The organism is Bradyrhizobium sp. STM 3557, from assembly GCF_045571465.1.
Taxonomy (GTDB): Bacteria; Pseudomonadota; Alphaproteobacteria; order Rhizobiales; family Xanthobacteraceae; genus Bradyrhizobium.
The window spans coordinates 2,902,753-2,960,423 of sequence record NZ_CP120697.1 but is presented as its reverse complement, the minus strand read 5'-3'; the positions used below and the strand labels follow the sequence as shown (position 1 = coordinate 2,960,423).

The window sequence follows — 57,671 nt, the reverse complement described above, 5'->3', positions numbered from 1 at the left end:
GCGCACGGTGAATTGATCGAAATCAAGCTAGGGGCCAGAAAGCCCAGCCTTCCGCATCATGACGGATGGGGCTCCGGCACTCATCCCATTGCGCTGCGGCCATGGGCTGGATGGATGGGTATGGTCTGCTATACACTGCGGGAACTCGACCCGGTCGCGGGCGCGACCATAAGCGGAAGCCGGAACGACTGACTCGTGCGCGGCGTACCTCAACCATTTCCCGATGCCTCGATGCGGCCTGAGGATTCAGGAGCAACAGGTTTCGGAGCCTTGGGCTTCGGAGCCTGGGACCTCGATCTCGCGACGCAGGAGATGTACTGGTCGGAAACGACCCGGAAGCTGTTCGGGGTGGCTGCAGATCAGCCGGTGACCCTCGCGACCTTCTGGTCCCTGCTCGGGCCGGAGGACCGCGCCCGGGTCGAAAGGGGGATCGATCGTGCCCGCGTGCAGGGCACCAGTTTCGACATATCGCTCCAGGTGCCCGGTGGGGCCGCATCGGACAGCCAATGGATTCGCGTCCTGGCCGGCATCGTGCCCGATGAGGCCGGGCAACCGCGGCGTCTGCGCGGCATAGCCCTCGACATCAACCAGGAAAAGCAGCTCGAGCGGGCGCTGCGGACCCGCGAACAGCACTTCCGCTCCATCCTCGACACCGTGCCGGACGCGATGATCGTGATCGACGACAGTGGCGTCATCCAGTTTTTCAGCACCGCCGCAGAACGGCTGTTCGGCTTTACTGAACAGGAGGCGATCGGGCGGAATGTCAGCGAGCTGATGCCCGAGCCGGACCGGTCCCGCCATGACGGGTATCTCGCGCGCTATCACGCGACTCAAGAGCGCCGCATCATCGGCATCGGGCGCATCGTCACCGGTCGCAGGCGCGACGGCACGACCTTCCCCATGCATCTGTCGATCGGCGAAATGCAGTCGGGCGGCAAGCCCTATTTCACCGGCTTTGCCCACGACCTTACTGAACACCAGCAGACCCAGGCGCGCCTGCGTGAGCTGCAGTCCGAGCTCGTCCATGTCTCGCGCCTGACAGCGATGGGCGAGATGGCCTCGGCACTGGCGCACGAACTCAATCAGCCGCTTGCCGCGATCAGCAACTACATGAAGGGTTCGCGCAAGCTGCTCGCCGGCAGCACCGATCCGAACACGCCGAAGATCGAATCTGCATTGGATCGCGCCGCCGAGCAGGCGATCCGCGCCGGCCAGATCATCCGCCGCCTGCGCGATTTCGTCGCGCGCGGCGAATCGGAGAAGCGCGTCGAGAGCCTGTCCAAGCTGATCGAGGAAGCCGGCGCGCTGGGGCTGGCCGGTTCGCGCGAGCAGAACGTGCAGCTCCGCTTCAATCTCGATCCATACGCCGATTTGGTGCTGGCGGACCGCGTGCAGATCCAGCAGGTTCTGGTCAACCTGTTCCGCAATGCGCTGGAGGCGATGGCGCCGTCGCAGCGGCGTGAGCTCGCGGTCACCAACCGCAGGGTCGGCGACGACTTGATCGAAATCGTCGTGTCGGATACCGGGACAGGCTTTCAGGACGACGTCCTGCCGAACCTGTTCAAGACCTTCTTCACCACCAAGCATACCGGAATGGGCGTGGGCCTTTCCATCAGCCGGTCCATCATCGAGGCCCATGGCGGCCGCATGTGGGCGGAAAACAACAGCGCCGGCGGCGCGACCTTCCGCCTGACCCTGCCGGCCGCACCGCAGGACAACCGAGAATTCTGATGGGCCAGAAGGCAAAGGTTTACGTCATCGACGACGACACCGCGATGCGGGATTCGCTTGAATTCCTGCTCGACTCATCCGGCTTCGACGTCACATTGTTCGAATCGGCGCAGGATTTTCTCGATGCGTTGTCCGGCCTTCCCTTCGGCTGCGTCATCTCCGACGTGCGGATGCCGGGCATTGACGGGATCGAGCTGCTCAAGCACATGAAAGCGGCCGATAACCGCTTCCCGATCGTGATCATGACGGGCCATGGCGACGTGCCGCTGGCCGTCGAGGCAATGAAGCTCGGCGCGATCGACTTTCTCGAAAAGCCCTTCGAGGACGAGCGGCTGACGACGATGATCGAAAGCGCGATCCGGCAGGCCGAGCCCGTGGCCAGGAGCGAGGCCGTCACGCAGGAGATCTTGGCACGTGTGGAGAGTCTCAGTCCCCGCGAGCGTCAGGTCATGGATGGCTTGATGGCGGGCCTGTCGAACAAGATGATCGCGCGGGAATACGAGATCAGCCCCCGCACCATCGAGGTTTACCGCGCCAACGTGATGACCAAGATGGGGGCCAACAGCCTCTCGGAGCTGGTGCGCCTCGCCATGCGCGCCGGTGTTCTCAAGGATTGAGCTGAATCAAGTCGGCCCGCCCGATTCGGGGGCAAGGTCGTGAGATGGCTGTCCAGCCCCCATCCATATCGCGCGCTGCGCCCTCCTCGCCAAGGTCCACGATCTACGTCGCAGATGACGACGCCGACGTGCTCGGCTCGCTGCGCTTCCTGCTGGAGACCGACGGCTTCGAGGTGCGCGCCTTCCAGAGCGGCGCCGCTCTGTTGGATGCGCTGGATCAGACGCCGATCGACTGCTTCCTGATCGATTACAGGATGCCCGGAATCAACGGTGTCGAGCTGACGGAGGAGTTGCGCAAGCGCGGCGTGACGGCCCCGGTCATCATGATCAGCGGCCATTATGATGGCAGGCTCGAAGCCAGGGCCGCCGCCGCCGGCGTTCACGATTTCCTGCTCAAGCCCCTGCTCGACGACAATGTAGCGAAGCGCATCCGCAGCGCCATCGCGGAGCATACTGACGGCCCACGTTAGGCCTCCGTATTTCTACTTACGTGGTCCCCCTTAAGCGATCGCGCGAAATATCGGAACCGGGCCCCGGCGTGTACGACATTACCATCCGCCGCAAAGGAGATGGTCATGCTCACCCCCTCACTCAGCCCTTCGGTTATCGGCCAGGTCGGCCGCCCGGTCCCCCGCCCCGCCATCCCGAACACGTTTGCGGAGATTGCCGGTCATGCCGGGCTGATCGCCACCGAATACACCTACAAGAAAGACGAAGAGATCTACGGAGAGGACGAGCCGGCCGACTATGTCTACCAGGTGGTCAGGGGTGCCGTGCGCAGCTACAAGCTGCTCTCGGACGGCCGCCGCCAGATCGGCGCGTTCCATCTGCCGGGCGACGTATTCGGCCTGGAATCCAGTGCCTCGCACCGGCTCGCCGCTGAGGCCATCATCGACACCACGGTTCGCCTGGTCAAGCGCCGCAATCTCGAGCAGGCCGCCAGCACCGACGTCGCGGTCGCGCGCAAGCTCTGGACCATGACAGCGGGCGACCTCCGCCACGCCGAGGATCACATGCTGCTGCTCGGACGCAAGACCGCGATGGAGCGGGTCGCCACGTTCCTGCTCGAAATGGACCGCCGCCTTGCCGTCGCCGGCATGATGGCGCTGCCGATGTGCCGCCGCGATATCGGCGACTATCTCGGACTGACGCTCGAGACCGTCTCGCGCGCGCTTTCGCAGCTGCACAGCCAGGGCGTCCTTGGCTTCTCCGGCGCGCGCCAGATCGTGCTGCGCAACCGGCAAAAGCTGCACAACATGGATGCCTGAAGCGTGTTTCGGAAAGGTGGGAACCAGATTTCCCTCGCGCAAACGCCAAAGGCGTTTGCGCGGAGATCATGCCCGAATAAGGAGATCCTTGTTTCAATCGGCTTGTTCGCGCTGCCGCGTCTCCGGCATCAGCAGCGCGATCAACAGAAGACCCACGACCGCCACGCCCGACAAGCCGAGAAAGGCGGTGGCACTGCCGAACTTGTCGCTGACATAGCCGGCGAGCACGGTCGAGAGCGACGCGCCTATTCCTGTCGCGGTGCCGACGATGCCTTGCGCGAGGTTGAAATGGCCGCTGCCGAACGCGACATCGGCGACCGTGAGCGGGATCATCACGCTGAACACGGCGGCGGTTACGCCGTCGAACAGTTGCACCAGGACCAGCAGGTAGGGATCGTGCACGACCGCGAACAGGAGGCCGCGGATCGCAAGGGCCGAGAAGCCGAGCAGCAGCAGTGGCCGCCGGCCGAACGATTGCGCCGCCGAGCCCACCGACGGCGAGGCCAGCGCCACAATGGCCTGCGGCACCACGATGCAGAACGCGATCAGCACGGTGGCCCATTCGCTGGATCGCGTGGTCACCACGCCTGCCATCAGCGGCAGCATCGCCGCGTTGGCGAGCTGCAGCAGGAACACACCACAGGCGAAGATCAGCAGCGGCCGCTGACTGATCAGGCTCAGCACGCTGGCTGACGACTGCTCCACATTGTCACGCCGCGCGATGCCATGCGATCGGGGGATGTCGATCTCCTCATCGCGGATCTGCGACAATGCGATCAGGGTCGGAAATGCCAGGATGAAGGTGACCAGAAACACCGAGCGGCTGGAGAGCAGATAGCCGGCTGTGCCCATCACGGCCGCGGCGACGCCGTTGCCCAGCGAGGCAAAGCGAGCATTGCGCCCGAGCCGCCGGGCCATGCCACGCGGTCCGACCAGCCCAAGGCTGATCGCCGCGATCGCCGGACCAAGCACACAGCTCGCCGCAGCGTGCAGGGTCGCCGCCGTCGCGACCACCGGAAAGATCGGCCAGGTGGCATAGGCAAGTGCGCTGCAGCCGATCGTGGCGACTGCGAATGCGGCGACGAGCCGCTCCGATTTGGCAGCATCGATGATCGCACCACCCGGCATCTGCCCGATCAGGCCGACCACGCCGCCGATCGACAGCACGAGGCCAATCTGCGCCTGGGTCCATTTCTGCGTCGTCAGATACACTGCGATGAAGGGACCGAAGCCGGTCTGGACATCGGCCAGGAAGAAGATGAACCAGTCGAGGCCGCGCAGGCTTTGTTGCGACGGTGTCGACTTGCCGGGATCTGGGCGCGGTTCCGTCAGCGGCACGGCACGCAATTCCTCCGCCGCTTCGTGATGGGAAGCGGAATCGAACCGGTCAGCCGACTTCGACAGGCGCGCAATCAGGATGCCTCTCCGCGTCTTCCGTCATCTCCAGTCCAAAGGAGCGTCAACGCCCCGTTCCGACTCCATGCATCGGCGGGAGCCGGTCCCTCTGTCAGCACATTCTCAATGATCGAATTGCCAGGGTGACAGCTTTCCCGCCGCGCCGAGCACGACGATCGGCTTGTCTTCCTGATACTCCGGCGCCGCCATGACCTGCTCCTTGGTGAGATCGAGCGTGATGCTCTCGCCCTTGTTGGCGATATGGGCAAAGTGCAGCGCGTCCCAATCGACGACGATCTTGCGGCTGCCGACGCCGAGGAAGCCGCCGAAATCGATCACGGCCGCACGCACCATGCCCGTGCGGTCAACGATGACATCGACGATATTGCCCATGTCCTGATCGGTCGTGCTGCGCACGTGTCGCCCCAGCACGCCATGGGCTTCCTGCGCGCCGATGATGGTCACCGACGGTGGCGGCGCCGGCTCTTTGACGGCCGGTGCCGGCGTTTCCTTCGCTGCCGGTGCCGGAGTCTCCTTCGCTGCCGGCGGCGGCGATTGTTGCTGCTCGTCGGCGCGCAACTGCGAAGCCGCCATTAGCCCAAGCATCGGCAACAGCAAGACCAGTCGGCGTCCGACACCCATGCGCTCTCCTCACGCAACAATTTACGCCACAATCGGAATCAATGTGCCAGGACGATCGAGACCTGGATCTGTCCGCGGCGGCGCAACACTTCCAGCGAGACATCGTCACCGTGCCGCCGCACCCTGAGATCGACGGTCGACGCGCCCAGTTGCAGGTCGCGCAGGATCACTTCGTCGAGGAATTCGGGCAGATATGGATTTTTCAACCGGATCTCGCCCTTGACGGCGTCGAACTCGAGCCCGAGCGCAGCCTCCAGCAGCGTGAACGGCGTCGCGCTGGCCCAGGCCTGCGGCGCGCAGGCCACAGGATAGAGCGTCGGCCCGCGATGCTTCTCGCGCCGGAATCCGCAGAACAGCTCGGGCAGCCGTCGTAGATCCATATAGGTCGCAGCGTCGAACAGGCCCTTGAACACTTGCCCGACTGATCGCTTCAGGCCGTAGCGCGCAAGCCCGAGCGTGATCAGCGCATTGTCGTGCGGCCAGACCGACCCGTCATGATAGGACATCGGATTGTAGCGCGCTTCGCCATAGGCGATGGTGCGGATGCCCCAGCCGGAGAAGAAATGCGGGCGCAGCAGATCGGCTGCGACCTTGCGCGCGCGGTCCTCGCGCACCATGCCGCTGAACAGGAGCTGGCCGGCATTCGAGCTGCGCACCTTGCACGGCTTCTTCTTGCCGTCGAGCGCCAGCGCATAGGTGCCGAGATCCTCGCACCAGAAGGCGTCCTCGAATTGCTGAGCCAGCCGCTCGGCTTCGGCATCGAGTCTGTCGGCAACGTCCAGCTTGCCGAGCGCGCGGGCACAGCGCGCCGCCAGCCGCTTGCCGGCGAACACGTAGCCCTGCACCTCGGCGAGCGCGATATAGCCTTCGGCGAGCCGGCCATCGGCATGGAAGACGGCGTCGTAGGAATCCTTCCAGCCCTGGTTGGCCAATCCTTGCTCGGAGGCGCGTTGATACTCGATAAAGCCGTCGTGATCGGGATCGCCGGGACCGTCGATCCAGCGCAGCCCCGCCTCGATCGCCGGCCACAACTGCTTCAGCGCCTCGATGTCTCCGGTGCGCTCGAAATACAGACCGGCGAGCAGCACGAACAGCGGTGTGGAATCGACGCTGCCGTAGTAGCACGCGAACGGCACCTCGCGCAGCGCGGCCATCTCCCCGCCGCGCATCTCGTGCAGGATCTTGCCGGGCTCGGCGTCCGCTAGCGGGTCGGTCTGCTTGGCCTGGTGAAAGGCGAGCCGGCGCAGCACGCCGAGCGCGATGCGCGGATCGACCCACAGCATCTGCATCGCGGTGATCAGGCCGTCGCGGCCGAACGTGGTCGAGTACCAGGGAATGCCGGCATAGGGATAACGTCCCTGGGGCGTCTGCGTCATCAGGATGTTGAGGTCGGCCATCGCCTGGCACAGCACCTCGTTGAAGATGTCGTTGGAGGTCTCGATGCTGGCGGTGCCCATGGCGGATTTGCGCATCTCGCGGCGATGCGCCAGCAGGCTGCGAAAGAACCGGCCAGGCTTCTGTCCTTCCGGCGCATTGCAGGAGGCGGCGACGAACAGCGAAGCAGTCTCGTGCGGCGCCAGGTCGAAATGATAGGTCGCGACGTTGACGGCAAGACGCGTCGGTCGCGGATCGAAGTTGAGCGCAGTGGTGCGCGTGACGCCGTCGAGCCCGCGATATTCGAGCATCACGTCGGACGGTCCCTCGAGCCTGCTCGCGCCGACGCCGCGGCGCGGACGGGTCGAGCCGCGCACCTCGAACAGATCGGCGAAGTCGTTGTCGAACATCAGCCGCAGGTCGAAGCTCGCGCGATGCTCGCCGTGATTCTGCAGACCGATACGCTGATAGGCGGTGCCTCGCCACAGGAAGATCGTGCGCACGATGTGCAGCATGTCCTTGGGCAGCACCAGGCGGCCATGCTGGTAGATGTCGGGATTGGTAAGATCGATCGTCAGCGCCGAATTGTCGTCGCGCAGGCTCGATCCCAGGAGTAGCGGCTGGACGTCATCCAGCATCAGCTCCAGGCGGGCGAGATAGCGTGTGTCGGCATTGAACAGGCCGTCCGGCCCGCCGGCCGAGGCGCCGATATCGCCATGACCGTCGAGCACGATGAACGTATCGTCATGTTTGAGCGAGCGCCGCGGCCGCGCCGCGGGCCCGGTCATCGGAATGTAGAACGGCTGCTCGGCGACCGGTTCGTCCGGCCGTGATGCTAATGCGATCTGGGTTGCGACTTCGGCCGCCATGTGGACCTCGTGCGTTGTCTGATTGCGCTTCGGGGACGCAACTCAACCCGTTGATACTCAGTCAGACGCCCCCTTGCCGCTGGCGCGGCATGCCCTGCCCCCGCTTATGCCGCGAACTTCGCCAGCCTGCTCATTTCCTGGGTGACGAGCTCGCGATACGGACCCTCGCCCTGCATCAAGCGATCCGGCGGGCCGTCCTCGAGGATCTTGCCGGCCTTCAGCACCACCACGCGGTCGAAATTGCGCAAGGTGGCGAGACGGTGCGCGATCGCGATCACGGTGCGGCCGCGCATGAGCCGACTGAGCGCTTCGCGGATCGCCTCCTCGGATTCGCTGTCCAGGGCCGCAGTAGCCTCGTCCAGCAGCAGGATCGGCGCGTCCTTCAGGAACGCGCGCGCGATCGCGATGCGCTGGCGCTGGCCGCCCGACAGCTTGACGCCGCGGTCGCCGACCATGGTGTCGAGCCCGTCCGGCAAGCTCTCGACGAAATCGCAGCGCGCCGCGATCGCCGCCCGCAGCACCTCGTCGTCGGTCGCGCTCGGCCTGCCGTAGCGAATGTTCTCCAGAATGGAGCGGTGGAAAAGCGAGATGTCCTGCGGGACCACGGAGATGGATTCGCGCAGGCTCTGCTGCGTGACCCTGGCGATGTCCTGCCCATCGATCGTGATGTTGCCGGACTGCACGTCGTAGAAGCGCTGCAGCAGCGTAAACAGGCTCGACTTGCCGCCACCGGACTGGCCGACCAAGCCGACGCGCTGCCCCGGATGGAGCCGCAACGTGAAGCGATCGAAGATCTTCTGACCGCCCGGATACTGGAAGCTGATGTTGTTGAAGGCGATCGCGGCACCGCTTTTGACCAGCGGCTCGGCTTCGGGGTGATCGCGCAGCTCGTGCGGCTGCAGCAGCGTCGCGATGGCTTCGCTCAGCCGCGCGACATGCTGAGTGACATCGACCAGGGCCACCGCGAGGTCGCGCGTCGCGTTGAGGATGGTCAGGCCTAGCGTACATACCAGCACCACGTCGCCGGTGGTCGCACCGCCCTTCTGCCACAGCGAGATGGCCCATGCCATCAACGCGATCGTCAGCGCGATAGTGACGGATGCGTGCAGGATTCGGAGCTTCTCCAGATAACGAAGGCTGCGGCCGCGTGCTACCAGTTCCCGATTCACGGTTGCGTCAAATCGATCATGTTCGTGGCTGAGTCCGCAGAACGCCCGTACCAGCGGCATGTTGGAGATCACATCGACCATCTCGCCATCCACGATAGCCGCCTTGTCGGCGAAATCATCGTGCAGCGGCTTGCCCGCAGCGGCGAGACGGAACATCGCGACCACCATGCTGCCTGCGATCACGATCAGTCCGAAGGTCATCGGAATGCTGACCGTCCCGATCAGGCAGATCGCCGAGACCGTGGCGAAGCATGGTGGAAACACGTTCCAGACGAACATGTTCTCCACCGTGAAAACGGCGTTGGATGTGGCCGTGATGCGGCTCGACAACATGCCGGGCAGACGATCGCCGAAGTAGCTCGGTGCATGACCGGTGAGATGCCGGAAGATGTCGCGGCGCAGATCCCCGGTCACACCGACGAAGGTGAAGCTCGCGATCCAGCTCGCCACGCGCCACAGCAGATTGTCGGCGCCGATCAGCACCATCAGCACCGCAAACGCCGTCCAGACGTTCCCGCCGCCGCCAGGTCCCGCTGACAACGTATCGACCAGAAACTTGACGCCATATTGCGTGCCCACTGAACAGCCAACTGCACCGACGACGGCCAAGAAGATGATGAGATGCGAGACCGGGCGCTGGCGCAGATAGCGCAGGACGAAGGGAAAAGGCCGGTGCGCGTAGCCTGAAAGCTGATCCATGTGACTTCCGTTATGTGGGAGAATTGCTGTTACCGGCACCCATTCGCTCGATTGAACGACGAACTCTTTTGTTCGGTTCCCACCTCATCACCATCGAAGCGCCACCGTTATCCAACATCGACCGCGGCGTAGGCTTGGAAGCACCAGATGGCATCAATGAGACCTCAGTCCGAAACCGTGTGTCAAAGAAACAACAATTGTTGAAAGGAACTTCGCAAATGCGAGAACGTTCCAGCTTTGGCGTGTCGGTGCCACAGGGGGCTTCCATCCAAATAATCACAGATAGGAGACAGTGAGATGCGCATCGCGCAGGTTGCTCCATTGACGGAGGCTGTGCCACCGAAGCTGTATGGCGGGACAGAGCGGGTGGTACATTGGTTGACCGAAGAGCTCGTGGCGCTCGGCCACGACGTCACGCTCTTTGCGAGCGGTGATTCCCAAACTTCGGCAAGACTGTGCGCGACTTGGCCGAAAGCCCTGCGTCTCGACGGCTCGGTGCGTGATCCCAACGCGCTGCATATGGTGATGTTGGAGAACGTGCGACAGAAATGCGACGACGAGGAGTTCGATTTCCTGCATTTCCATCTCGACTACTACCCGTGGTCATTGTTCTACCGTCAGCCCACGCCATTCCTCACAACTTTGCATGGCAGGCTTGATTTACCGGAGCATCAGCCCGTGTTCTCGGTATTCTCGGATGTGCCCGTTGTGTCGATCTCGGACGCCCAGCGGCGGCCGGTTCCGAACGCCAATTGGGTCCGCACTGTCCTGCACGGCCTGCCCGAGAAGCTGCTGATGCCGCAACCAGCGACGCCGAGCTATCTTGCCGTGCTCGGCCGCATCGCGCCTGAAAAGGGCGTCGACCGTGCGATCAAGATCGCAATGCGCTGCGGCATCCCGCTCAAGATCGCCGCCAAGGTCGACCGCGCCGACCAGGACTACTACGACCAGCTCATCTACCCAATGATCAACGGCAATCCGCTGGTCGAATATATCGGCGAGATCAGCGATCACGAGAAGTCGGAGTTTCTCTCCGGCGCCATCGGCCTGTTGCTGCCGATCGACTGGCCGGAGCCGTTCGGCCTCGTCATGATCGAAGCGATGGCCTGCGGCACGCCTGTCATCGCTTATAACCGCGGCTCGGTGCCGGAGGTGATCGACCCCGGCATCACTGGATTTGTCGTGGAGGACGAGCTTAGCGCGGTTGCCGCAGTTGGTCAGTTGTCGCAGCTGAGCCGAGCACGCGTCCGCGAACGGTTCGAGACCCGCTTCACCGCGCGGCGGATGGCGCTGGACTACCTCGCCGCCTATCGCAGCCTGATGGAGGCCGCCGAGCCGCGCATCAAGCTGGTCAGTAGCGCCGAGTAATCGGAGCTTCCGCTCGCATGCAATCTCGCAAGCCCTCCCCGGGGCTTGCGAGATGAGCAAGGTCCGCCGTCACCTTCTATTGCACCGCATATTGTAAGCGTCATCCGACGCCGCTAGCATCCCTCCCAATCAACAAGCGAACGGACGCACGGACGAAAGCACCGGCGCCGGATGCATTAAAGGGGGAAGCGGCATGACCGGGGACCGTCAGGATTCCATTCCGCGCAAGGCCGGCCATACGCGGCGAACCGGACCGGAGCGGGCCAGCCGCCGAGAATTCCTCCTCAAGGCCGGCGGCGCGATCGCCGCGGGCGCCTTTGGTGCGGTGCCGCTGCGCGGCTGGGCCGCCGATCCCATCAACATCGGCGCGCTCTATCCGACCACCGGCAGCATGGCGCAGATCGGCGTCGGCTGCGTCGCCGCAGCCAAGCTCGCGGTCGACATGGTCAACGAAGCCGGCGGCATCAAATCGCTCGGCGGCGCCAAGCTCAACCTGATCGTTTCAGACGTGCAGAGCGACACCACGGTCACTCGCACCGAGACCGACCGGCTGATCACCGGCAACAAGCTATCGGCGATCCATGGCTGCTATGCCAGCGCGCTGACGCTGATCGCGAGCGAGGTCTGCGAGCGCGCCAAGGTGCCGATCATCACCGGCTCAAGCTCCGATCAGCTCAACAAGGGTCGCCGCTTCACGTTCACGCCGTTCGCCCGCGCTTCACAATTCGCCAAGACGCAGTTGCAGATGGCGAGGCTGGTCAGCGAACAGCCGAAGGTCGCCGTGATCTTCGAGAACACCGCCTTCGGCACCTCGACGTCGAACGGTCTGAAGGAGCAGGCAGCCGGCGAAGGAGTCGAGATCGTGATGTTCGAGCCGTATTCGGCCGGCTTCACCGATGCCAGCCCACTGATCAACAAGGTGAAGGCCTCCGGCGCCAACACCCTGTTCTCGATCTCCTATCTGAACGATCTCATCCTGATCGTACGCACGGTCCGGCAGGTCGGCCTCAACATCGCGATCAATGGCGGCTCCGGCGGATTCGTGATGCCGGATTTCTACAAGAATGTCGGCGAAGCGGCCGAAGGCCTGCAAGGCGTGGCGCACTGGAATCACGATGTCAGCGAGGACGCGCAGAAGGTCAACGCCGAATTCAAGAAGCGCACCGGCGAGTTCGCCTTCGAATATGCCGGCGGCCTGGTGGCGCAGACCTTCATGCTGGCGGATGCACTCGAGCGCGCCGCCTCCGCCGATCCGCAGAAAGTGCGCGAGGCCCTGTCGACCCTCGATGTCTCCTCCGGCTACGCCGCGATGGCGCCGGGCGGCAAGGTGAAGTTCGGTCCCGACGGCAAGAACATCTACGGGCGTCCCGTCGGCGTGCAATGGCAGAAGAGTGATCTCGTTAGCGTCTTTCCCAAGGACGACGCCCGCGCGCCGCTCCTGAAAACCTGATCGCCGGCGGGTCCAGATGTTCGAGACCATCGTCCAGGCCGTCATCAACGGCCTGCTCATCGGCGGCATCTATGCGCTCGTCAGCATCGGCGTCACGCTGATCTTCGGCGTCGTCAAGATCGTGAATTTCGCCCAGGGCGAGTTCGTGATGCTCGGGATGTACATCTCGTACTATCTTGCCAGCCAATTCGGCGTCGATCCCATTCTATCGCTGGTGGTTTCGATGCCAGTGCTGTTCGCCGTCGGTGTCGCGATCCAGCATGTGCTGATCCGACGCGTGCTCGGGCCGAACGACATGCCGCAGATCTTCTTGACCTTCGCGCTGTCTCTGCTGCTGCTCAATCTGGCGCTGATGCTGTTCACGGCGAACTACCGCACCGTCCACACCTCCTATTCCGACGCGGCCTTCCATCTCGGTGGGCTCTACATTCCCGTGGCCAAGCTGATCGCCTTTGTCGTGGCGATGGGCCTGAGCGGCGCGCTCTGGCTGTTCCTGCACACCACCGATCTCGGCCGTGCGATGCGGGCCGCCTCGCAGAACCGTGACGTCGCAACGCTGATGGGCATCAACCCGAACCGGGTGTTCGCGGTGGCTTTTGGTGCGGCGCTGGCGCTCGCCGGCGCCGCCGGCTCGCTCTTGATGCCGTTCTATTCCGCCTATCCCTTTGTCGGCCAGACTTTCGTGCTGATGGCCTTCGTCGCCGTCGTGCTCGGCACACTCGGCAACGTGCCGGGCGCACTGATGGCGAGCCTGATGATGGGAGTCGCTGAATCGCTCGGCATTCAGTTCGTCGGCGCCGATTCCGGGCTGATCGTGGTGTTCGCGATGCTGCTGCTGACGCTCGCCTTCAAGCCGAACGGCCTCGGCCGCGGGAGGCTGCGCTCATGAGCGGCACCAAGACAATCCTACTCGTCGGCCTCGCAGTGGTCATGCTGGTCCTGCCGCAGCTCGTGACCAGCTCGTTCGCGCTCGACATCCTGATCCGCATCCTCTTATTCTCCTTCATCGGCGTCGCCTGGAACTTGATGGGCGGCTATGCCAAGCAACTCTCCCTCGGTCAAGCCGCCTATTTCGGGCTGGGCGCCTACACCTCGACGCTGATGCAGATCGATTTCGACATCTCGCCGTGGATCGGCATGGTCGCCGGCGGCGTGGTGGCTGCACTTGCCAGCCTGCCGATCGGCTGGCTCTGCTTCCGCCTGCGCGGCCCCTATTTCACGATCGCCACCATTGCGACCGCGCAAGCGCTGATGCTGATCTTCCTCAAATTCCGCGACTTCGCCTGGGGCGCCGAGGGCACCACGATCCCGAATCTCGGCTCGGCGCCACTGATGCTGCAGTTCGAGGGCAAGGCCGCCTATTACTACGTCGCGCTCGGCCTGCTCGCGCTTGGTCTTCTCGTCACCTTCCTGATCGAGCGCTCCTTCATCGGCTATTACCTAGTCGCGATCGGCGAGGACGAGGATGCGGCGGAGGCGATCGGCGTCAATGCCCCGCGCATCAAGCGCGACATCTATATGATATCGGCATTCCTGACCGCGCTCGCCGGCACCTTCTATGTCCAGTACATCTACTTTATCGATCCCGCGACCGCCTTCAACTTCAACATCTCGATCGAGGCCGCGCTGGTCTCGATTGTCGGCGGCATCGGCACGCTGTGGGGACCCGTCATCGGCACCGTGCTCCTGGAGACGACATCGGCGCTGCTGCAGAGCTGGCTCGGCTCCTCGACCGGTGGCGTGCAGCTCACCGTCTACAGCCTGATCCTGATGGCAGTGATCCTGTGGCGGCCGACCGGATTGATGGGCGTGCTCCACGACATCCTTGAGCGTCATCGGCAGCGCCATCCGATAAAGACCGCCAAGGCTGCGCCATGACCGATGCGCTCGTCATCAGCGGACTCTCCAAGCGCTTCGGCGGCCTGCGCGCCGTGCAGGATGTCAGCTTCACCGTGCGGGAGAACGAGACATTGGCGCTGATCGGTCCCAACGGCGCCGGCAAGACCACGAGCTTCCATCTGATCACCGGATTCCACCGCCCCGATTCCGGCTCGGTGCGCGCCTTCGGACGGGAGATCGTCGGCCTGCGGCCGCACGATGTCTGCGCCCATGGGCTGGCGCGCACTTTCCAGGTGGGAAAACCGTTCGGCGCGATGACGGTGCTCGACAACGTCATGACCGGCGCCTTCCTGCGCGACCGCCGCGTCGCCGCAGCCCGCGACAAGGCGCTCGAAGTGATCGAGTTCGTCGGGCTCTCAGCGCGCGCCCGCACCAAGGCGAAGGACCTGACCACCATCGACCAGCGCCGGCTGGAGATGGCGCGGGCGCTGGCGACCCAGCCGAAGATCCTGCTGCTCGACGAGGTGATGGCCGGCCTCAACCCGGCCGAGATCGATCAGGCGGTGGCGCTGGTCGGCAAGCTCTCGGCAAGCGGCCTCACCATCGTCATCGTCGAGCATGTCATGCGCGCAATCATGGCGGTGGCACGGCACATCGTCGTGCTCGACCACGGGCAGAAGATTGCGGAAGGAGCGCCCAAGGACATCGTGGAAAACCCCGAAGTGATCCGTGCCTATCTCGGCTCCGGCTATGCGCATCCGCCCACGACAGGAGGCGGACATGCTTGAGCTGAGTGGCGTCAGCGCCGCCTACGGCTCGGTCCCGGCGCTATCAGATGTCTCGATCACGATCGACGCTGGCGAGGCCGTCGGCCTGCTCGGCGCCAACGGCGCCGGCAAGAGCACGACCTTGCGTGCGATCTCGGGCCTGATCCGGCTCACGGCGGGCATGATCACGTTCGACGGCGCCGACCTAACGGCGTGCGCTCCCTACCGGATTCCGGAGCTCGGCATCGCGCATGTGCCGGAAGGCCGCCAGGTGTTTCCGGAAATGACGGTGCAGGAGAACCTCGAGATCGGCGCCTACGTGCCGAAGGCCAAGGCCGAGCGCGCGCGCGCCATGGAGTTGGTCTACGGCATCTTCCCGCACCTCGCCGACCGCAGAAAACAGCTCGCTGGCACCATGAGCGGCGGCGAGCAGCAGATGCTCGCGGTCGGCCGCGGGCTGATGCTCAGGCCGCGGCTGCTCATGCTGGACGAGCCGTCGCTGGGCTTAGCTCCCGTCATGACCGATGTCACCTTCGAGAAGATCGGCGAGATCCACAAGATGGGCACTGCGATCCTGCTGGTCGAGCAGAACGTCAGCCGTGCGCTGGCGCTGGTGCAGCGCGCCTATGTGCTGGAAAGCGGCCAGGTGACGCTGCAGGGCACCAGCGCCGAGCTTGCCGGCAACAGGGAGGTGCAAGCGGCGTATCTGGGGATTTGAGTGCGCCGCCTTGCGCGACCATCAAGCTGCCGCGGTCGAGATCATCAGGCTGCGCGCCGACGGTGTGCTCGTCGGCGCCAGCCCGAGTTGGAACTGCTCGGAGGCCGCGCGCAACACCTGCGAGGTGGCCGCCGAGAATCTCGGGGCGCGATCCCGTCACCGGGCAGGACGACGATACGCATGAGGTCACTCCCTTGCTGGATGGCTACGCTGGTCGAGCATGCGCACAGCAACGATGTCACGCGATTGTTAGCGGACGAATTGTGAGCTGTCCCGCACGCAAAAGGGCGGATCGCGCATACGCCCATGCGCTGGCCTCACTGGGAGACATGCCGGTTCGTAGTATATGCCTCGGATAGGCGCGCCACGCGCAGTGAAGGGCCCGGAATGTCCAACCGCCAGCAAGCCGCCAAGGACGCGGTAAGAGATGCCGCGCCCGGCGCTGCCGCGAGCGATGGCCTGCCTTGGGAGCAGCGCCGCTGGGCGGTGGCCGCGATCTTCACCGCGCTGGCGATGGCCTCGCTCGATACCGCGATCGCCAACATCGCGCTGCCCGCGATCTCGGCCGACCTTCATGTCAGCCCCGCGGAAGCGGTCTGGGTGGTGAATGTCTATCAGATCGCGCTGGTCGCGACTCTGCTGCCGCTCGGCGCGCTCGGCGAGATCGTCGGCCATCAGCGCATTTATCTGGGTGGCCTCTTGCTGTTCACGCTGGCCTCGGTCGGCTGCGCGCTGGCATGGTCGCTGCCGAGCCTGCTGGTCGCCCGGACGCTACAGGGCTTGGGTGCCAGCGGCATCATGGCCGTGAACGCGGCACTGGTCCGCTTCGTCTATCCGAGCCGGATGGCAGGTCGCGGCTTCGGCCATAACGCGCTCGTCGTCGGCGTCGCCTTCACCTTCGGTCCGACCATCGCGTCCGGCATTCTCGCATTCGGCCCCTGGCCCTGGCTGTTCGCGGTCAACCTGCCGTTCGGCGTCGTAGCGATGCTGATCGGTGCCCGCATGCTGCCGCCGACACCGCGCACCGGCCATTCCTTCGATTTTCCCGGCGCCCTGCTCGCTGCAACCTGCCTCGGCCTGTTCATCACCGGCATCGGCAGCGCCGCCCATGGCGCCACCGCCATCACCGTCATCATCGAGCTTGCCGCAGCTCTCTTGCTCGGCTTCTTCCTGCAGCGGCGACATGCCGACCATCCGGCGCCGATGCTGCCGATCGACCTGTTCCGCCGAGCACTGTTCGCGCTGTCGGCTGCAACCGCGGTCTGCTCCTTTGCCGTGCAGGGCCTCGCCTTCGTGTCACTGCCGTTCTACTTCGAGGACATACTGCATCGCTCACAGGTCGAGACAGGCTTCTTCCTGACGCCCTGGCCGCTGGTGGTCGCGATCATGGCGCCGATCGGCGGCCATCTCTCCGATCGCTATCCCGCCGGACTGCTCTGCGGCGCTGGGCTCGTGCTGCTTTGCACTGGCATGGCCCTGTTGGCGCTGCTGCCGGCCGAGCCCAGCGTCGTCAACATCGTCTGGCGCATGGTCGTGTGCGGCATCGGTTTCGGCTTCTTCCAGACTCCGAATCTGAGAGCGATCATGTCGAGCGCGCCGCCACACCGCAGCGGCAGCGCCAGCGGCATCGTCGCGACCGCGCGCCTGACGGGACAGACCACTGGCGCCGCGCTGGCCGCGCTCTGTTTTACGCTCGCGGGCCGCGAGGGTGCAACACTGGCGCTCGCGCTCGGCGCGGGCTTTGCCGCGCTCGGCAGCGTGATGAGCTTCCTGCGGCTCGCCGTCGCGCCGCCGGGCGGCAGCTAATCGTCGCAGCAACACCGCACGGCAAAGCATCTTCCGCTATGGCCTAAGCTTTTTTTGCGCGCCACAGACGCAGATTCTTGATTTGAACGATTCCAGCGCCCGGTCCAAATTCGCGCCCTGCAGTTCAACTGGCGAGTTGAACGAACCGGGGATATGCGATGGCAAACCTGACGATCAATGGAAAGACTTTCGATCTCGATGTCGAGCCCGATACGCCGCTGCTGTGGGCGATCCGCGAGAACGCGGGACTGACCGGCACCAAATATGGCTGCGGCATCGCACAATGCGGCGCCTGCACCGTGCATATCGACGGCGTCGCAATGCGCTCCTGCGGCATCTCCGTATCGGAGGCGAGCGGCAAGCAAATCACAACCATCGAGGGAATCGCCACCAACGGCGTGCTGCACAAGGTGCAACAGGCCTGGATCGAGAACGACGTGCCGCAATGCGGCTACTGCCAGAGCGGCATGATCATGGCCGTGGCGGCGCTGCTGAAGGACAATCCCAAGCCGACCGATCAGGACATCAACGACACCATCACGAATATCTGCCGCTGCGGCACCTTCCAGCAGGTGCGCGAAGCGATCCATGCCGCGGCGAGCGCGTGAAGGGGGCGTCCATGAATAAGCATGTTGTGACGCCCAAGCTCAATCGCCGCGCTTTCGTGATCGGTGCGGCCACGCTCGGCAGCGGTCTTGCGCTCGGCCTCGACATCCCCTTCGGCGGCCCGCAGCCCGTTCGCGCCGCCGATGGCACGCCAGAGGTCAACGCCTGGGTCGTGATCCGGCCGGACGACACCGTGGTGATCCGCATCGCGCGCTCGGAGATGGGCCAGGGCACGCTCACTGGACTAGCCCAGCTCGTCGCCGAGGAACTCGAATGCGACTGGAGCAAGGTGACGACGGAATATCCGACGCCGGGCCAGAACGTCGCCCGCAAGCGCGTCTGGGGCGAATTTTCGACTGGCGGCAGCCGCGGCATCCGCACCTCGCAGGACTATGTGCGCAGGGGCGGCGCGACCGCACGCATGATGCTGATCCAGGCCGCGGCGAACGACTGGAGCGTGCCGGCTTCCGAATGCTCTGCCGCCAACAGCGTCATCACCCATACGCCATCCGGCCGCACCACAACCTATGGCAAGGTCGCTGAAGCCGCGGCGAAGCTGACGCCGCCGGCGGACGTCAAGCTGAAGGACCCGAAGGACTGGAAGCTGATCGGCAAGGGCGTCAAGCGGCTCGACACGCCCGACAAGGTCACGGGGGCAATGATCTATGGCATCGATTTCAAGCTGCCCGGAATGCTCAATGCCGCGATCAAGGACTGCCCGGTCACCGGCGGCAAGCTGAAGAGCTTTGACGAAGCTAAGATCGCCGGCATGAAGGGCGTCAAGAAGGTGGTGCGGGTCGGCGATACGGCCGTCGCGGTCATCGCCGATACCTGGTGGCACGCCAAGACCGCCCTCGACGCGTTGCCGATTGCCTGGGACGAAGGCCCGAACGCCAAGGTTTCCTCGGCTTCGATCGCGCAATGGCTCGCCGAGGGTCTCGACTCCGGCCCCGCCTATGTCGGCAACGAGAACGGCGACGTGAAGACCGCGCTTGCAGGTGCTGTGAAGAAGGTCGAGGCTGTCTACAACTATCCCTATCAGAACCACGCCAATATGGAGCCGCTGAATGCCACCGCGCTCTACACGCCCGACAAATGCGAGGTCTGGTGCGGCACCCAGAACGGCGAGGCGGCGTTCGCCGCCGTGCTGGAGGCGACGGGCTTGCCTGCCGACAAATGCGAGGTGCATAAGCTGATGCTCGGCACCGGCTTCGGCCGGCGCGGCCAGACCGACTATGTCCGCCAGGCCGTGCTCGTCGCCAAGGAGATGCCGGGCACGCCGGTCAAGCTGTTGTGGTCGCGTGAGGAGGATATGACGCATGGGCGCTATCATCCGGTCACGCAATGCAAGCTGACCGGCGGCTTCGATGCCGACAACAACCTCACTGCGCTGCACATCCGCATCTCCGGCCAATCGATCCTGTTCAGCCTGCGCCCGGAGGCGCTGGTCAATGGCAAGGACCCGGCGACCTTTGCGGGGTTCAATGCCTCGGGCGATGCGACGATCGGCTATTCGGTGCCGAATCTGCTGATCGAGCACTCCATGCGCAATCCGCACATCATTCCGGGCTTCTGGCGCGGGGTGAATGTGAACCAGAACGCGATCTATCTCGAATGCTTCATGGACGAGCTGGCGCAGGCGGCGGGCCAAGACCCGCTGGAGTTCCGGCGCAAGCTGATGAAGGACCATCCGAAGCATCTCGCGGTGCTCAATGCGGTGGCCGAGAAGATCGGCTGGGGCACCGAGGCGCCGCAGGGCGTTTATCGCGGCCTGGCGCAGCTCCACTCCTATGGCAGCTACGTCGCGGCAGCCGCGGAGATCTCGGTCACCGAGGGCACCAAGATCAAGGTGCACCGCATCGTCGCCTCCACCGATCCCGGCTACGCCGTCAACCCGGCGCAGATCGAGCGGCAGATCGCGGGCTCCTTCGTCTATGGCCTCTCCGGCCTGTTCTATGGCGGCTGCACCGTGAAGGACGGCCGCATCGAGCAGACCAACTTCGACACCTACAATTCGATGCGCATCAGCGAGATGCCGAAGGTGGAGTCGATCATCATGCCGAGCGGCGGCTTCTGGGGCGGCGTCGGCGAGCCGACCATCAGCGTCGCCGCACCTGCGGTGCTGAACGCCTACTTCGCCGCAACCGGCAAGCGCATCCGCTCGGTGCCGCTGCGCGACCAGAACATCAGCTTTGCTTGACACTCCGGCGGCGGTCTCATCGGAGAGACCGCCGCCGTGCTAAGCTGAACTCATGTCGACTGACCCAAAACATGCACTGACACGCAGGCAGGTTGTTGCCGCGATGGCCGCGACCACGGGCACGCTTGCTTTGCCGCATGTAGCGCGGGCACAATCCGCCGCGCGCGTCGTCGTGGTCGGCGGCGGCTTTGGCGGCGCGAGCTGCGCACGGGCGCTGCGCAAGGTGAGCCCGAAGCTCGACGTGACCTTGATCGAACCGAACGCCACCTTCACCTCCTGTCCTCTGAGCAATGAAGTCATCGCCGGTCTGCGTGACATCGCCGCCCAGCAGTTCACCTACGAGAAGATCGCGGCCGAAGGCGTGCGCGTGATCGCGCAGGCTGCGAGCGCCATCGATCCGCAGGCAAGAAAGGTGACACTCGCCGACGGCAGCGCGATCGCCTACGACCGGCTGGTGCTGTCGTCCGGCATCGATCTCGATTTCAAGGCCGTGCAAGGCTATGACGAGGCCGCGGCGGAAGAGATGCCGCATGCCTACAAAGCCGGCGCGCAGACGCTACTCTTGAAGCGACAGATCGAAGCCATGGACGATGGCGGCGTGGTCGCGATCGTGGTCCCGGCCAATCCCATGCGCTGCCCGCCGGCGCCCTACGAGCGCGCCAGCCTGATCGCGCACTATCTCAAGGCTAACAAGCCACGCTCGAAGGTGCTGATCCTGGACGCCAAGGATGAGTTCTCGCAGCAGCGGCTGTTCGAACGTGCGTGGAGCGAACTCTATGGCGGCCTGATCGAGCGCATTCCCCTGTCGCAAGGTGGCCGCGTCACCGAGGTCAATCCGACCGATCGGACGATCATCACGGAATTCGGCAACTACAATCCAGACGTCGCCAACGTCATCCCGCCGCATAAGGCGGGAAGCATCGCCGCCCTCGCCGGCGCCACCGATCACACCGGCTGGTGCCCGATCGATCCCGCGACCTTCGCGTCCAAACTGGTGCCTGATATCCACGTCATCGGCGACGCCTGCCTTGGCGGCGGCATTCCGAAATCGGCAGCGGCTGCACAGGCGCAAGGCAAGGCCTGCGCGACGATTGTCGCCGCGCAGCTCGCGGGCAAGACCCCGGAGAGCCCGACGCTGACGGGCGTCTGCTACAATATTGTCTCGCCCGGCTACGGCTTCTCGCTGGCAGGCGTCTATCAGCCCAAGGGCGACATTTTCGGCGAGGTCGAAGGCGGCGGCACCAGCCCGCTCGATGCGCCCCGCGAGACCCGCGCCAAGGAGGCGGAAGCGGCCACCACCTGGTACAAGAAACTGACGGTGGACGCCTTTGGCTAAGCTGCTCCCCGTGACCGCGTGCCTCGCTGCCCTCGCCTCGCCCGCGGTTGCGCAGTCGCTTGCGTCCTACACCGTCTCAGGCGACGGCATCGAACAGCCACTCACCGACATGCCAGGAGATGCGGCGCGCGGGCGGGCGCTGGTCGCCGAGCGTTCCTCGACTTGCATTCTCTGCCATTCCGCGCCGCTGCCGGAGGTCCGGTTCCAGGGCGATCTGGCACCAAATCTAGCTGGCGCCGGCAGTCGCTGGAGCGTTCCGCAATTGCGCCTGCGCCTGGTCGATGCTGCGCGCCTCAATCCAGCAACCATCATGCCGTCCTATTATCGCACGGACGGATTGGAACGCGTCGGCCGCACCTGGCAGGGCAAGCCGATACTCACAGCGGAACAGATCGAGGATATCGTGGCCTACCTCGCAACCCTGCGCGACTGAGATCATATGACCCCTATGCGCAACGCATCAGACATCTCGCGCCGCCACGTCCTGCAGCTTGCGGGCACTGCCGCCCTCTCGGGCGCGCTGCCCGTTGTCACCGTGCGCCCCGCCAGCGCAACGCCGGCGATGCTGGCCTCGGCAATCCGTGATCTCGTTGGCGAAGCCGCGGTCAAGGTCGGCAAGGTCAAGCTCGAGATTCCGCCGCTGGTCGAGAACGGCAACACCGTGCCGATGACGGTGAGCGTGGACAGCCGGATCACAGCGGAGGATCACGTCAAGAGCATCCATGTCTTCAATGAGAAGAACCCGCAGCCGAACATCGGCAATTTCCATCTCGGCCCGCGGGCCGGCCGCGCCAAGGTCACGACCCGTATCCGGCTTGCCGACAGTCAGAAGGTGACCGCGATCGCGCAGCTCTCCGACGGCTCGTTCTGGTCGGGCAGCGTCGACGTCATCGTTACGCTGGCCGCCTGCACCGAGGAGGTGCCGTGATGGCGTCTGCCCTCGTCAATGTGCCGTCCAAAGCGAAGAGAGGCGCGGTCATCGAGATCCGCACGTTGATGTCGCACATTATGGAGCCTGGCTATCGCCGGACGGCCGCGGGCGATCTCGTGCCGCGCAACATCATCACCAGCTTCACCTGCCGTTTCAACGGCGAGGAGATCTTTCGCGCCGACCTGTTTCCGGCGATCGCGGCCAATCCGTTCCTCTCCTTCTTCACGGTCGCAACCGATAGCGGCAGGTTCGAGTTCGAATGGATCGGCGACAACGGCTTTGTCGCCAACGCCTCTGCTGCGATTACGGTCGAAGCATGATGCGCCTGCGCCGGCTGCTGTTGGGCATCGCGGTCTTGACCGCACTGCCCGCGCTGGCGTCGGAGATCCCAGCCGCCGAACGGCGGTCGGGCTATACGTTCATGGCACCAGACACCAAGGCGATGCAGGATGACGACACGGCCAATCCGGGCATGCTGGCGGTCATGGACGGCGAAGCGCTGTGGAATGCGAAGGTCGGGGATGCCAACAGGTCCTGCGCCGATTGCCACGGCGATGCGAGCGTCAGCATGAAGGGGGTCGCGGCGCGCTATCCGGCATTCGACAAGCCGCTTGGCCGCCCCGTGGATATCGAGCAGCGTATCAATCTCTGCCGCAAAGACCATCAGCAGGCCAGCCCGTTTGCCAATGAGAGCCGCGAATTGCTTGCGCTCACCGCCTTCATCGGCAGGCAATCGCGTGGACTGCCGATCACATCGGGCGACGACGACGCGCTCGCGCCATTCGTCGCGCGCGGCCACGAGCTGTTCATGCAGCGGCAGGGACAGCTCAACCTCGCCTGCACCAATTGCCACGATGACAATTGGGACAAGCATCTCGCCGGCGCTCCGATCACGCAAGGCCAGCCCAACGGCTATCCGGAATATCGGCTGGAATGGCAGGCCATGGGCTCGCTGCAACGGCGCATCCGCAGCTGCATGACCGGCATCCGCGCGCAAGCCTACGACTTCGGCTCGCTCGACATGGTCGCGCTCCAGCTCTATCTGATGTCGCGTGCGCGCGGCATGCCGATCGAGACGCCGGCGGTGCGCCCGTAAGAGCCATCCACAATCTCTGCTGTCGTCCCGGCCTTGAGCCGGGACCCATAGTCACAGGCTGCAGTTTGATGCTAGATGGTTGTGGAGACTGTCCTCACAACGCTCCCGCCGCGGCGTATGGGTCCCGGCGTTCGCCGGGACGACACTGATTGCGCGGCGACATCCAGTACCTCTGACCTCGCAATGATGAAATTTCTTTCGGAACCTACCCCTTCGCCTGCACCACCATGAACAGACGGCGGAACGGAAACAGCGTCTTGCCGGCTTCATTGCGCGGATAGGCTTTGGCGACGGGCTCGCCATAGGCCGCCTCAAAGGCCACCTTCTCGTCGCCATCCAGCACATCTAGATAGCGGGTCAGCCAGGTGCCCTTGGTCCATTCCTTGACCGGGTTCTCGCCTTCGAGCACCTGCAGATACTCGGTTTCCCAAATGTCGATATTGTCGGCATGGGGCGCCAGTACGCCATGATAGAATTGCGGCTCATGCACCGGCGGCGGCGTCAGCAGGTGTTCGAGCTTCGCACGCCATGGCCCGTTCAGCGCGGTCTCGGCGGCCAACACATGCGAAGGCGCGGTAAAGTTGCGCGGCATCTGCACCGCGAGGAAGCCGCCCGCTGCGACGCTCGTCATGAGAGTCGGAAAGAGCGTGGAGTGATCCGGCAGCCAATGCAGCGCCGCATTGGAGTAGACGAGGTCATACTGCTTTGGCGGCTGCCAAGATGCGAGGTCGGTGTGCCGCCATTCGACATCAGGGGCGGCCTTGCGTCCTGCAGCGACCATCTCGGCCGAGCCCTCGACGCCGGTCACGGTCGCCTCGGGCCAGCGCTCCTTGAGAAGCTTCGTCACATTGCCCGCGCCGGCGCCGAGATCGACAATGGCCCGCGCCGGCAAATCCGGAATGCGCGCCAGCAGGTCGAGCGCCGGCCGCAACCTTTGGCCAGCGAATTTCAGATATTGCTGCGGATTCCAGACCATGGCGCCAACCTTGTCGTCGTGATGCGATGGCTCGTTCTATGGCTCAAGCCCCTCGCATCTCAAGCAAGGAAAACTGAAGGAGCCTCAGCAAGACTTAGCATCGCGGAATCGCCGATCGCTCCGCACCCGCCCTGCTCTACGCGCTCATGGCCTTGAGCACGGCGACGGAGTCCGCGACCCAGCCGAAGATGCCGCCCTGCGCCTTGATCATCTTGAGGCCCATCTCGTGGAATTCGGGGAAGTAGGATGCGCAGCCGTCCGCAATCACGACGCAACGGTAGCCGCGGTCATTGGCCTCGCGCACCGTGGTGTTGACGCAGACCTCGGTGGTGACGCCGCAGACCAGGAGGTTCTCGATGCCGTGCTGCTTCAGCACGTTTCCGAGTTCGGTCGCGTAGAACGCGCCCTTGCCCGGCTTGTCGATGACGACCTCGCCCGCGAATGGATAAAGCTCGGGGATGATGTCATGGCCGGCCTCGCCGCGGATCAGGATACGCCCCATCGGCCCGGGATCGCCGATGCGCAAAGACGGCGCGCCGCGCTCAATCTTTGCCGGCGGCGCATCGGAGAGGTCAGGCAGGTGCCCTTCCCTGGTGTGGACGACAAGCATGCCTGATTTGCGCGCAGCCGCGAGCACCTTGCCGATCGGCGCCACCGCGCTTGCGAGCAGCGAGACATCATTGCCGAGCGTCTCGCCAAAGCCTCCCGGCTCCATGAAATCGCGCTGCATGTCGATGATGACGAGCGCCGTCTTCCCCCAATCGAGCGCGATCGGATCGGGCTCGGCGATCACCACGCCGACTGCTGGCGTTACGTCCGTCATGGCCGACTTCCCCCTGCGAGAATTCGCTCGCTGCAGAATGAAGCAAGCACCATGCCATTGTATACAACGTCGCACGGTACGCGGCCCCTAGACGGAAGATGCCGCCCGGAGGCGGCATCTCGCGTGTCAAATCGGATTGCGCAGGGATTACGACGCTTGAGCCTGTCGCGGCGCCGGCTTGCGCTCCATCGGATGGATGTCGATGCCGCGCAGGCGGCCCAGCCGCAGCACGTCCATCGACAGCCTGCGATCGATGCGGTCGCGGTCCAGCACCCGGATCAGGTCGTCGACGCCGTTGATATCGACGCCGTCGAGCTTGATCACGACGTCGCCGGGCAACAGACCAGCGCGCGCCGCCGGACCGTCCGGTTCGATCTGCATCAACAGCGCGCCCATCTTGTTCTCGACGCCGGCCAGCACCGCATGCCGCCGCGGGATCGGCGCGGTCTGCCCGGACACGCCGATATAGGCGCGCCGGACATAGCCGTGCCGGATAATCTCCGACAGCACGAACTGCGCCGTGTTGCTGGCGACCGCAAAGCAGATGCCCTGCGCGCCCTGGATGATGGCGGTGTTGACGCCGATCACCTCGGCCGCCGACGATACCAGCGCGCCGCCGGAATTGCCGGGGTTGAGCGCGGCATCGGTCTGGATCACGTCCTCGATGGTCCGCCCCGAGACCGAGCGGATCGAGCGGCCGAGCGCGGATACCACGCCGGCGGTCACCGTCGACTCGAATCCCAGCGGATTGCCGATCGCGACCACCAGTTGGCCGCGCCGCAAGGTCTTGGAATTGCCGAGCGACGCATAAGGCAGGTCACGCGAGCCATTGGCACGCAGCAGCGCCAGATCGGTGTCGGGATCGACGCCGAGCACATGTGCATCCGTCACGACACCTTCGGTGTCGCGCAGCCGGATCTCTTTCGAGGTGCCGACCACATGGCTGTTGGTCAGCACCAGTCCGTCCGGCGAGATGACGATGCCGGAGCCGAGGCCGCCGCGCTCACCGCGGTGGCCGGATTTCGGGCCGGTCTCGACGCGCACGACAGCCGGGCCGACACGCTCCGTCACCGCAATGACGGCGTTGGAATAGGCGTCGAGCAGAGCCCGGTCATCGACGGGAGAGGCTTCAGACGTTTGCGCCGGCGACAGGTCGTCGCCGGCGAAATCAGAGGTAAAATCCAACATGGCGATTTCCTTTGCCACGTCAGATGGGTAGCTGTCCCCTGCCGTGCAAGGGAGCAGCCGAGCCGGCTAGTCCACCGCGCCGGTCACTTTGGCGCGCACTGCCTTGACTGCATCGGCCGTGACGGGCGAGGCGGCGTTGCCCCAGCTGTTGCGGACATAGGTGACGACGGCGGCGATCTGCTCGTCGTTGAGCCGATAGCCGAATGACGGCATCGTCGGCGCGGTCGGATGGCTCGCCGTCGCAGCCGCCTGTGCACCTGTGATGACCACATGGATGAGCGACGACGGATCGTCTTGCGTTGCGATCGTGGCGCCCGCGAGCTTCGGGAACACGTGCGCAATGCCCTCGCCCTTGCGGGTATGGCACGCCATACAGGTGTCGACGAAGATCGCCTCGCCGACCTTCATCCGGCGATCGTCCGCCGAGACTGGGCTCGGCGCCGGCGTGCCGGTCGCGCCCCGCTCCTTCAGATAGACCGCCATCGCCTTCAAATCCGCATCCGGCATTTTCGCAGTCGAGTTCTCGACCACGTCCTTCATCGGACCCGAGGCGATCACGCCGCGCGCCTGTCCCGTCTTCAGGTACTGGACGACCTCGTCGACCGACCATTTGCCGAGGCCCGCTTGCGCGTCGTTGGTGATATCAGGTGCGGTCCAGTTGTCGACCACGCCGCCCTGCAGATATTTGTCGGATTTGTTGGCGCCGAAAGCGTTCAGCGGCGTGTGACAAGCGCCGCAATGGCCGAGGCCCTCGACCAGGTAGGCGCCGCGGTTGAAGTCCTCCGACTTGTTCGGATCAGGCTTGAACGCGCCCGGCGTGAAGAACAACGCATTCCAGGCGGCCATCGAGGTTCGGATGCTGAACGGGAACGGCAGCGTGCTCCGATTAACGGTGTTCGAGACCGGATCGAGCGAACGCAGGTAAGCGTAGATCGCATCGGAATCCGCGCGCGTCACCTTGGTGTAGTAGGTGTACGGGAATGCCGGATAGAGCCGCGTGCCGCCCGGCCGTTTGCCCTCATGCATGGCGCGGGCGAAGTCGTCCGCACTCCAGCTGCCGATGCCGGTTGCATTGTCCGGCGTGATGTTCGGCGTCATGATGGCGCCGAACGGCGTCTGTAGCGCGAGCCCGCCGGCGAACGGCACGCCGCCCGGCGCGGTGTGGCAAGCGACGCAGTCACCGGAGGTGGCCAGCGCCTTGCCGCGCTGGATCTCGATGACGTTGTCCGAATCGGCGAGCACGACGCCGGGCGCAGCGATGAGCGCGAGCGCGAGCAGATGGCGCAGCCGGACACCCCGACCGGTCGGTTGTTTCGTCACGATCGACCTCATTGCTGCACCAATGCCCCAGGCGATTTCAGATACTTGGTCTTGATGGCGTCGAGCGCCCAGTAGGTCAGCGCGCCCACCGTGCCGGTCGGGTTGTAGCCGGCGTTCTGCGGGAAGGTCGACGCACCCATCACGAACACGTTCGGCACGTCCCAGGACTGCAAATAGCGATTCAGCACGCTGGTCTTGGGATCGGTGCCGGCCACCGTGCCGCCGGTATTGTGCGTGCTCTGATAAGGCACCACGTTCCACGGCGTGTTGAGACGGTTGAGCTGGGTGGTCTTAGCGCCCATCGCCTTCGCGATCTCCTCGCAGCGCTCGGCCATCCAGTTGGCCATCTTGATCTCGTTCGGCTGGAAGTCGAACGTGATGCGCATCAAGGGGCGTCCGTACTGATCCTTGTAGGTCGGGTCGAGATCGAGATAGTTGGCGCGATAGCTCATCACGCTGCCCTGCGCGCCGACATTGGTGACGCGCTGATAAGTGTCGCGCACCGCCTTCTTCCAGGCGGAACCCCAGGTCGGTGTTCCCCGCGGCGTCGGGTGATACATGATAGGCCGTCCGTTCGTGTAAGCATTGGTGATCGACGCACCGCCGACGAAGCCGTGCGGACCGTGATCGAAATTGTCGCTGTTGTAGTCGTCGATCGCAGCGCCCAGCGAGCCGGCCGCCGCAAACGGGTTGAAATTGACGTTGTCGAAGAACGCGGTCGCACCCGAGCCGGTCTGGTAGGCGTAGTTGCGCCCCACGACACCCTCACCCGTGTTCGGGTCATAGGGTTTGCCGATGCCCGACAGCAGCATCAGCCGCACATTGAACAGGCCGTAGGCGCAGAGCAGCACGAGATCGGCGGGCTGCTCCCACTCCTCGCCATTGGCATCGATATAGATGATGCCGGTCGCCATTTTGCCGTCGCCGGACAGCTTGACCTTGGTCACCTCGCATTCGGTACGCGCCTCGAAGTTCGGCTCGCGCACCAGGGCCGGCAACACGCAGGTCTGCGGCGAGGACTTCGAGTAGTTCGAGCAGCCGAAGCGCTCGCAGAAGCCGCAATAGGTGCACGGCGCCATGCTGCAGCCGTACTGATTGGTGTAGGCGGAGGAGATGTTCGCCGAGGGCCGCGGGAACGGGTGCAGGCCCATTCCGCTCGCCGCCTTCATGAACAGCTCCTGCGAATAGCCCTGCTTCAGCGGCGGGGTCGGATATTCGTTCGAGCGCTGGCCTTCGAACGGATTGCCGCCGGGCTGGATCTGCCCCTTGAGATTGCCGGCCTTGCCGGAAATACCAAGGCAACGTTCGAACTCGTCATAGAACGGCTCGAGCTCATCATAGCTCATCGGCCAGTCCTGGATCTGATGCCCCTCCGGCATGATCTTCTCGCCGTAGCGTTCGATCATGTGACTGCGCAGGCGGAAGTCGTCCGGCAGGAAGCGCCAGGTCTGGCCGTTCCAATGCGAGCCAGCACCGCCGACACCGTTGCCCGGCAGGAAGCTGCCCCAGCGGCGGATCGGCAGCGCGGTCTGCGACGAGTTGTTGCGCATGGTCAGCGTTTCCTGCCGCGGGCGCAGGAAGATGTCGTGACGCACGGCGTAGCGCAGTTCGTCAGGCGCGGTGCCGATGTTGAAATCGGTGGCGGTGTCGCGCCACGGGCCGCGCTCGATCGCCACGACCTCCTGGCCTGCGCGGGCGAGCTCGAGAGCGAGAATCGATCCGGTCCAGCCGAGACCGACGATCACAACATCCTTGCGTGGTAGACGGCGGGCCATCAGCGTTCTCCCCAGGCCTGACGGCCCTGCATGGCGACCGGCGGCAGCGTGTATGGTTTGTTCGGATTGTCGATGATGTCACGGAAGTCGTAGCGAACGCCTGGGAAGCCGATCAGCTTCCAGCCTGCCATATCCTTGTTGCCGCCATAGATCGGGTCGGCGAAGAAGCCCTCGACCGTGTTGGCATAGATGGCGCTGAACAGCGTGCGGCTCGGGAAGCCTTCGAACTTCACCTCGCCCTTTTCCATGCCGGCGAGCAGCTTGTCCTTCTCCTCGCCGGAGAGATCGATGAAGGAGCGTCCGCCGAAATTGGCCTTACAATACGCGGCGAGCGCAGCAAGCCCCTGGCGATACTGCTGGCGCGGCGTCAGCGGCGATTGCAACCCCTGCGTAGGCAATGGCTTATCGGAGAACGGCCCCTGCATGTAGAGCCAGTCGTGCCCGCCATAGGGACCGGTCAACTGACGATCGATGAAGGTGGTGACACCGGAATCCTTGGCGCCCGGCCCGAGCTCATCGGTCGGGATCAGCCGGTCGACGATCGCGTCGACAACGGCCGCCTCGTCGGAGGTGAAGAACAACCAGCCGCCGGGTACGACCGGCGTCGCCGGATACACCTCGTTCGGCCGCCAAGGCAGCACTTTGGTGACGACCTTGGCCGTCGCCCCCGATGTCGTGATCAACAGCGCGGCGGTGGCGAGCAGGCTGCGCCGCGACATGCCTGAATGTTTGGGTTTCTCTGTCGGCGGCGCGAATTTGGCGCGCATCGCCGAGCGATCGTCGGTTTGCATCTCTGACCCCCAGCCGAATCCGAATGATCCGATCTGGAAGTCTTCTTAGACAGATTCGTAAACAAATCCGTTGCCGATCGAATGCAAATCGATCATGGCGCCCTGCGCCACATCGGGGCGCGTGTTTTTACCGCATCCAAGAGCGACCAATCGCCCTGCTCGAGCTGATATCCCCTCGGGAACGGCGCGCGTAGTTCCAAATTAAGAGACTTCAGCACGCGATCATCACGATAGTAGCACTGCAGGATGACACGGCTCAGCGTTGCGGCTGCTACACCGCCAGTTGTACGGAACTCAGCTACAACAGCGTCGCGTTTCGTGGAAGTCAGCATCGACAGCGGCTTTCCCGCAAGCCGCGCGAGGTGATCGAGTGCGGATCGAATGGCAGTCGCATCTCGACCGAGAGTTGCAATGATGTCGGCCTGGATCGCCGCGTCGTCCGCACCCGGCACACCGTATTCGACGCTTTCCGGGATCATTATGCCTGCAATCGTGCGCAAGTCGTCGCGTTGCAAAGCGGTGAGCTGATCGTTTGACTGCATGGGAGCCTCAATCAAAGAGGTTGGCGAGGCGCTGCTTCATCTGGTCGGCGATGTACAGCGCGATGGCCTGGATGGTGGAGGTCGGATTGACGCCGCCCGAGGTGACGAACAGGCTGCCGTCGACGATGAAGAGGTTCTTCACGTCGTGCGTACGGCCCCATTCATTGACGACAGAGCGCTCGGGATCCGTGCCCATGCGCGCGGTGCCAAGCAGGTGCCACCCGCCATAGAGGATCGGCACATTCATGCAAATGTCGGTGGCGCCCGCAGCCTCCAGAATCTCTTTCGCGCGCGCAACGGCATGCGTGATCATCTTCGCGGTGTTCTCGCCGATCGTGTAGTCGACGCGTGGCGCCGGAATGCCGTTGCTGTCCTTCAGCACCGGATCGAGCGTGACGCGGTTGTGCTCTTCGGGCAGATCTTCGCAAATCGCCGATATCGCGAGGCGATGTCCGTTGAGCTTGCGGAACACCGCATGATGCTCGGCGCCCCAAGGCAACAGCCCCCTCGCCTCGCTGCTGACCGCCTCGAAGATCGGGCCGACACCGCGGCCGAACTGGAAGGCATAGCCGCGCACGAAGCCGCGGGAGAGATTGGTCTCGTAAAACTCTTTGCTCCACAAACAAGTCGGCGGCGCTCGGTTGCTGTCGGTCGGCTCGTCGACATAACCGTAGACTTGCGCGTAGGGATGAAACATCAGGTTCTTGCCGACCAAGCCGGAAGAGTTGGCAAGCCCATTCGGGAAGCGACGGGACGTCGAGTTCAAGAGCAGCCGCGGCGTGCCGATGCCGTTGCAGGCGATGATAACCACCTCGGCCGGCTGGAATTGCTCGACGCCCTCCTTGTCGTAATAGACGACGCCACTCGCCATGCCCTCCTTGTTCACCGTGATCTCGCGCACGCGGCAATGCGTGCGCAATTCGATGCCGGCACGCAGCGCCGCCGGCCAGTAGGTGATGTCGGTCGAGGCTTTCGCACCTTGCGCACAGCCCGGCGTGCAGTGGCCGAGATTGATGCAGCGCGCCCTGCCCTCGTAGTCTGTGGTGGCGACCGTCGTATCCGACGGCCACCAGTGCCAGCCGAGCTTGTTCATGGCTTTCGCGAACCGCGTGCCGGAGCGCCCCAGCGGCAGCGGCGGCATCGGCGGCTGCGTCGGCGGAAACGCCGGGTCGCCGGCGAGGCCCGAGACGCCCATCATGCGGTCGTTCTCGGCGAAGAACGGCGCCAGCGTGTCGTAATCGATCGGCCAGTCGTCGGCGACGCCGTCGAGCGTGCGGACGCGGAAGTCGGATGGATGCAGGCGCGGCCAATGCGCGGTGTACATCACCGTCGAGCCGCCGACGCCGTTGAAATTGACGACCTTGATCGGCGAGTGGTCGTCGTTGATGGGATAGTCCTCGGCCCTAGCGCGGATGTTCGGGCTCGGCGAGTAATCGCCGTAGAAGCGCGCTTCCCAGTCGCGTCCCGTGCTCGGATATTCGGCCGGATTCATCCAGCCGCCCTGCTCGAGGCAGAGGATGTGCATCTTGGTCTCGGCCAAGGACCAAGCCATTGCGGCGCCGGAGGCGCCCGCGCCGATGATCAGGACGTCGACGGGATCGTTCATTTCCGGGCATGTCTCCCTTTAGCCGCCGCGTCTTCGCGGTCAGAACGTTGGCCCGACGAGAACGCGGGCAGATATGACGATAGAGGCAGACCGGATCGGACGTCAAAGGCATAGGTCCATGCAAGGGATTGGTCCGGCGAGGGGTCGGTATGCTAGGGAGAGTCCGGGACTCGTCCGGCGGGGGAAATTCATCTATGCGATTGCGAAATACGTTGTTGACGATCTGTGCGACATCGCTGCTCGGACTCTTGATGCCGGCAGCATCGGCCGACGCCGCGAGCGCCGTCGTGCGAGACGGCGATACGATTCAGCTTGGCGACACAGTTTACCATCTCGATGGCATCGACGCGCCGGAGTTCGATCAGCTCTGCATCAATGATCAGGCCGATCCCTGGAGCTGCGGCATCGACGCCCGCGATGGCCTGAGCAAGCTGATCGGCGGCCGATCGGTCCGATGCGATGATCTCGGGCCGGACAAGGGACGCGGCGGCCGGCATCTCGGGGTCTGCACTGCTGACGGCGACAAGGTCAGCCTCAACCAGCAGGCGGCGCGCTCAGGCATTGCGATCAGCGTCGAGCCGGCGATCAAGGTCCACGTCAAGGATGATGCCGCGGCGGCAAGGGACGCAGCGAACGGCATCTGGAAGGGGTGCTTCGCGGCACCCGCCGATTTCCGCATCGGCAAGAAGGATGGCCCGCTGCTCGGCGCCTCCTGCCGCTCGGACCGGGACAGCGAGATCCGCGCCGTGCTGTTTCCCGATTCGCCGTCCGCGCCGCCCGGCTGCGCCATCAAGGGCAAGCTCGCGTTGCGCGCGCGGGTGACCGGCAATATCGGCATCTATCATCTGCAGGGCTGCCCAAGCTATCCGGGAATCACCGAGCCTGAGCGCTGGTTCTGCTCGGAGGACGACGCCCGCGCCGCCGGCTTCCGCCGGGCCTATAATTGCCGGCCGCGCAAGGGGAAGTGATCGATCCCGTTCTCTCCGTCATTGCGAGGAGCCAAGGCGACGAAGCAATCCAGACTTACTTTCTTGCTCTGGATTGCTTCGCCTCGCTCGCAATGACGGGACGATTAAGACTGCGCTAATGGCTCCTACAGGTCTACGTAGCCAAACGTCGCCTCACCGCTGCATCTGCATCAACTGATCCATCGGGACCATGTTTTGGTTGAGGTGATCCATGATCCATATCGAGCCGCCGACCACCAGGAACACGATCAAGAGGCCGAAGGCCAGCGCCAGTACGTTGTTGGTATTGTCGGGACCGGTGGTGATGTGCAGGAAGAACACGATGTGGACGCCCATCTGCGCAATCGCAAGCACGACGATTGCGACCGGAATGGACGGCTGCCAGACGAGGTCCGTGCCGGCGATGAAGAACGACGTCGCCGTCAGCAGAATCGCGAGGCCCAGGCCGAGCAGATAGCCAAGGACCCGCGAGCCGAGCGTGCCGTGCTCCTCTTCGCCCGGTGCAACATCGAGGTGGTGATCGTGCGCTCCGTGGACCTGCTCGCTCATACGGCGCTCCCCAACAGATAGACGACGGAAAATACCGCGACCCAGATGATGTCGAGCGCGTGCCAGAACAGCGCGAAGCACAGGATGCGGCGCTGGATGTCGGCGCGGAAGCCCTTGGCGACAACCTGGGCCATCATGGTCAGGAGCCAGAGGATGCCGGCGGAGACGTGCAGGCCGTGGCAGCCGACCAGGCTGAAGAAGGCCGACAGGAACGCGCTGCGACTGGGGCCAGCGCCCCGCTCGACGAGATCGATGAATTCGATCGCCTCGAGCGCCAGGAAGCCGGCGCCGAACAAGGCGGTCACCGCCATCGAGATCTGGAACCAAAGATTGTTGCGCATGTCGGCCGCGATGCTCGCCATGCCGCAGGTGAAGCTCGACAGCAGGAGCAGCGCGGTTTCGATCGCGACATTCCTCAGGTCGAACAGCTGCGCTCCGCTCGGGCCGCCGTTCGTCTCCCCCACCAGCACCGCGTAGGTCGCGAAGAAGCAGGAGAACATCACAATGTCGGAGAGCAGGAATATCCAGAAGCCGTAGGCGGTCACGATCCGCTTTGGCGCTGGTCCCTCATGTTCGATGGCATGCAGGTGATGCGGATCGGCGTAGCCGTGCGCCATTGCAACTGCCGACATCATGCACCTCCTGCGATGGTCACGAGGCCGCGGCGCTCCTCGATATTGGCCCGATCGATCCGTTCGACCTCGGCGGCCGGGATCAGGTATTCATCATGGTCGCGCCAGGCGAAGGCGACGAAGGTCGCGAACGCACCGATCAGCCCCAAAATCACCATCCACCAGATGTGCCAGATCAGCGCGAAGCCCATGATCGTGGCGAAGAAGGCGCACACGAATCCGGTCGGCGAATTCCGCGGCATTTCGATATCCTTGTAGTCCGGCGCCTTGGCATCCAGGCTCTGCTGCTTGGCATGGGCCTTGATCTGCCAATAGGCATCCTCACCTGAGACATCGGGCATGACGGCGAAGTTGAACACCGGCGGCGGCGAGGCGGTCGCCCACTCCAGCGAGCGGCCATCCCAGGGATCGCCGGTGCGATCCCGCAATTTCTCGCGCAGCATGATGCTGACCACGAGCTGCGTCACCTGGCAGACGATGCCGATCAGGATGAGGATCGCACCAAAGCCGGCGACCAGCAGCCAGGGCCGCCATTCCGGCACGTCATAGTGCTGCATACGGCGGGTCATGCCGAGAAAGCCGGCTGCATAGAGCGGCATGAAGGCGACATAGAAGCCGACCAGCCAGAACCAGAACGCCGCCTTGCCCCAGCCCTCATGCAGGCGGAAACCGAACGCCTTCGGGAACCAGTAGGTGTAGCCGGCAAAAGCGCCGAACAGCACGCCGCCGATGATCACGTTATGGAAGTGCGCGACGAGGAACAGGCTGTTGTGCAGCAGGAAATCGGCCGGCGGCACCGCGACCAGCACGCCGGTGAGGCCGCCGATGATGAAGGTGACCATGAAGCCGAGCGACCACAGCATCGGCGAGGTGAAGCGCACCCGGCCGCCATACATCGTGAACAGCCAATTGTAGATCTTCACGCCGGTCGGCACCGCGATGATCATGCTGGCGATACCGAAGATCGCATTGACCTCGGGGCCCGCACCCATGGTGAAGAAGTGATGCAGCCACACCATGAAGGAGATGACGCAGATCGCCATGGTGGCAAGCACCATCGAGCGGTAGCCGAACAGCGGCTTGCCGGAGAAGGTCGGCACCACCTCGGAGTAGATGCCGAAGGCCGGCAGCACCAGGATGTAGACCTCGGGATGTCCCCAGGCCCAGATCAGGTTCATGAACATCATGACGTTGCCGCCGCCTTCATTGGTGAAGAAATGAAGGCCGAGGTAACGGTCGAGGATCAGCATCGCGAGCGTCGCAGTGAGGATCGGGAACGCGGCGACGATCAGGAGGTTGGACGCGAGCGTGGTCCAGCAAAAGATCGGCATGCGCAGCAGCGTCATGCCCTTGGTGCGCAGCTTCAGCACCGTCGTCGTCAGATTGACGCCTGCGACCAAGGTGCCGACACCGGATATCTGCAGCGCCCATAGATAGTAGTCGACGCCGACGCCAGGCGAGTAGTTCATTTCCGACAGCGGCGGATAAGGCAGCCAGCCGGTGCGGGCGAACTCGCCGACGACGAGCGAGATGTTGACGAGCAGCGCGCCCGTTGCGGTCAGCCAGAAGCCGACCGAGTTCAAGGTAGGAAAGGCGACGTCACGCACGCCGAGCTGCAGCGGCACCACGAGGTTCATCAGGCCGATGACGAACGGCATCGCCACGAAGAAGATCATGATGGTGCCGTGCGCGGAGAACACCTGGTTGTAATGCTCCGGCGGCAGATAGCCATCCGAATGCAGCGCGACCGCCTGCTGGCCGCGCATCATCAGTGCGTCAGCGAAGCCGCGCAGCAGCATAAGCATGGCGAGGAAGATGTACATGACGCCGATCCGCTTGTGATCGACGCTGGTGATCCACTCGTTCCAGAGATAGGGCAAATGGCCCCTGATGACGACCCAGGCGAGCACCGCGATGACGAGCACGACGACGACGCCACCGGAAATCAGCGGGATGGGCTGGTCGAACGGGATTGCAGAAAGCGTAAGCTTACCGAACATTATGGACTCCGGTCTCCGGCCTGGCCTCGTTGGTCGTCAGCTTCGGTCCTGGAGCGGGAGGAATCTGCTGACTGGTGATCTTCCCGAACAGCTCGGGATCATCCAGGCGGAACGTCATCGGAGTCTTCTCGATCGATTGCTCTGCAAGTTTCTTGTAGGTGTCGGCGCTCAGGACCTGATCGCTCTTCGCGGTCGAAGTGGCCCAGTCGCTGAACGCAACCTGCGACACCACATGGGTGTCGAACATCATGTCGGGGAAACCGTCGCCGCTGAAATGCCCGGAGATTCCCTTGTAGGTCCCCTCCTCGTCGGCGCGCAGCTCGAGATGAGTCACCATGCCGTTCATGGTGTAGATCAGGCTGCCGAGCTGCGGGATGAAGAACGCATTCATCACACTGCCCGAGGTCAGATCAAACCGCAGCGGTGCGCCGGCCGGCACAGTCAAGCTGTTGACGGTGGCGATGCGCTGGTCGGGATAGATGAACAGCCACTTCCAATCCAGCGAGACCACCTGGATGCGGATCGGAATGCCGGTCCCCGGCACGGGCTTGGCCGGATCGAGATCATGCGAGCCGATCCAGGCAACGCCGCCGAGCAGGATGACTGTGAGCGCCGGGATGGACCACACCACCATCTCGACGCGGCCCGAATAGGCCCAGTCGGGGAGATACTCGGCCCTGGTGTTCGACTGTCGAAACCAGTACGCGAAAGCAAAGATTGCAATGATCGTGGGGATGACGATCGCCAGCATGATCGCGATGGAGTCGATCAGAATCGTCTTCTCGGCTGCAGCGATCGGCCCCTGCGGGTCGAGTATGTTCATCGTGGCATCAATCCGCGCGGTGAGGCCCGCCCGCACAACGTGTGCGGACGCCGCCCGTTCCTCTCTGGGGAACTACGATCCCTGACGCATCTGTCTGATCGAGCCGTGCGCTTTTGAATCGCGGGGCCGCTTTTAGGCCGAATTGCCGCGCGCGCAAAGACTGCATTGCACTGCATCAAAATATTTTCTGCTCTGCGGCAAATGCATCGCTAACCACGCAAATTTCATTTTGCGTCGCACATGGCAGGGCTGTGGGCGGTCCTCGCCCGCAATGGATTTGATCAGCCGATCTTTTCGCACTCGCGGTCATGAGGACCACATATGCTCGCTCACCGGACTCAGAAGAGGATGCAGGGAGGACCAGCGTGCGTTTGAAGAATCGGATCGCCATCATCGTCGGCGATGCACCCTCTCTCATCACGAACTACCCGCCACAGCGATGTGGCTGTGCCTTGCGCCATAGCCGAAATAGATCGCAAGTCCGATGGCGAGCCAGATCGCGAGCCGCAGCCAGGTATCGACGGGCAGTCCGAGCATCAGGGCGATCGAGGTGAGCGCTCCCAGCGGCCCGACGATGGCGATCGCAGGCGCCCTGAACGGCCGATGCAGATCAGGCTGGGTGATGCGCAGCACCAGCGTGCCGATCGACACAACGGCGAACGCAAACAGCGTCCCGATGCTGACGAGCTCACCGACGAGGCCGATCGGCAGCAGCCCGGCCAGCACGGCGACCACGACGCCAGAGACGATGGTCGCGACATAGGGCGTATGGAAGCGCGGGTGAATGCGCGCCGCCGCTTCCGGCAGCAGCCCGTCATAGGCCATCGCACGGAAGATGCGCGGCTGCCCCAGCAGCAGCACCAGGATCACCGAGGTGAGACCGAAGATGATGCCGAGCTTGATCACCGGCGACAGCCAGCCGATCCCGGCGGCATCGACTCCGACTGCGATCGGATCCGGCACGTTGAGACGATCGAACGGCACGATACCGGTCAACACGAAGCCGACGGCGATATAGAGCACGGTGCAAATCGCAAGCGAGCCAAGGATGCCGATCGGCATGTCGTTATTGGGGTCCTTTGACTCCTGGGCCGCGGTCGAGACCGCGTCGAAGCCGATATAGGCGAAGAACACGACGCCGGCGCCGCGCAGCACGCCGGACCAGCCGAACATGCCTGTGGTCCCGGTATTGGGCGGAATGAAATCGCCTTGCGGATTGCTCGATGTCACCCAATTCTCGGTGGTGACCTCCGGCAGCGCCAGGAAGATGAAGAGAAAGATCACCACGAGCTTGATGGCGACAATGATGTTGTTGAAACGCGCGGATTCGCGGATGCCGATCACGAGCAGCGCGCTGATCAGGATGATGATTGCGACCGCAGGCACGTTGAGAATGGCGCCCGTCGTGCTCCATCTGTGTGTCGCGGCGTCGAAGGCCAGCGGCGCCGATGCAAACCGCTCCGGCACATCGATGCCGAAGTCGCGCAGGAAGCTGACGACATAGCCGGACCAGCCGATCGCCACCGTGATCGCGCCGACTCCATATTCCAGGATCAGATCCCAGCCGATGATCCAGGCGACGAGCTCGCCGAGCGTCGCATAGGCATAGGTGTAGGCGCTGCCGCAGATCGGCACGGTCGAGGCCATTTCGGCGTAGCAGAGACCGGCGAAGGCGCACGCGATCGCGCCGAGCGCAAAGGACAGCACCACTGCCGGACCGGCGCTGGCAGCGGCCGCATGCCCGGTGAGGACGAAAATGCCGGCGCCAATAATGCCGCCGACCCCGAGCGCCACCAATTGTAGCGCGGTGAGCGTCCGTCGCATCGGCCGATGGTCGCCCTCGCCGGTCGCGCTCGCTTGGCGGATCAGCTCGTCGGTGGATTTGCGCGCCCAGATGTCGGTCACGGGGGCCTCCAGCGCCTTGCCCTGCAATCGCCAGATGTGCATTACGGTTCCAACATGGCCTACAAATCGCCGCGACAATGGCGTCAGGGCAGGCATTGAGTCAGTGACTGATCCGCCAGATCGTGCCGTTGCCGTCCTCGGAGACCAGGAGGCTGCCGTCGCGGGCGACGGTGACGCCGACCGGCCGCCCCCAGACCTCGCGGTCGTTGACGACAAAGCCGGTGACGAAGTCCTCATATTCCCCGGTCGGCACGTCATCCTTGAGGCGGATGCGGATCACCTTGTAGCCGGTGCGCTTCGACCTATTCCAGGAGCCGTGCTCGGCGGCGAAGGCATCGCCTCGGTACTCGGCCGGAAACTGGCTCGCCTCGTAGAAGACAAGCCCGAGCGAGGCCGAGTGCGGCTGCAGCAGCACGTCCGGCACGGTCACCTTGCCCTTCAGATCGGCCCGCGCGCCCTGATGCCGCGGATCTTGGTGCTCGCCGATATAGAACCAGGGCCAGCCATAGAAGCCACCCTCCTTCACCCGCGTCACGTAGTCCGGCACCAGATCGTCGCCGAGCCCGTCGCGCTCATTGGTCGAGCACCAGGGCGTGCCGGTCTCCGGCTGGATCGCAAGGCCGACGCAGTTGCGGATGCCGGTCGCATAGAGCGTCTTGTTCTTGCCGTCGGGATCGAAGGCGAGCACCGCGGCGCGATCGGTTTCCTCGCCCCAGGCGGCGCCGAGCGGGTGCGCGCTCGCCCACGCGGTGAGGCCATTTGGCGGCTGACCGATGCCCTCGCCGTCATTGCCGGCCGAGCCGACCGAGACCAGCATGCGCTTGCCATCCTTGGTGAAGGCGACGTCGCGGGTCGAATGGCCGTAGCCGTGCGGCAGCTCGGCGACAACAGTCTCCGGCGGCTTCGAGGCTTTCAGGTCCCCCGCGTGATAGTGAAAGCGGACCACGCTGTCCGTGTTCGCAACATAAATCCACTGCGGGTCGCCATCGCTCGGATAGAACGCGATGCCGAACGGACGATTGAGACGCTCGGCGAAGATCTCGTTCGTGACAGGCTTGCTGCCGTCCTCGCTCGGCCGCAGCACACGAATGCGGTTGGCGCGGGTCTCGGCGACATAGATGTCGCCATTCGGCGCGGTGCGGAGAACGCGCGGGCCGCTCAAGCCTTGCGCGAACAGCGCGACCTCGAAGCCCGCGGGCACTTTCGGCATCGCGTTGTCAGGCCGCGGCACCACGCGCGAGACGTTGGCCGCCGATGGCGTTGCGCCCGGCCGCGGCAGATCTTCGGGCCGGATCAGGCGAACCGTGCCGGGCGCATCGCTCTGCCAACTGCCATAAGCCTCCTTGCCCTTCAACTCGGCCGCTGCCGTGCCGCCTGCCAAGAACGGCGCCGCCGTGAGAGCCGCCATTGCGAGAGCCGTCATTTCGCCTTTGGTCATGTCGTCCTCGCCAATAGCTGCGTCGTTCAAGCGCACACATTATGAGGTCGTTCCAGTACGCGGGATCACTTTCTCTGATCGCGCTATGGTCATCGCGTATATATCGCACGTCACGAGGTCGAAATTCCTGTACAGCCGCCGGAGCGTGAAGAACTTCACGATATCTGACAGCCAGCCGCGATTTCGCCCCGCATGCGCTCTTGTTCTCGCGGCGCATTGCGCCCGAGTCTTGTTCGAAGATGCCGCCCTCTTGATCGTGAGGGCGCAGGGAAGGCCGGGCGCTGGCCGCGCCCGTGGCCCGCCTGCAGAAAGAAATGCAGGCGGCAGTCACCACAGGTCTGGCCGAACACGCCCGGCCTTCCCTGCGCGATGGTGTTACAGCTTATACGCGCTCTTCCCGGGGACCGGCTGTCTTGCCCCCGTCGTCTGCGATGATGCGCCAGCATCGTCGCAAACTTGGCATCAGCACCGGGATGCCAGAACCACGCGACTTCACCGTCGCATCGGATCGTTCGTCCGCATGAAAGACCATGCTGCGACCCGACGCGCCCACCGCATCCCGCACCCGACGTTCGTGACGACCCGCGAAGCGCCCCCTCGTTGGGACGGGATGCGCTGATCAAATCATCATTTCTGAAAAACAGCAACACGAATATTTCTTCAGGAGGGGCTGGACAGGGCGATTCGCATTGAAGCCGCACGACAAATCGGCGTTTCGGCGCAGGCGTTTGATGTGATGGGGGCCGGCGGACACTCAGGGCGGGCGGACCGACTTGCCGTTCGCGGGCGGGATCGATTGTCCTCCATTTTGGTTCAACAAGTAAAAGGCCCAACGAGAGGAGAAACATAGGGTATCAGGTCCAGACAGTACTCCTCTCACAGACTCGAGAACTGGTTACTACCAATAATTAACGTCAGCCTCAGGTTGCTACACGAACAAATCGTGCGTCAGATGGTGCTCGGCGCCTTTTGCGTGATCAATGGCGTTTTGCTCCGCGAGTGAAAGGCCAACTAGGTCTGGATCGTGGATCGGCGCCAGTCCGTCATGTCCGGCAGTGGGCAGGTGGCCATGCTCAGTCGAATCCGGTGCATGGCTTACATGTAGCTCAGAGGCATCTGAAGCTTTGGAAGGTCCCATCTCCTTCTTGAAATGAAACGAATCTCCAGACGCGGGCGCAGCTGTCGTTTCTGCATGACCAGCGTCATCGGTAGGTTGGCCCTTGCCTCCGTCACGCTGCGATTGGCCGCGATTGGCCTCATTCTCCGGTGTCGCGTCATGCTTGGCATGCTTCTCGGCAGCTGCGGAGCCGTCTTCCGAAGCGTGTAAATCGCGCTGCGATGGCCCGTGATTGGAGTCGTGTCCCGGGGGGTCGTGCTTGGCGTGCTTCTCGGCAGCTGCGGAGCCGTCTTCAGAAGCATGTAAATCGCCCTGCGATTGCCCGTGATTGGTGTCGTGTCCCGGTGGGTCGTGCTTGGCATGCTTCTCGCCAGCTGCGGAGCCGTGTTCCGAAGCGTGTAAATCGTGCTGCGATGGCCCGTGATTGGAGTCGTGTCCCGGTGGGTCGTGCTTGGCGTGCTTCTCGGCAGCTGCGGAGCCGTCTTCAGAAGCGTGTAAATCGCGCTGCTCTTGCCCGTGATTGGAGTCGTGTCCCGGTGGGTCGTGCTTGGCATGCTTTTCGGCAGCTGCGGAGCCGTCTTCAGAAGCCTGTAAATCACGCTGCTCTTGCCCGTGATTGGCGTCGTGTCCCGGTGGATCGTGCCTAGCATGCTGCTTGGCGGCCGCGGAGCCGTCTTCATCGGCGCGCAAATCACGTTGCGATTGCCCACGATTGGAATCGCTCCCCGCGCTCACCTGTGTTGTGCCATGCTCGCCATGCGTCGACGCGTCGGTTGCGGCTGCCTCTCTGAAGCCGCCATGATCGATTAGAGCGTTGATGGACCCTGATCCTCCGTGAGGATCGTTATCTTTGCTCTTCCCGTTGGCGCTATCTTGCCCCGCGTCTACATCGAAAAACTGAAATTCATCGCCACGTCTGTCGACGCTATCGCGTGGTAAGGCCAAGTTGTTGGAACCATCGAGGGTCGCATCGGCGCTGCTAGGAATATTGTGGGCTACTAATTCCTTGGTTTCGCTTGCGGTCGCTGATGTGATGACATCAGGCAAGTTATCATGAAGATCGAACGCCTTGGCGGCGCTATAGATAATATCGACCATGTAACTCCAGACTGCGGCAGCCAGCAACATGAAAGTGCCATAGCTGCCCGAGTTCGGCCTTGCAGCGTTGAATGCCGCCCACCGGGATGTACTGACGGCAATGTCGCCACCGAAATCGACGAGTTTGGCAGTCGTTATCGACGTGCCCGTTGCGCCATTGGAGCTGCCGCGGGATTTGATCACGGCTCTAGCCCTGGTGCCAGAAGCACCTGCCGATTCTTTGGGACCGTCAATGATGATAGTTACCACCTCAACGGTGCCGTCTGGGGCCGTTACCGCAAAAGTGCCGGTCACCGTATGGCCAGCATTGACTGCGCTCGCGCTCGCGGCATGATCGTCCTCCATCGCTGCGAAAATGAAAGCGGCAAGCGCGCCGATCCCGCCGTATCGCCGCGATAGGGCGAGGGAGGTTAGTTGCGTCCGGTTGTTGATCCCAAGTTTCTGAAATATGTGATTGAGGTGCACCTTGATGGTGCCTGGGGAGACGTTCAGTTGGCGCGCAACCGCTTTGTTCGACAAGCCTTGGGCGACCAAACGGGTGATCTTGCGCTCTTGGCCCGTCAGCACCGCCAGCAAATTTCCACTAAACGCCTCGTTTTCGTGCTTGCCGGCCGGCGCCCGGTGACGCCGTGGTGCCACCAGCCTCAGGAACTGCATCAAGGTTTCGGGCCTCTCGCGCATCGAAATCGCACTGCAAGCACCGGCCGCGATTGCGGCAGCGAGATCGCCACGTGCGACGGATGCGGTAAAAAAGACCAGCCGGGTGGGAAGGTTTTCGGCATTGACGACGGCGAGCATCTCAGATGCGGTCACGTCCGAAAAACCGTCTTCTACAAGCACGACATCGGGTATTAGATTGCGAACGGCTTCAAGGCAGCTGGCACCGTCAAGGCAGGACGCCACCACCTCGAAGTCGGTCTGCGCTGCAAATAGGGACGCAAAGCCCTGCAGGACGATCGGACGCCGATCTGCTATCACCAGTCGGACGCGACGCATGGGCACTTCCCCCGACATCTCGCTGTAACCCGCCCAAACAACCGTTACAGGTATTTATCCGTGCACGGGCGTGCACTTTGAGAAACAGCGCGCTAACGCACAACACCGCTCGTGGTTCCCCGGGGCACCGCTACGCGGCCTTCGCGTGCGAGAAGACCAATTCGGCGGCGGCCGCCAGTTCGCAGAAAGGGCCGCTAGACGCCCTCGGCGCTCAAAGATCCATGGTGCGGTCCCATGATCGACACCGTTATAATCCTCGTAAACGGCAATGCCCGCAGCGAACTGTCGACCTCGCAATATCGAGTGCGGAGACGGCGCGAACGAGAACGGCGGATCACGCTTCGCTGGTCCGCCCTACGGCTGCGGCGAGCCGATCAGGACAGCGCCCCGAGCACGCCGCGGGTGGCCTGGTCGATCTCCTCGACATAGCGGCGGCGCGCGAAGGATTCGGTGAGGAAGCCGACGACCTTGCGGCTGTTCTCGGATTCCAGCACGGCGAGCACCTCGGCGCCGGAATCGTCGAAGATCTTCATCGCGGTCTTGACGTTCATCTCCGGCAGCAGCGCGACGTCGATATATTTGGCGAGCTCGACCACCTGGATCTCGTCGGCGATCGAATCGAGCTCGCCGGAGTACAGATCCGGCAACGACACCAGCCCGCAATAATCGTCGCTGTTGTTGACCACCACCACCGCCTGGCGCGAGCCGAGCAGGAATTCATGGCGGCAGGCCGCGATCGTGGTCGTGGTCGGGCACTTGGCCACGTCGGAGCGCATCATCCGCTCGACGGTGAGATTGCGCAGCCAGCCGACATCGTTGGCGCTGCGGATGGTCTCGCCGCGCAGATGCAACCGCCAGGTCGAGAACGAATGGCCGAACATGAAGCGGACGCAGATCGAGGTGACGATGCAGCCGGCCAGCACGACGGCGGTGACGTCGACATTGCGGGTCATTTCCAGCACCAGGAACGACATCGTCAGCGGCCCGCCGACAATGGCGACGCCGAGCGTCGCCATGCCGGTCAGCATCGCGACCAGCGGATCGACCGCGAAGGACGGCAGCGTCATCGCGAGCAGCGCCGCGAACAGCTTGCCGAGCAGGCTGCCCACGAACAGCGAGGCGAAGAACAGACCGCCGCGGAAGCCGGACGCCAGCGAGATCAGACAGGCTGCGAGCTTCAGCACGATGACCAGCGCGATCGTGGTCGCGAGCATGTCGCGATGCAGATCGAGCACCATGGCGCCGTGACCGGCCGCCAGCACCTGCGGCGTCACGATCGCCATCGCGCCGACGCAGACCCCGCCGATCACGGGGCGAAACCACACCGGGATCCATTTGCGAACGAACAGGCGCTCGACGGTGGAGGACGCGCGCATCACCACGATGCCGATCCCGCTCACGATCAGGGCCAGCACCATCAGCGACAGATATTGCTCGAGCCCGACCGCGCCGACGCGGGGGACATCCAGCTGATAGGGCGCGCCACCGAGCCATTGCGCCGTGAGCGCGCCGGCAAGCGATGCGGCCAGAATCGGCGCCGCGCTGCCGACCGCGTAGACGCCGACGATCAGCTCGCAGGCATAAAAGGCGCCGGTGATCGGCGCGCCGAAGGCGGCTGCGATGGCGGCGGCGGCGCCGCAGCCGACGATCAGGCGAAGATCGTTGCGGCGGAGCGTGAGATACTGACCGATCAGCGAGGCGGCGCCGGCGCCGATCTGGGTGTAGCCGGCCTCAAGGCCAACGGACGCGCCCGAGCCGTTCGACACCAGCGTCTGCCAGCTCACCACGATGCTGTCGCGCAGCGACAGGCGGCCGCCGCGCAGCGCATTGGCCTCGACCGGGTCGACGGCGGCCGCGATCTTCCAGCGGCGCCGCAGCCACTCCATGATCCCGAGCGACAGGCCGCCGAGGGCCGGCGCCAGCACCGCGACGACCGGATTGACCCAATCCTTAGCGCTCAGCCGGACGTCGATGGGAATGCCGAAGATCAGAACATGCGCGATCTGCGCGATCTCGCTGATCAGCGTCACGACCGCGCCGGCGATGATGCCGATCACGAGCGCCAGCGGGATCAGGTAGAATTCGTTGCTGCGCAGCAGAGCCCGCAGCCTGATCACCAATCGGTTCGAGCCCTTTCGATCGATGATGTGCGCGAGCGTCGACAGCACGGGAGACCTTTGGATGAAAAGTCCGGGGTCATGGTCGCATAGCCCGACATTCTGCCCCCGACAAGCATCATCTCCGGCTATGGCCGCAAAGGTGGTTTACCGTTGGAAAAGAAGAGCTTGCGAGTCAAAGAAATCGAGCAGCTCGCCTGAGCTGCGCCCCCGGAACGGCGGAACCGGGCCGAGCACCATATCCCCGCTCGGGGCCGGCGGTATCGCCGTCGCGGTGCCGGCATCCGATGAGGCGCGGGATGTAATTTCTCCCGCGGCGGGGCAATTCCCCTGCCCCTCTCTGAAACCGCCGCCACGCATCGGCGCATCGGGTTTGACGATCCGGTTTCAAGCTGGAAAGAAAGCGGGTGAACTCGGCTCGGCGCGGGCGCTCCATGCCCGTGAAGCTGATCTGGACAAGGACCCGTCATGACCGTTTCGAGCATCGCCGCTGAGACCAAGGGCGGCGGTCGCCGCGCCTGGTGGAAGGAGCTGTGGGTGCAGGTGCTGATCGCGATGGCGGCCGGCATCGCGCTCGGCGCGCTGAGGCCCGATCTCGGCGCTGCGATGCAGCCGCTTGGCGATGCCTTCATCAAGGCGATCCGCATGCTGATCGCGCCGATCATCTTCTGCACGGTGGTCGGCGGCATCGCGCATATGGCCGACATGGCCAAGGTCGGGCGCGTCGCGATCAAGGCGCTGATCTATTTCGAGGTGATCACGACTGTTGCTCTGATCATCGCGCTCCTCGCCGTCAACATCTGGCAGCCCGGCGCCGGCATGAACATCGATCCGGCCACGATCAACGCCAGCGTCGTCGAGCCCTATGTCAAGCAGACCTCCGCAGTCGGCTTCGTGCCCTTCCTGATGAATATCATTCCGCAGACTTTCGTCGGCGCCTTCGCCGAAGGCAACATCCTCCAGGTGCTGTTCATCTCGATCTTGTGCGGCTTCGCGCTGATCTGGCTCGGCGAGCGCGCCAAGCCGGTCGTCGACGTGGTCGATGCCGGCGGCAAGATGATCTTCGGCATCGTGACGATCGTCATGTGGGCTGCGCCGCTCGGCGCCTTTGGCGCGATCGCCTTCACCGTCGGCAAGTTCGGCATCGCCTCACTGTCCTCGCTCGGCCAGCTGGTCGGAGGCTTCTACATCGTCTGCATCATCTTCATCGGGCTCGTGCTCGGCCCGATCGCGGCGCTCTCCGGCTTTAGCCTCTTGAAGCTGATCCGCTACATCCGCGACGAGCTCCTGGTCTGCATCGCCACGACATCGTCGGAAACGGTGCTGCCGCGCATCATCGCCAAGATGGAGGCGGCCGGCTGCGAGCAGAGCATCGTCGGCCTCGTGATCCCCACAGGCTATTCCTTCAATCTCGACGGCACCTGCCTTTACCTCGCGACCGCCGCGGTGTTCCTGGCGCAGGCCACCAACACGCATCTCGATATCGAGCACCAGGTCGGCCTTCTGATCATTCTGCTGGTGACGTCGAAGGGCGCGGCCGGCATTGCCGGCGCCGCCTTCGTGGTGCTGGCCGCAACGCTCGCGGCCACCGGCACCATTCCCGTCGCCAGCGTCGCGCTGGTGCTCGGCATCCACCGCCTGATGTCGCAGGGCCTGACACCGACCAACCTGATCGGCAATGCGGTCGCGACGATCGTGATCGCACGCTGGGAGAATGCGCTGGACCACGTGCGACTCAAGCAGGTGCTCGACGCAGGCGAAGCGGTCGACACCGCGGCCTGACGCCGAAATAACCCCTCGGAATTCAGCTCCTTATACAGAGCCGCGGCATCCCGCGGCTCTTCTGCTTGACAAACGAAACAACAAAACGATATATCGTTTGTATGAAATGGAGATCATATCGCATGAGACATGATCACTGGGGTTTTGGCCATGGCGGCCGACACGACCATCACGACGAGCGCTGCCGGGATCATCGGGGCGTCGATGAGGACAATGACGAACGGGGCTGGGGCCGCCGTGGCCATCATGGTCGCTGGCGCGGCTTCGAGGACGACCGTGAGGACGTCAGGCTCGGCGGCCGCGAACGCGGCTTCGGCGGGCATCGCGGCGGACACGGCCTGTTCGAGCGCGGCCGGCGTGGCGGTCGCGACGAGTTCGGCCGCGGTGGCGGCGGACGCTTCTTCGGTCCTGGAGATCTGCGCGCCCTGCTGCTGTGGCTGATCGGCGAGAAGCCGCGCCACGGCTATGAGCTGATCAAGGCGGTCGAGCAGCTGGTTGGCGGCGCCTATTCGCCCAGCCCGGGCTCGGTCTATCCGATCCTCAGCCTGCTCGAGGACATCGGCCAGATCGAAGCGGCGCCTTCCGAAGGCGGCAAGAAGCTGTTCGCGATCACCGAGGCCGGCCGCCAGGCGCTCAAGGATGACGCGGCCGCGATCGAGGGCATGCTGAGCCGCATGCGCATCATGGCGCGCAGCATGGGCGGCATGCGCCCGCCGGAGGAAGTGATGCAGGCGGTGCAGACGCTGCGCACAGCGCTCGCGCTGCACCAGCGCGGCTGGAGCGAGGACGAGGCGAGGCGCGTCAGCAACATTCTCAACCGCGCCATCGCCGAGATCGAGGGTGAGGCGCAAGACGACGATGGCAGCGCGTCGGTGTGAGCGTGGAGCTCAGGATGAGGGTCTTATCGCGGCGGACCCGCATCCCTCATGGTGAGGAGCGTCGCTCTTGCGACGCGTCTCGCCCCGTTCCGATTCAATCGGAACGGAAAAGGCTCTAAGCCGGTTTCCTCAATCGCCAAGCAGCATCCGCGCCGTGTCCAGTCCGCTCGACAGCGCGGCCTCGACCGTGCCCATGTCACGCCCCTGATAGAGCGCTTCGCCTGACAGCAGGATCGCGCCGCCGTCCCAGCTTGCGAGCTCGGCCTGGGCCCTGCGCGTCGCGAGCGTCGCGTAGGAATAGGCGCCGCGCGAGAAGGGATCGTTGCCCCAGTTGATGGCACGCGCCGCGACGAGCTCCGCCTTCAGCTGCGGCAATGACAGGCCGAAAATCTGGGCGAGCGAGCCAAGCCCGGTCTCGATCAGCTGGCTTTCGTCCAGCTGGGCCGCGCTGCTGGTCGGAGGACCGGCGAGCCAGCCAGTCAGAACCGCATGCTCGGTCGGGCGCTGCGTCCACCACACCGGCACCGCGACATCCGAAAGGACGAACAGCAGATCGGAGAGATCCGCAGCCTTGATGCCGGTCCACCAGCGGCTCTCGAACCGCAGCAGCAGCTTGATGACATTGCCGAAGCCGATCTGCGCCGCGGCCGTCACCTTGTCGCGCATGGGGCGCGGCAGCGCGATCTCCTGCAGCAGCGGCAGCGGCACGGCCAGAATCGCGGCATCGGCGCGATGGCTGCTGCCCTCGGCGCAGCGGATGAGAACGCCGTCATCGGTTGTCTCAATGCCAATGACTGACGACTGCAAGCGAATATCGGCGCCGTGCTCGCGGCACTCCGCGAGCAGAAAGTCGATCAAGGCGCCGTAGCCGCCGACGATGCGCCCCAGCTCGCCGCGCCCCGGATGCATCCACTCGTCGCGCAGCGCCAGCACACTGGCCCGATCCGGATCGGCCGCGTCATAGCCCATGACCGTCCTGACGACCGACTGTCGCAGGGACGCGAAGTCCGGACCGGCAAAATAGCGATCGAGCAGCGCCGTGACCGTCATGTCCGATGTCAGCTCCGACAGCACCCGGTAGAACGCGTCGGTGTTGCGCTCCGGCATCTCGTCGCGTGCAAATGTGCCGTTCCGTACAGTCCATCGCGCACCGTTCACCGGCGCCAGCGACAAGCCCGCTTCGCCCAGCAGGCCCCGCGTGACCGGCGCCTCACCATGGACGAACTCGGCGCCGCCATCCGCTCTGTATCCGAACTCGTCCGCGGACAGCGGAGCGATGCGACCGCCGCAACGGTCGCGCGCTTCCAGGATCGTCACCCGCTTGCCGGCGCGGCCAAGCTCGCGCGCGGCCATCAGGCCCGCAGCGCCAGCCCCGATAATCATGATGTGGTCTGCTTGTCCGGCCATGTCGTCCTTTAGGCCCCGTCCCGATCATCAAGCTGACGCCGCCCGCATATGCGCGGGCACGGGCGAACTTGTCCAGTTGCAGAAATAGTCAAGGCGCATCGTCATTGCGCAAGCGGAAATCGGCCGCACGGCTGCGCGCGATGACGAGGTCGGCGTTGACGAGATCGTTGCCCTCCACCTTGCTTCTCACCATCGCGTCATCAAGGCCGAAGTCGCGCCAGCGCGCGGCAAGCCGCTCGGCGAGGCGCCCGCGCGGCACCTCCACCATGACGGTGGTATCGAACCGTGGCGCAAGACCAGCCCAGGCTGGATGCGCCGGATCATCCAGCAGAAGGTAGTTGCCTTCGACGATCACGATGCGCGCGGCGGCAGGAACGATCTCCGCGCCGGCGCGCGCGATTTCCAGCGCGCGATCGAACACCGGCACCGCGATATCGCGGCCGTCATCGGCGCGCAGACGGTCGAGCATGGCGGCGAGACCGTCGACGTCGAACGTCTCAGGCGCGCCCTTGCGGGCGCGCAGGCCCCTCTCCTCCAGCACGCGATCGTCGAAATGGAAGCCGTCCATGGCGAGGATGCGCGCGAAGGCGGCTTCGTGCTGATTGAGCTGCGCACACAGCGTCCCGGCCACCGTGCTCTTGCCCGCGCCGGGCGGACCGGCGATGGCGACCAGCCTGCGCGCCGACCCTTGCGTACGGCGCAGATGCGTGAGCAGACCAGCGAGATCGATCGGTTCTTCCGGCATGGCGGCCACGGGCCTGCTATCCCCTGCGCTCACTGAGCCAGGCTTCGGTCTGGTAGGGAAACGCGACCCTCTCCTGTCGCAGCTCCGGAAAGACCTCCTGCAGCTCGCGCAGGCGCGCTTCGACGTCGCGCTTCCTCTCGTCCGGCAAGGCCGCGATGAAGCTGACGGACATGAACCGATCGATCACCACCTGGTCGAAGCCGCCGACATGGCTGTGCGCGAAGACAGTCCGCTGCAGCGGCGTGAACAGGTCCTGTCCTTCGAACGGTTGTCGCCAGCGGCCGGTGTAATGGCGCGGCACATTGCCCTCGTAGGGCGTGATGATTTTGCTGATCGCGGCAACCCAGTCGACCGTCTCGTCGCGAACGTTCCAGACGAGGCCCAGCCGCCCGCGCGGCCGCAGCACGCGGTGGATCTCGCGCAAGGCGGCCTCGTTCGCAAACCAATGAAAGGCCTGGGCACAGGCCACCGCATCGACGCAAGCGTCCTCGAGCGGCATGCGTTCGGCGCTACCCGGCAGCGCGCGGACGCCGGGCACGGCCTGGACCAGCTGCTCGCGCATGGCATCGACGGGCTCGATGGCGGTGACGCTGGCGCCAAGGCGCGCGAGCAGCTTGGTGAACTTTCCCGTCCCGGCGCCGAGGTCGACGACCGCAGCGCCCGCGCTCGCGCCGAGATCACGCTCGAGCCAGCCGAGCAGGTCGGCCGGATATTCGGGGCGCCCGCGCTGATAGGTCGAGGACTCGTTCGAGTACCCCTGCTGTGCAGCTTCATGGATGGCCATTCGATATTCCACTCCCGACGTTGTGCGCGTCATCACGCATGGCGCAGCTTCAATACTGAATAATGCGCGATGCTCTTACACCTTATCTTAGGGCCTGCCGAGTAAGATGGAGGTCACTCTTCCTTAACCACGATGCGCCGGATGAGTCCAAGACGGCCGAAATTCGCTTTCCCGGCGCTCGTGCTTGCGAGCACGTTGGTCTTTGGACTGGCGGGCCACCTCACCGCGACGACCCTGATCCATCGCCAGCAGGCGCGGCAGATCCTTGAACTCACCGAAATCGTGCTGCGGCGCGCGGAATTCGCGGTCGATTTCGGCGCCGCCAGTCTTGACCAGCTGGCAAGCCGGGGCCTCACCACTTGCGAGCCGGGTTCGCTGCAGGCGATCCGGCTGCATGTGTACCAGCGCTCCGCGGTGAAGGACATCCGCCTCGCCAACGCCGATGGCTCGGTGATCTGCTCAGCCTATTCCGAGACGCTGGAGTTCGACAATGGCTGGGTCTCGCGCTCCGACATGCTGGCATCACGCGACGGCAGGCTGTTCGTCTTCCGTGTCGAGCAGTTCGGCGGCGACGCGCTCGGCGTCCTCAGGGACATCAATCACAAAAAGGCGCTGGTTGCCGTCATCGGCATCAACGACAGCCTGCTCGACATCATGCCGGCCGAACTGCGCGCCCACAGCAAGGTGGTGCTCGCGCTGAGCAATGGCGAGACGCTCGGCGCGTTCAGGTCCGAAGCCGATAAGCCGCTGCGAGAGCCGACCGAATTTGCCATGAGCTCCGCACGCTATCCGCTGCGCGCGGCCATCGATGTCGAGCGCAGTGCGCTATCGAGCTGGAACGGCGAGACCTATTGGCCGGCGATCGCAGTCTCACTCACCCTTGGCGTGGTCTTCGGTGGTCTCCTGGCGCGGTCGCTTCGCAGCCAGGGCCCGGTCGCCGATCTCGATCGTGCGCTCGCACGCGGCGAGTTCGCACCCTATTTTCAGCCGATCTTCGATCTCAGGACCGGCCAGATCAAGGGCTGCGAGATCCTGGCGCGGTGGCTGCGTGACGACGGCTCGGTCGTTCCGCCCATGAGCTTCATCCCGCTCGCCGAGTCCAGCGGCCGCATCCAGAACATGACCTGGCAGATCCTGCAGCGCGCGCTCTCCGGCCTACAGCCGCTGCTCAGGCAGGATAAGGATTTCAAGCTGTCGTTCAACGTGGTGCCGAAGCATCTCTTGAGCCCCGGCTTCGTCGAGGCGCTGCGCCGCGTCGTGTTGACGGCCAAGGTCTCGACGCGTCAGATCGTGGTCGAAGTGACCGAGCGCGACGAGCTCGACGATCTCACCCGCGCCGCAAGTGTGGTGCGCGAGCTGCGCGAACACGGCTTCCGCGTCGCCATCGACGACGTCGGCACCGGCCACAGCGGGCTGTCGCGCCTGAAGGGGCTCGGCGCCAACACGATCAAGATCGACAAGTTCTTCGTCGACACCGTCACGGTCGATGCCTCGACCACGGCGATTATCGAGATGCTGGTGGGGCTTGCCATCGATCTGCAGATGACGGTGGTCGCCGAGGGCATCGAGACCAAGGAGCAGGCCAAGGCGCTGATCGCCTGCGGCGTCGAGGAAGGCCAGGGCTATCTCGTCGCACCGCCCCTGCCCTTGCCCAAATTCCTCGCGCTGCTTGAGACGCGCCGATCGGCGGCAACGACGGGCAACGCCGCGGCGGAGGCTACGCTGGTCGCTTAGTAGTGTTTCAAAGCTCTGATCATCCGACCCATTCGCACGTACCATCCACAATTACTGGCGCTCGTCATTGCGAGGAGCGAAGCGCACGAAGCAATCCAGGCTTCCTTCTTGGCTCTGGATTGCTTCGCTTTGCTCGCAATGACGTGCCGCCATGATCGCGTTCTAATCGCTGCCGCTCCTCGCAATGACGACCTGGAAGTCGCGTCTTTACGATTGCTACTCTTTCGTCATCTGGCCGCGCAGCTCGCCGCCCGGATTGGCCGCGGTGTGGATGTTTGCATACCACTTGCCGGCGAGCAGATCGGCAGCTTGCGTGTCCGTCAGCGTCGCCGTGCCCTGGATCGGGCTTTGCACGGTCTTGAACGGCAGGACGATGCCGGCGTTCTTGCCGGCCTCGCTCGGCCCATGGAAATGCGCACCCATCGCCGGTCCGGTCAGGCCCGAATAGGTGACGGTGTAGGTCAGGAACTTGGTGTCGGTATCGAAGGTCGCCTCCGCCGTGCCGGAGCCGGTGCTGGCATTGGGCGGCACCTCATTGCTGCCCTTGAGTTCGGCCTGCAATTTGACCATCTCAGCGCGGGCAGCTGTGGCCACGAGCAACACTGCAACGCCGACGACCGCGGCGGCAGCCGGGCTTATCGCACTCTTCATCGTATCCTCCCCACGCGCGTTCGACCTTGCGCCGGTTGAAACACCGAGAACCGGTGCAAATTCCGATCGCAGCGAGGTTATCCGATTCGAGTCTGTCCCGCTCCGACGGCCCAGGCGATACGCTCCGTCACCCAATTGCTGTCGGGCAGCCTGCTGTCATCGATCCCGCCTCGCGCCAGTTCGCCAATCACCCTAGTGGCGCGGCCACGTGAGCAGGAACCCACGTTGCCGGGTCGTGGCTCAACAACCGTCCTGGAGTCTGCCCTTGTAACATCCCGTGAAGCGTGTATTTTAATCTTAGTACAATTAGCGTGAGTGCGTATCATGCAGAACAATGAGCGGTTGTTCTTTGCTCTCATAGCGCTGGCGGGGATTGGCACGACCGCGCTCATGGCCGTCGTGGTCTTCTCGTTCTAAGAGCCCGGATTGGTTCGCGAGAGACCAAATCAGGTCGGATTCGCCGGTGGCTTGAGATGACCCACGTCAGCGCATGGCGGCCGTCTCGTCACTATTTGAAGGGCACGTGAGAAGCGCATCACTCGGGCGACATGCGCCGCGAGAAGGCGAAGCCGTAGCTGCTCGGCTGCCGGAATCGGAAGATCGGAGCGATGGCGAGCCAAGCGCCAACTACGCGCGTCATCGTCCGCGCAGGCGGGCGATCCAATACGCCGCGGCCTTTCGATTCAATCGATGCTGCCGGTGAATACTGAACGTCCGGTCGAGCCGGACGATGACAGCGGAGCATAAAGCGTTTTCAAGCGAAGGTGACACCGGTTCACGTCAAGAAAACGCGACCAAAAAGCTAGAGCCCCGTTCCGATTCAATCGGAACGGAAAAGGCTCTCGACGATCAGCGGTTTGAAACCGTGGATCGGATGATCCACCGCGGAAGCATGCCCCCCTCATTCAAAAAAGCGGCGATCCGGACGCCAACCGAAGCCGTGCCCGGACCGCCAGTTTTCCTCAGGAGGAACCGTTGTCAGTGCAGAAGCTGTGCGACGTTGTCTTTGGTCACGAGGTCGAGGCCGGTGTAGATCACCTCCGGCACCTTCTCGCCCTTCTTGATCGCGAGCAGCGTGTCCATCGCCTTCTCGCCCATCTCGAACGGACGCTGACCGGTCAGCGCGTTGGAATAGCCGTCACGCAGCAGTTCGAGCTGCATCTTGAGCGTGTCGGCGACAACGAGCGTGAGCTTGCCGGCGTCGATGTCCTTCTTGTAGCGATTGACGAAGGCTTTGTAACCTTCGGGCGCGAACATCGGCCAGCCGCCGACAGGCACGATGGCAGCGAGATCCGGCGTTGCGGTGCGCAGGTCGGTCATCTGCTGCACGGCCAGCGCGGAATCGTCGTTGCAGAAGGTCGGCGAGCCCGCCACCTCGGTCCACTTAGAGCCCTTCAGCGCCTCGCGCACACCGTCGACGCGCTCGGCGAGATTCTTGGCGCCGGGTCCGCCGGAGACCATGGCATACTTGCCGCCTTCCGGTCTCAGCTGCAGCAATTGCTTGCCGAGCGCGAGGCCGAAATCCTTGTTGTTGGTGCCGATATAGGCGATGCGCTTGGAGCCTGGCGCGTCCGCATCGAAGGTGATGACGGGAATGCCGGCCGCCGTCGCCGCATCGATCGACTTGGTCATCGCGGCGACGTCCGCGACCGAGATCGCCAGACCATCGACTTTCTGGGTGATGAAGTCCTGAATGATCTGCGCCTGGGTCGCCGGCTCATGCTCGATCGGGCCCTTGTAGATGCACTCGACGTTGCCGAGCTCCTTGGCGCGCTTCATGCAGCCGTCGCGCGCGACATCGAAGAACGGATTGTTCATCGCTTTCGGCACGACTGCGAAACGATATTTGGTCTCGGCTTGGGCCGGCGCCACCAGCATGGCAAGCGCGGCGGCGGCAAACAACAGCTTCTTCATTACCTTCCCTCCTCCATGTCTATCCCTGTTCATTGTCCACGCCGGGATCGGATAGACGTGATTGTCACATCCCGGCCAGGTCGTTTACAGCATGCGCGCGCGGATGCGATCCACCAGCACCGCTGCGATGATGATCACGCCGACCAGCGTCTGCTGCCAGTAGGAATTGACCTGCGCCAGCACCAGGCCGTTGCGGATCACCTCGAGCAGCACGCAGCCGACGATGGCGCCGAGCGGACCGCCGATGCCGCCGGCAAGATTGGCGCCGCCGATGACAGCCGCTGCAATGATGTTCAGCTCGTAGGACGTCGCCATGTTGGCGGGCGCCGAGCCGAGCCAGCCGGAGACGATGATGCCCTGCAGACCGGCTGCGAGCGCGCCGATCACATAGACCGCGATCTTGACCCGCGTCACCGCGACGCCGGTTAGTTCGGCCGCCTTCTCGTTGCCGCCGAGCGCAAACACGTGGCGGCCGAAGCTCGTATGATGCAGCACTACTGCCATCACGAGCGCTAGCACGATGAGGTAGATAAAGGGCGCGGGCAGTCCATACAGGTCGCCCGACGTCAGCGCGTAGAAATAGTCTGCGTCCGGTCCGCCCGGAAAGCTGCCCCTGCCGTTCGAGATCACATAGGCGAGCCCGCGCACGATCGAGAGCATGCCGAGCGTCGTCACGAAGGGCGACAGGCCGAGCACCGCGATGCAGAAGCCGTTGACGATACCGACGATGAGCGACACGGCAAACCCGCACAGCACCGAGACGAGCAGGATCAGGCCGGGCACGTTAGCGACCACCGTCTTGCCGTCGGCGCCAAGATGCACGAACAGCGAGGCCAGCGGCTCGCCGGGCGTCGACAGATCCGTCATCACCATCGAGGTGACCATCGCGGCAAAGCACATCAGCGAGCCGACCGAGAGATCGATGCCGCCGGTGATGATGACGAAGGTGATGCCGAGCGTCGCAATCGCGATGAAGGAGAAGTTCTTGGCGACGTTCTGCAGATTGCCTTGGGTAAAGAAATAAGGGCTGGCGAAGTTCATGATGATGATCAGCGCGATGAGCGCGATCAGCACATAGCCGGTCTGCGAGGCGAACAGGCCCCGATGCCACCAGCGGGTCTTGCCGATATTGGCGAACGAGACCGGATGATCCGTGAGCTGTGCCATCACGCCGCCTCCTTGGCGCCGGTAATCAGCGCAGTCACTTCTTCAGGCGAGCTCTCGGCGATCG

The 57,671-nt window shown here is 64.1% G+C and carries 49 protein-coding genes (1 of these 49 running past the window's edge); 22 read left to right on the top strand and 27 right to left on the bottom strand.

The genetic code is table 11. The features are described from left to right. Positions 1–231 precede the first annotated feature (231 nt). The 4 genes from fixL to P6U24_RS13395 all read left to right on the top strand — a co-directional run bounded on the left by fixL (position 232) and on the right by P6U24_RS13395 (position 3,616). Positions 232–1,731, top strand: a complete 1,500-nt coding sequence (fixL, locus tag P6U24_RS13410) for a sensor protein FixL (protein WP_407159571.1) — start codon at positions 232–234, stop codon at positions 1,729–1,731. Then, entirely contained in the window at positions 1,731–2,348 is a 618-nt protein-coding gene (fixJ, locus tag P6U24_RS13405; protein ID WP_407159570.1) for a response regulator FixJ, read from the top strand. The genes fixL and fixJ overlap by 1 nt, the downstream gene beginning before the upstream one ends. 44 nt (positions 2,349–2,392) lie before the next feature. Next, positions 2,393–2,818, top strand: coding sequence for a response regulator (locus P6U24_RS13400; protein WP_407159569.1), 426 nt, complete (start codon positions 2,393–2,395; stop codon positions 2,816–2,818). A gap of 105 nt (positions 2,819–2,923) precedes the next feature. Next, the gene (locus tag P6U24_RS13395; RefSeq protein ID WP_407159568.1) at positions 2,924–3,616 is read left to right on the top strand and encodes a helix-turn-helix domain-containing protein; all 693 of its coding nucleotides are present in this window, start codon (positions 2,924–2,926) and stop codon (positions 3,614–3,616) included. Positions 3,617–3,709: 93 nt separating this feature from the next. On the opposite strand, the gene P6U24_RS13390 is transcribed toward P6U24_RS13395, so the two are convergent. The 4 genes from P6U24_RS13390 to P6U24_RS13375 form a co-directional block, all read right to left on the bottom strand. Then, on the bottom strand, positions 3,710–4,954 hold the full coding sequence (locus P6U24_RS13390; protein WP_407159567.1) for an MFS transporter: 1,245 nt from the start codon (positions 4,952–4,954) through the stop codon (positions 3,710–3,712). Between the two features lie 180 nt (positions 4,955–5,134). After that, positions 5,135–5,653, bottom strand: a complete 519-nt coding sequence (locus tag P6U24_RS13385) for a PRC-barrel domain-containing protein (RefSeq protein WP_407159566.1) — start codon at positions 5,651–5,653, stop codon at positions 5,135–5,137. 38 nt (positions 5,654–5,691) lie between these two features. After that, positions 5,692–7,896, bottom strand: a complete 2,205-nt coding sequence (locus P6U24_RS13380) for a glycogen debranching N-terminal domain-containing protein (RefSeq protein ID WP_407159565.1) — start codon at positions 7,894–7,896, stop codon at positions 5,692–5,694. Positions 7,897–8,000: 104 nt separating this feature from the next. Continuing rightward, positions 8,001–9,764, bottom strand: a complete 1,764-nt coding sequence (locus P6U24_RS13375; RefSeq protein WP_407159564.1) for an ABC transporter ATP-binding protein — start codon at positions 9,762–9,764, stop codon at positions 8,001–8,003. 297 nt (positions 9,765–10,061) lie between these two features. On the opposite strand from P6U24_RS13375, the gene P6U24_RS13370 reads away from it, so the two are divergent. The 14 genes from P6U24_RS13370 to soxA all read left to right on the top strand — a co-directional run bounded on the left by P6U24_RS13370 (position 10,062) and on the right by soxA (position 23,881). Further along, positions 10,062–11,132: a glycosyltransferase family 4 protein gene (locus tag P6U24_RS13370; RefSeq protein ID WP_407159563.1), complete on the top strand. Its 1,071-nt coding sequence runs from the start codon at positions 10,062–10,064 to the stop codon at positions 11,130–11,132. 193 nt (positions 11,133–11,325) lie between these two features. After that, positions 11,326–12,582, top strand: coding sequence for an ABC transporter substrate-binding protein (locus tag P6U24_RS13365; protein WP_407159562.1), 1,257 nt, complete (start codon positions 11,326–11,328; stop codon positions 12,580–12,582). Between the two features lie 16 nt (positions 12,583–12,598). After that, entirely contained in the window at positions 12,599–13,471 is an 873-nt protein-coding gene (locus tag P6U24_RS13360) for a branched-chain amino acid ABC transporter permease (protein ID WP_407159561.1), read from the top strand. After that, positions 13,468–14,460, top strand: a complete 993-nt coding sequence (locus P6U24_RS13355; protein WP_407159560.1) for a branched-chain amino acid ABC transporter permease — start codon at positions 13,468–13,470, stop codon at positions 14,458–14,460. The genes P6U24_RS13360 and P6U24_RS13355 overlap by 4 nt, the downstream gene beginning before the upstream one ends. Next, complete coding sequence (locus P6U24_RS13350) at positions 14,457–15,209, top strand: ABC transporter ATP-binding protein (protein WP_407159559.1); 753 nt, start codon at positions 14,457–14,459, stop codon at positions 15,207–15,209. Before P6U24_RS13355 ends, P6U24_RS13350 begins: the two co-directional genes overlap by 4 nt. Then, positions 15,202–15,906 carry an ABC transporter ATP-binding protein gene (locus tag P6U24_RS13345; RefSeq protein ID WP_407159558.1) on the top strand — a complete coding sequence of 235 codons (705 nt, stop codon included), beginning with the start codon at positions 15,202–15,204 and terminating at the stop codon, positions 15,904–15,906. The genes P6U24_RS13350 and P6U24_RS13345 overlap by 8 nt, the downstream gene beginning before the upstream one ends. Before the next feature lie 387 nt (positions 15,907–16,293). Further along, on the top strand, positions 16,294–17,712 hold the full coding sequence (locus tag P6U24_RS13340) for an MFS transporter (protein ID WP_407159557.1): 1,419 nt from the start codon (positions 16,294–16,296) through the stop codon (positions 17,710–17,712). A 158-nt stretch (positions 17,713–17,870) separates the two neighbouring features. Next, positions 17,871–18,320 carry a (2Fe-2S)-binding protein gene (locus P6U24_RS13335; RefSeq protein ID WP_407159556.1) on the top strand — a complete coding sequence of 150 codons (450 nt, stop codon included), beginning with the start codon at positions 17,871–17,873 and terminating at the stop codon, positions 18,318–18,320. Between the two features lie 11 nt (positions 18,321–18,331). Next, the gene (locus tag P6U24_RS13330; protein ID WP_407159555.1) at positions 18,332–20,518 is read left to right on the top strand and encodes a molybdopterin cofactor-binding domain-containing protein; all 2,187 of its coding nucleotides are present in this window, start codon (positions 18,332–18,334) and stop codon (positions 20,516–20,518) included. Between the two features lie 103 nt (positions 20,519–20,621). After that, entirely contained in the window at positions 20,622–21,854 is a 1,233-nt protein-coding gene (locus P6U24_RS13325) for an FCSD flavin-binding domain-containing protein (protein ID WP_407159554.1), read from the top strand. Continuing rightward, on the top strand, positions 21,847–22,287 hold the full coding sequence (soxX, locus tag P6U24_RS13320; protein ID WP_407159553.1) for a sulfur oxidation c-type cytochrome SoxX: 441 nt from the start codon (positions 21,847–21,849) through the stop codon (positions 22,285–22,287). The genes P6U24_RS13325 and soxX overlap by 8 nt, the downstream gene beginning before the upstream one ends. A gap of 15 nt (positions 22,288–22,302) precedes the next feature. Next, positions 22,303–22,782 (top strand): SoxY-related AACIE arm protein, encoded by a 480-nt coding sequence (locus tag P6U24_RS13315; RefSeq protein ID WP_407160446.1) that lies wholly within the window; start codon positions 22,303–22,305, stop codon positions 22,780–22,782. Next, positions 22,782–23,105 (top strand): thiosulfate oxidation carrier complex protein SoxZ, encoded by a 324-nt coding sequence (gene soxZ, locus P6U24_RS13310; RefSeq protein ID WP_407159552.1) that lies wholly within the window; start codon positions 22,782–22,784, stop codon positions 23,103–23,105. The genes P6U24_RS13315 and soxZ overlap by 1 nt, the downstream gene beginning before the upstream one ends. Continuing rightward, positions 23,105–23,881, top strand: a complete 777-nt coding sequence (gene soxA / locus P6U24_RS13305; protein ID WP_407160445.1) for a sulfur oxidation c-type cytochrome SoxA — start codon at positions 23,105–23,107, stop codon at positions 23,879–23,881. The genes soxZ and soxA overlap by 1 nt, the downstream gene beginning before the upstream one ends. A gap of 205 nt (positions 23,882–24,086) precedes the next feature. Here soxA and P6U24_RS13300 read toward each other — a convergent pair whose 3' ends face one another. The 8 genes from P6U24_RS13300 to P6U24_RS13265 all read right to left on the bottom strand — a co-directional run bounded on the left by P6U24_RS13300 (position 24,087) and on the right by P6U24_RS13265 (position 32,902). Further along, entirely contained in the window at positions 24,087–24,857 is a 771-nt protein-coding gene (locus P6U24_RS13300; RefSeq protein ID WP_407159551.1) for a methyltransferase domain-containing protein, read from the bottom strand. Positions 24,858–24,993: 136 nt separating this feature from the next. Next, positions 24,994–25,680, bottom strand: a complete 687-nt coding sequence (locus tag P6U24_RS13295) for a cysteine hydrolase family protein (RefSeq protein ID WP_407159550.1) — start codon at positions 25,678–25,680, stop codon at positions 24,994–24,996. 147 nt (positions 25,681–25,827) lie between these two features. Beyond that, on the bottom strand, positions 25,828–26,868 hold the full coding sequence (locus P6U24_RS13290) for a S1C family serine protease (protein WP_407159549.1): 1,041 nt from the start codon (positions 26,866–26,868) through the stop codon (positions 25,828–25,830). 66 nt (positions 26,869–26,934) lie between these two features. Further along, the gene (locus P6U24_RS13285) at positions 26,935–28,188 is read right to left on the bottom strand and encodes a c-type cytochrome (protein ID WP_407159548.1); all 1,254 of its coding nucleotides are present in this window, start codon (positions 28,186–28,188) and stop codon (positions 26,935–26,937) included. A gap of 8 nt (positions 28,189–28,196) precedes the next feature. After that, positions 28,197–29,963 (bottom strand): GMC family oxidoreductase, encoded by a 1,767-nt coding sequence (locus P6U24_RS13280; protein WP_407159547.1) that lies wholly within the window; start codon positions 29,961–29,963, stop codon positions 28,197–28,199. After that, positions 29,963–30,754, bottom strand: coding sequence for a gluconate 2-dehydrogenase subunit 3 family protein (locus P6U24_RS13275; RefSeq protein ID WP_407159546.1), 792 nt, complete (start codon positions 30,752–30,754; stop codon positions 29,963–29,965). The genes P6U24_RS13280 and P6U24_RS13275 overlap by 1 nt, the downstream gene beginning before the upstream one ends. 92 nt (positions 30,755–30,846) lie before the next feature. Beyond that, the gene (locus P6U24_RS13270) at positions 30,847–31,296 is read right to left on the bottom strand and encodes a hypothetical protein (RefSeq protein WP_407159545.1); all 450 of its coding nucleotides are present in this window, start codon (positions 31,294–31,296) and stop codon (positions 30,847–30,849) included. Positions 31,297–31,303: 7 nt separating this feature from the next. Beyond that, positions 31,304–32,902: a GMC family oxidoreductase gene (locus P6U24_RS13265; RefSeq protein WP_407159544.1), complete on the bottom strand. Its 1,599-nt coding sequence runs from the start codon at positions 32,900–32,902 to the stop codon at positions 31,304–31,306. Positions 32,903–33,096: 194 nt separating this feature from the next. Between P6U24_RS13265 and P6U24_RS13260 the strand changes: the two genes are divergently transcribed. Further along, complete coding sequence (locus tag P6U24_RS13260) at positions 33,097–33,870, top strand: thermonuclease family protein (RefSeq protein WP_407159543.1); 774 nt, start codon at positions 33,097–33,099, stop codon at positions 33,868–33,870. Between the two features lie 153 nt (positions 33,871–34,023). Here P6U24_RS13260 and cyoD read toward each other — a convergent pair whose 3' ends face one another. The 8 genes from cyoD to P6U24_RS13220 all read right to left on the bottom strand — a co-directional run bounded on the left by cyoD (position 34,024) and on the right by P6U24_RS13220 (position 46,596). After that, a complete protein-coding gene (gene cyoD / locus P6U24_RS13255; protein ID WP_407159542.1) occupies positions 34,024–34,419 on the bottom strand; it encodes a cytochrome o ubiquinol oxidase subunit IV in 396 nt (131 codons plus the stop codon). After that, positions 34,416–35,051, bottom strand: coding sequence for a cytochrome o ubiquinol oxidase subunit III (cyoC, locus tag P6U24_RS13250; RefSeq protein WP_407159541.1), 636 nt, complete (start codon positions 35,049–35,051; stop codon positions 34,416–34,418). The genes cyoD and cyoC overlap by 4 nt, the downstream gene beginning before the upstream one ends. Beyond that, a complete protein-coding gene (gene cyoB / locus P6U24_RS13245; RefSeq protein WP_407159540.1) occupies positions 35,051–37,051 on the bottom strand; it encodes a cytochrome o ubiquinol oxidase subunit I in 2,001 nt (666 codons plus the stop codon). Before cyoB ends, cyoC begins: the two co-directional genes overlap by 1 nt. After that, positions 37,041–37,874: a ubiquinol oxidase subunit II gene (gene cyoA / locus P6U24_RS13240; protein WP_407159539.1), complete on the bottom strand. Its 834-nt coding sequence runs from the start codon at positions 37,872–37,874 to the stop codon at positions 37,041–37,043. Before cyoA ends, cyoB begins: the two co-directional genes overlap by 11 nt. 417 nt (positions 37,875–38,291) lie before the next feature. Further along, positions 38,292–39,821 carry an amino acid permease gene (locus tag P6U24_RS13235; protein ID WP_407159538.1) on the bottom strand — a complete coding sequence of 510 codons (1,530 nt, stop codon included), beginning with the start codon at positions 39,819–39,821 and terminating at the stop codon, positions 38,292–38,294. 58 nt (positions 39,822–39,879) lie between these two features. Then, a complete protein-coding gene (locus tag P6U24_RS13230) occupies positions 39,880–41,187 on the bottom strand; it encodes a PQQ-dependent sugar dehydrogenase (RefSeq protein ID WP_407160444.1) in 1,308 nt (435 codons plus the stop codon). Positions 41,188–42,145: 958 nt separating this feature from the next. Beyond that, positions 42,146–44,428 carry a LuxR C-terminal-related transcriptional regulator gene (locus P6U24_RS13225; RefSeq protein WP_407159537.1) on the bottom strand — a complete coding sequence of 761 codons (2,283 nt, stop codon included), beginning with the start codon at positions 44,426–44,428 and terminating at the stop codon, positions 42,146–42,148. Positions 44,429–44,802: 374 nt separating this feature from the next. Next, a complete protein-coding gene (locus tag P6U24_RS13220) occupies positions 44,803–46,596 on the bottom strand; it encodes a chloride channel protein (RefSeq protein ID WP_407159536.1) in 1,794 nt (597 codons plus the stop codon). A gap of 417 nt (positions 46,597–47,013) precedes the next feature. Here P6U24_RS13220 and dctA point away from each other — a divergent pair, with 417 nt between their 5' ends. Together dctA and P6U24_RS13210 are read left to right on the top strand one after the other, a co-directional pair. Next, complete coding sequence (gene dctA, locus P6U24_RS13215; protein ID WP_407159535.1) at positions 47,014–48,327, top strand: C4-dicarboxylate transporter DctA; 1,314 nt, start codon at positions 47,014–47,016, stop codon at positions 48,325–48,327. A gap of 122 nt (positions 48,328–48,449) precedes the next feature. Next, complete coding sequence (locus P6U24_RS13210) at positions 48,450–49,205, top strand: PadR family transcriptional regulator (RefSeq protein WP_407159534.1); 756 nt, start codon at positions 48,450–48,452, stop codon at positions 49,203–49,205. Between the two features lie 129 nt (positions 49,206–49,334). On the opposite strand, the gene P6U24_RS13205 is transcribed toward P6U24_RS13210, so the two are convergent. From P6U24_RS13205 to P6U24_RS13195, 3 genes are all read right to left on the bottom strand, one after another. Further along, positions 49,335–50,612, bottom strand: coding sequence for a flavin monoamine oxidase family protein (locus P6U24_RS13205; RefSeq protein WP_407159533.1), 1,278 nt, complete (start codon positions 50,610–50,612; stop codon positions 49,335–49,337). A gap of 88 nt (positions 50,613–50,700) precedes the next feature. Next, on the bottom strand, positions 50,701–51,357 hold the full coding sequence (locus P6U24_RS13200) for a nucleoside/nucleotide kinase family protein (RefSeq protein WP_407160443.1): 657 nt from the start codon (positions 51,355–51,357) through the stop codon (positions 50,701–50,703). 16 nt (positions 51,358–51,373) lie between these two features. Continuing rightward, entirely contained in the window at positions 51,374–52,141 is a 768-nt protein-coding gene (locus tag P6U24_RS13195) for a methyltransferase domain-containing protein (protein ID WP_407159532.1), read from the bottom strand. A gap of 141 nt (positions 52,142–52,282) precedes the next feature. On the opposite strand from P6U24_RS13195, the gene P6U24_RS13190 reads away from it, so the two are divergent. Further along, the gene (locus P6U24_RS13190; protein WP_407159531.1) at positions 52,283–53,875 is read left to right on the top strand and encodes an EAL domain-containing protein; all 1,593 of its coding nucleotides are present in this window, start codon (positions 52,283–52,285) and stop codon (positions 53,873–53,875) included. Positions 53,876–54,091: 216 nt separating this feature from the next. Here P6U24_RS13190 and P6U24_RS13185 read toward each other — a convergent pair whose 3' ends face one another. The 4 genes from P6U24_RS13185 to P6U24_RS13170 all read right to left on the bottom strand — a co-directional run. Then, entirely contained in the window at positions 54,092–54,526 is a 435-nt protein-coding gene (locus P6U24_RS13185; protein ID WP_407159530.1) for a CHRD domain-containing protein, read from the bottom strand. Positions 54,527–55,504: 978 nt separating this feature from the next. Continuing rightward, a complete protein-coding gene (locus P6U24_RS13180; protein WP_407159529.1) occupies positions 55,505–56,440 on the bottom strand; it encodes a sugar-binding protein in 936 nt (311 codons plus the stop codon). Between the two features lie 84 nt (positions 56,441–56,524). After that, the gene (locus tag P6U24_RS13175; protein WP_407159528.1) at positions 56,525–57,607 is read right to left on the bottom strand and encodes an ABC transporter permease; all 1,083 of its coding nucleotides are present in this window, start codon (positions 57,605–57,607) and stop codon (positions 56,525–56,527) included. Further along, positions 57,607–57,671: the 3' end of an ATP-binding cassette domain-containing protein gene (locus tag P6U24_RS13170; RefSeq protein WP_407159527.1), read on the bottom strand. It continues 724 nt past the right edge of the window; 65 of the gene's 789 nt are visible here — the last part of the coding sequence; the start codon falls outside the window, past its right edge; it ends in the stop codon at positions 57,607–57,609. Before P6U24_RS13170 ends, P6U24_RS13175 begins: the two co-directional genes overlap by 1 nt.

Bases quoted from the DNA above. Each gene is read 5' to 3' on its own strand.
- P6U24_RS13230 (WP_407160444.1), bottom strand. From the start codon at position 41,187: ATGGCGGCTCTCACGGCGGCGCCGTTCTTGGCAGGCGGCACGGCAGCG.
- cyoC (WP_407159541.1), bottom strand. From the start codon at position 35,051: ATGTCGGCAGTTGCAATGGCGCACGGCTACGCCGATCCGCATCACCTG.
- fixJ (WP_407159570.1), top strand. From the start codon at position 1,731: ATGGGCCAGAAGGCAAAGGTTTACGTCATCGACGACGACACCGCGATG.
- P6U24_RS13195 (WP_407159532.1), bottom strand. From the start codon at position 52,141: ATGGCCATCCATGAAGCTGCACAGCAGGGGTACTCGAACGAGTCCTCG.
- soxZ (WP_407159552.1), top strand. From the start codon at position 22,782: ATGGCGTCTGCCCTCGTCAATGTGCCGTCCAAAGCGAAGAGAGGCGCG.
- P6U24_RS13190 (WP_407159531.1), top strand. From the start codon at position 52,283: ATGAGTCCAAGACGGCCGAAATTCGCTTTCCCGGCGCTCGTGCTTGCG.
- P6U24_RS13205 (WP_407159533.1), bottom strand. From the start codon at position 50,612: ATGGCCGGACAAGCAGACCACATCATGATTATCGGGGCTGGCGCTGCG.
- cyoA (WP_407159539.1), bottom strand. From the start codon at position 37,874: ATGAACATACTCGACCCGCAGGGGCCGATCGCTGCAGCCGAGAAGACG.
- P6U24_RS13380 (WP_407159565.1), bottom strand. From the start codon at position 7,896: ATGGCGGCCGAAGTCGCAACCCAGATCGCATTAGCATCACGGCCGGAC.
- P6U24_RS13210 (WP_407159534.1), top strand. From the start codon at position 48,450: ATGAGACATGATCACTGGGGTTTTGGCCATGGCGGCCGACACGACCAT.
- P6U24_RS13175 (WP_407159528.1), bottom strand. From the start codon at position 57,607: ATGGCACAGCTCACGGATCATCCGGTCTCGTTCGCCAATATCGGCAAG.
- P6U24_RS13370 (WP_407159563.1), top strand. From the start codon at position 10,062: ATGCGCATCGCGCAGGTTGCTCCATTGACGGAGGCTGTGCCACCGAAG.
- cyoB (WP_407159540.1), bottom strand. From the start codon at position 37,051: ATGTTCGGTAAGCTTACGCTTTCTGCAATCCCGTTCGACCAGCCCATC.
- P6U24_RS13225 (WP_407159537.1), bottom strand. From the start codon at position 44,428: ATGCGTCGCGTCCGACTGGTGATAGCAGATCGGCGTCCGATCGTCCTG.
- P6U24_RS13315 (WP_407160446.1), top strand. From the start codon at position 22,303: ATGCGCAACGCATCAGACATCTCGCGCCGCCACGTCCTGCAGCTTGCG.
- P6U24_RS13300 (WP_407159551.1), bottom strand. From the start codon at position 24,857: ATGGTCTGGAATCCGCAGCAATATCTGAAATTCGCTGGCCAAAGGTTG.
- P6U24_RS13280 (WP_407159547.1), bottom strand. From the start codon at position 29,963: ATGGCCCGCCGTCTACCACGCAAGGATGTTGTGATCGTCGGTCTCGGC.
- P6U24_RS13330 (WP_407159555.1), top strand. From the start codon at position 18,332: ATGAATAAGCATGTTGTGACGCCCAAGCTCAATCGCCGCGCTTTCGTG.
- P6U24_RS13340 (WP_407159557.1), top strand. From the start codon at position 16,294: ATGTCCAACCGCCAGCAAGCCGCCAAGGACGCGGTAAGAGATGCCGCG.
- P6U24_RS13270 (WP_407159545.1), bottom strand. From the start codon at position 31,296: ATGCAGTCAAACGATCAGCTCACCGCTTTGCAACGCGACGACTTGCGC.
- dctA (WP_407159535.1), top strand. From the start codon at position 47,014: ATGACCGTTTCGAGCATCGCCGCTGAGACCAAGGGCGGCGGTCGCCGC.
- P6U24_RS13345 (WP_407159558.1), top strand. From the start codon at position 15,202: ATGCTTGAGCTGAGTGGCGTCAGCGCCGCCTACGGCTCGGTCCCGGCG.
- P6U24_RS13325 (WP_407159554.1), top strand. From the start codon at position 20,622: ATGGCCGCGACCACGGGCACGCTTGCTTTGCCGCATGTAGCGCGGGCA.
- P6U24_RS13200 (WP_407160443.1), bottom strand. From the start codon at position 51,357: ATGCCGGAAGAACCGATCGATCTCGCTGGTCTGCTCACGCATCTGCGC.
- cyoD (WP_407159542.1), bottom strand. From the start codon at position 34,419: ATGAGCGAGCAGGTCCACGGAGCGCACGATCACCACCTCGATGTTGCA.
- P6U24_RS13185 (WP_407159530.1), bottom strand. From the start codon at position 54,526: ATGAAGAGTGCGATAAGCCCGGCTGCCGCCGCGGTCGTCGGCGTTGCA.
- P6U24_RS13235 (WP_407159538.1), bottom strand. From the start codon at position 39,821: ATGCACATCTGGCGATTGCAGGGCAAGGCGCTGGAGGCCCCCGTGACC.
- P6U24_RS13400 (WP_407159569.1), top strand. From the start codon at position 2,393: ATGGCTGTCCAGCCCCCATCCATATCGCGCGCTGCGCCCTCCTCGCCA.
- P6U24_RS13290 (WP_407159549.1), bottom strand. From the start codon at position 26,868: ATGTTGGATTTTACCTCTGATTTCGCCGGCGACGACCTGTCGCCGGCG.
- P6U24_RS13180 (WP_407159529.1), bottom strand. From the start codon at position 56,440: ATGAAGAAGCTGTTGTTTGCCGCCGCCGCGCTTGCCATGCTGGTGGCG.
- P6U24_RS13335 (WP_407159556.1), top strand. From the start codon at position 17,871: ATGGCAAACCTGACGATCAATGGAAAGACTTTCGATCTCGATGTCGAG.
- P6U24_RS13350 (WP_407159559.1), top strand. From the start codon at position 14,457: ATGACCGATGCGCTCGTCATCAGCGGACTCTCCAAGCGCTTCGGCGGC.
- P6U24_RS13355 (WP_407159560.1), top strand. From the start codon at position 13,468: ATGAGCGGCACCAAGACAATCCTACTCGTCGGCCTCGCAGTGGTCATG.
- P6U24_RS13395 (WP_407159568.1), top strand. From the start codon at position 2,924: ATGCTCACCCCCTCACTCAGCCCTTCGGTTATCGGCCAGGTCGGCCGC.
- P6U24_RS13385 (WP_407159566.1), bottom strand. From the start codon at position 5,653: ATGGGTGTCGGACGCCGACTGGTCTTGCTGTTGCCGATGCTTGGGCTA.
- P6U24_RS13360 (WP_407159561.1), top strand. From the start codon at position 12,599: ATGTTCGAGACCATCGTCCAGGCCGTCATCAACGGCCTGCTCATCGGC.
- P6U24_RS13375 (WP_407159564.1), bottom strand. From the start codon at position 9,764: ATGGATCAGCTTTCAGGCTACGCGCACCGGCCTTTTCCCTTCGTCCTG.
- P6U24_RS13275 (WP_407159546.1), bottom strand. From the start codon at position 30,754: ATGCAAACCGACGATCGCTCGGCGATGCGCGCCAAATTCGCGCCGCCG.
- P6U24_RS13260 (WP_407159543.1), top strand. From the start codon at position 33,097: ATGCGATTGCGAAATACGTTGTTGACGATCTGTGCGACATCGCTGCTC.
- P6U24_RS13365 (WP_407159562.1), top strand. From the start codon at position 11,326: ATGACCGGGGACCGTCAGGATTCCATTCCGCGCAAGGCCGGCCATACG.
- P6U24_RS13265 (WP_407159544.1), bottom strand. From the start codon at position 32,902: ATGAACGATCCCGTCGACGTCCTGATCATCGGCGCGGGCGCCTCCGGC.
- soxA (WP_407160445.1), top strand. From the start codon at position 23,105: ATGCGCCTGCGCCGGCTGCTGTTGGGCATCGCGGTCTTGACCGCACTG.
- P6U24_RS13295 (WP_407159550.1), bottom strand. From the start codon at position 25,680: ATGACGGACGTAACGCCAGCAGTCGGCGTGGTGATCGCCGAGCCCGAT.
- fixL (WP_407159571.1), top strand. From the start codon at position 232: ATGCGGCCTGAGGATTCAGGAGCAACAGGTTTCGGAGCCTTGGGCTTC.